This window comes from Stutzerimonas stutzeri, assembly GCF_009789555.1.
Taxonomy (GTDB): Bacteria; Pseudomonadota; Gammaproteobacteria; order Pseudomonadales; family Pseudomonadaceae; genus Stutzerimonas; species Stutzerimonas stutzeri_R.
Genome location: NZ_CP046902.1, coordinates 740,904 through 798,574 on the forward strand (window position 1 = coordinate 740,904; position 57,671 = coordinate 798,574).

At 58.0% G+C, this 57,671-nt stretch carries 53 protein-coding genes (1 of these 53 only partly in view); 16 read left to right on the forward strand and 37 right to left on the reverse strand.

Annotated features, from left to right (window positions below):
- Positions 1-92: 92 nt before the first annotated feature.
- The 4 genes from GQA94_RS03355 (at position 93) to GQA94_RS03365 (ending at position 2,561) form a co-directional block, all read left to right on the forward strand.
- A complete protein-coding gene (locus GQA94_RS03355; RefSeq protein WP_158186735.1) occupies positions 93-830 on the forward strand; it encodes a HupE/UreJ family protein in 738 nt (245 codons plus the stop codon).
- 12 nt (positions 831-842) lie between these two features.
- Entirely contained in the window at positions 843-1,505 is a 663-nt protein-coding gene (locus tag GQA94_RS03360) for a transmembrane anchor protein (protein ID WP_158186736.1), read from the forward strand.
- Between the two features lie 70 nt (positions 1,506-1,575).
- The gene (locus GQA94_RS23520) at positions 1,576-1,704 is read left to right on the forward strand and encodes a hypothetical protein (protein ID WP_256371959.1); all 129 of its coding nucleotides are present in this window, start codon (positions 1,576-1,578) and stop codon (positions 1,702-1,704) included.
- Between the two features lie 239 nt (positions 1,705-1,943).
- Positions 1,944-2,561 (forward strand): HAD family hydrolase, encoded by a 618-nt coding sequence (locus GQA94_RS03365; RefSeq protein ID WP_158186737.1) that lies wholly within the window; start codon positions 1,944-1,946, stop codon positions 2,559-2,561.
- 25 nt (positions 2,562-2,586) lie between these two features.
- On the opposite strand, the gene GQA94_RS03370 is transcribed toward GQA94_RS03365, so the two are convergent.
- Both GQA94_RS03370 and GQA94_RS03375 read right to left on the reverse strand, forming a co-directional pair.
- A complete protein-coding gene (locus GQA94_RS03370; RefSeq protein ID WP_158186738.1) occupies positions 2,587-2,913 on the reverse strand; it encodes a hypothetical protein in 327 nt (108 codons plus the stop codon).
- A gap of 486 nt (positions 2,914-3,399) precedes the next feature.
- Entirely contained in the window at positions 3,400-4,071 is a 672-nt protein-coding gene (locus GQA94_RS03375) for a hypothetical protein (RefSeq protein ID WP_158186739.1), read from the reverse strand.
- A gap of 341 nt (positions 4,072-4,412) precedes the next feature.
- Here GQA94_RS03375 and GQA94_RS23360 point away from each other — a divergent pair, with 341 nt between their 5' ends.
- The 4 genes from GQA94_RS23360 (at position 4,413) to GQA94_RS03390 (ending at position 10,570) form a co-directional block, all read left to right on the forward strand.
- Complete coding sequence (locus GQA94_RS23360) at positions 4,413-5,024, forward strand: DUF6088 family protein (RefSeq protein WP_233270214.1); 612 nt, start codon at positions 4,413-4,415, stop codon at positions 5,022-5,024.
- 91 nt (positions 5,025-5,115) lie between these two features.
- Entirely contained in the window at positions 5,116-6,099 is a 984-nt protein-coding gene (locus GQA94_RS03380) for an AAA family ATPase (RefSeq protein ID WP_158186740.1), read from the forward strand.
- Positions 6,100-6,287: 188 nt separating this feature from the next.
- The gene (locus GQA94_RS03385) at positions 6,288-8,624 is read left to right on the forward strand and encodes a S8 family peptidase (RefSeq protein WP_158190014.1); all 2,337 of its coding nucleotides are present in this window, start codon (positions 6,288-6,290) and stop codon (positions 8,622-8,624) included.
- 287 nt (positions 8,625-8,911) lie between these two features.
- Positions 8,912-10,570: a TniQ family protein gene (locus tag GQA94_RS03390; protein ID WP_158186741.1), complete on the forward strand. Its 1,659-nt coding sequence runs from the start codon at positions 8,912-8,914 to the stop codon at positions 10,568-10,570.
- A gap of 10 nt (positions 10,571-10,580) precedes the next feature.
- Here GQA94_RS03390 and GQA94_RS03395 read toward each other — a convergent pair whose 3' ends face one another.
- The 26 genes from GQA94_RS03395 to rpmH all read right to left on the reverse strand — a co-directional run bounded on the left by GQA94_RS03395 (position 10,581) and on the right by rpmH (position 39,544).
- On the reverse strand, positions 10,581-12,407 hold the full coding sequence (locus GQA94_RS03395) for a TnsD family Tn7-like transposition protein (protein ID WP_158186742.1): 1,827 nt from the start codon (positions 12,405-12,407) through the stop codon (positions 10,581-10,583).
- A gap of 8 nt (positions 12,408-12,415) precedes the next feature.
- Positions 12,416-13,882 (reverse strand): ATP-binding protein, encoded by a 1,467-nt coding sequence (locus tag GQA94_RS03400; RefSeq protein ID WP_158186743.1) that lies wholly within the window; start codon positions 13,880-13,882, stop codon positions 12,416-12,418.
- Positions 13,879-16,059, reverse strand: a complete 2,181-nt coding sequence (locus GQA94_RS03405; protein WP_158186744.1) for a Mu transposase C-terminal domain-containing protein — start codon at positions 16,057-16,059, stop codon at positions 13,879-13,881. The genes GQA94_RS03400 and GQA94_RS03405 overlap by 4 nt, the downstream gene beginning before the upstream one ends.
- The gene (locus GQA94_RS03410; RefSeq protein WP_158186745.1) at positions 16,059-16,916 is read right to left on the reverse strand and encodes a TnsA endonuclease N-terminal domain-containing protein; all 858 of its coding nucleotides are present in this window, start codon (positions 16,914-16,916) and stop codon (positions 16,059-16,061) included. Before GQA94_RS03410 ends, GQA94_RS03405 begins: the two co-directional genes overlap by 1 nt.
- Before the next feature lie 288 nt (positions 16,917-17,204).
- Positions 17,205-19,055, reverse strand: coding sequence for a glutamine--fructose-6-phosphate transaminase (isomerizing) (gene glmS, locus GQA94_RS03415; RefSeq protein ID WP_158186746.1), 1,851 nt, complete (start codon positions 19,053-19,055; stop codon positions 17,205-17,207).
- Positions 19,056-19,057: 2 nt separating this feature from the next.
- The gene (locus GQA94_RS03420) at positions 19,058-19,840 is read right to left on the reverse strand and encodes a DeoR/GlpR family DNA-binding transcription regulator (RefSeq protein ID WP_158186747.1); all 783 of its coding nucleotides are present in this window, start codon (positions 19,838-19,840) and stop codon (positions 19,058-19,060) included.
- 74 nt (positions 19,841-19,914) lie between these two features.
- Positions 19,915-22,062: a methyl-accepting chemotaxis protein gene (locus tag GQA94_RS03425; RefSeq protein ID WP_158186748.1), complete on the reverse strand. Its 2,148-nt coding sequence runs from the start codon at positions 22,060-22,062 to the stop codon at positions 19,915-19,917.
- An 80-nt stretch (positions 22,063-22,142) separates the two neighbouring features.
- Positions 22,143-23,507 (reverse strand): bifunctional UDP-N-acetylglucosamine diphosphorylase/glucosamine-1-phosphate N-acetyltransferase GlmU, encoded by a 1,365-nt coding sequence (gene glmU / locus GQA94_RS03430; RefSeq protein ID WP_158186749.1) that lies wholly within the window; start codon positions 23,505-23,507, stop codon positions 22,143-22,145.
- Positions 23,508-23,621: 114 nt separating this feature from the next.
- Positions 23,622-24,050: a F0F1 ATP synthase subunit epsilon gene (locus tag GQA94_RS03435; protein WP_158186750.1), complete on the reverse strand. Its 429-nt coding sequence runs from the start codon at positions 24,048-24,050 to the stop codon at positions 23,622-23,624.
- Positions 24,051-24,130: 80 nt separating this feature from the next.
- Positions 24,131-25,507 carry a F0F1 ATP synthase subunit beta gene (gene atpD, locus GQA94_RS03440; protein ID WP_102837646.1) on the reverse strand — a complete coding sequence of 459 codons (1,377 nt, stop codon included), beginning with the start codon at positions 25,505-25,507 and terminating at the stop codon, positions 24,131-24,133.
- Positions 25,508-25,537: 30 nt separating this feature from the next.
- Positions 25,538-26,401: a F0F1 ATP synthase subunit gamma gene (gene atpG / locus GQA94_RS03445; protein ID WP_158186751.1), complete on the reverse strand. Its 864-nt coding sequence runs from the start codon at positions 26,399-26,401 to the stop codon at positions 25,538-25,540.
- 50 nt (positions 26,402-26,451) lie between these two features.
- Positions 26,452-27,996 (reverse strand): F0F1 ATP synthase subunit alpha, encoded by a 1,545-nt coding sequence (gene atpA / locus GQA94_RS03450; RefSeq protein ID WP_158186752.1) that lies wholly within the window; start codon positions 27,994-27,996, stop codon positions 26,452-26,454.
- Between the two features lie 15 nt (positions 27,997-28,011).
- A complete protein-coding gene (locus GQA94_RS03455) occupies positions 28,012-28,548 on the reverse strand; it encodes a F0F1 ATP synthase subunit delta (RefSeq protein WP_158186753.1) in 537 nt (178 codons plus the stop codon).
- A gap of 12 nt (positions 28,549-28,560) precedes the next feature.
- Positions 28,561-29,031 carry a F0F1 ATP synthase subunit B gene (locus GQA94_RS03460; protein ID WP_158186754.1) on the reverse strand — a complete coding sequence of 157 codons (471 nt, stop codon included), beginning with the start codon at positions 29,029-29,031 and terminating at the stop codon, positions 28,561-28,563.
- Positions 29,032-29,124: 93 nt separating this feature from the next.
- Complete coding sequence (gene atpE / locus GQA94_RS03465) at positions 29,125-29,352, reverse strand: F0F1 ATP synthase subunit C (protein WP_019340921.1); 228 nt, start codon at positions 29,350-29,352, stop codon at positions 29,125-29,127.
- Between the two features lie 72 nt (positions 29,353-29,424).
- Positions 29,425-30,297, reverse strand: a complete 873-nt coding sequence (gene atpB, locus GQA94_RS03470; protein ID WP_158186755.1) for a F0F1 ATP synthase subunit A — start codon at positions 30,295-30,297, stop codon at positions 29,425-29,427.
- 14 nt (positions 30,298-30,311) lie between these two features.
- Entirely contained in the window at positions 30,312-30,710 is a 399-nt protein-coding gene (locus GQA94_RS03475; RefSeq protein ID WP_158186756.1) for a F0F1 ATP synthase subunit I, read from the reverse strand.
- Between the two features lie 134 nt (positions 30,711-30,844).
- Complete coding sequence (locus GQA94_RS03480) at positions 30,845-31,717, reverse strand: ParB/RepB/Spo0J family partition protein (RefSeq protein ID WP_158186757.1); 873 nt, start codon at positions 31,715-31,717, stop codon at positions 30,845-30,847.
- A 10-nt stretch (positions 31,718-31,727) separates the two neighbouring features.
- The gene (locus tag GQA94_RS03485; RefSeq protein WP_158186758.1) at positions 31,728-32,516 is read right to left on the reverse strand and encodes a ParA family protein; all 789 of its coding nucleotides are present in this window, start codon (positions 32,514-32,516) and stop codon (positions 31,728-31,730) included.
- 19 nt (positions 32,517-32,535) lie between these two features.
- Positions 32,536-33,183, reverse strand: a complete 648-nt coding sequence (rsmG, locus tag GQA94_RS03490) for a 16S rRNA (guanine(527)-N(7))-methyltransferase RsmG (RefSeq protein ID WP_158186759.1) — start codon at positions 33,181-33,183, stop codon at positions 32,536-32,538.
- Positions 33,183-35,075 carry a tRNA uridine-5-carboxymethylaminomethyl(34) synthesis enzyme MnmG gene (mnmG, locus tag GQA94_RS03495; RefSeq protein WP_158186760.1) on the reverse strand — a complete coding sequence of 631 codons (1,893 nt, stop codon included), beginning with the start codon at positions 35,073-35,075 and terminating at the stop codon, positions 33,183-33,185. Before mnmG ends, rsmG begins: the two co-directional genes overlap by 1 nt.
- A 572-nt stretch (positions 35,076-35,647) precedes the next feature.
- Positions 35,648-37,015 (reverse strand): tRNA uridine-5-carboxymethylaminomethyl(34) synthesis GTPase MnmE, encoded by a 1,368-nt coding sequence (gene mnmE / locus GQA94_RS03500; RefSeq protein WP_158186761.1) that lies wholly within the window; start codon positions 37,013-37,015, stop codon positions 35,648-35,650.
- Positions 37,016-37,085: 70 nt separating this feature from the next.
- Complete coding sequence (gene yidC, locus GQA94_RS03505) at positions 37,086-38,756, reverse strand: membrane protein insertase YidC (protein ID WP_158186762.1); 1,671 nt, start codon at positions 38,754-38,756, stop codon at positions 37,086-37,088.
- A 2-nt stretch (positions 38,757-38,758) separates the two neighbouring features.
- On the reverse strand, positions 38,759-39,004 hold the full coding sequence (gene yidD, locus GQA94_RS03510; protein ID WP_158186763.1) for a membrane protein insertion efficiency factor YidD: 246 nt from the start codon (positions 39,002-39,004) through the stop codon (positions 38,759-38,761).
- Complete coding sequence (gene rnpA / locus GQA94_RS03515; RefSeq protein ID WP_158186764.1) at positions 38,997-39,392, reverse strand: ribonuclease P protein component; 396 nt, start codon at positions 39,390-39,392, stop codon at positions 38,997-38,999. Before rnpA ends, yidD begins: the two co-directional genes overlap by 8 nt.
- A gap of 17 nt (positions 39,393-39,409) precedes the next feature.
- Entirely contained in the window at positions 39,410-39,544 is a 135-nt protein-coding gene (rpmH, locus tag GQA94_RS03520; protein WP_019340723.1) for a 50S ribosomal protein L34, read from the reverse strand.
- Positions 39,545-40,045: 501 nt separating this feature from the next.
- Here rpmH and dnaA point away from each other — a divergent pair.
- The 5 genes from dnaA to ahpF all read left to right on the forward strand — a co-directional run bounded on the left by dnaA (position 40,046) and on the right by ahpF (position 47,933).
- A complete protein-coding gene (gene dnaA / locus GQA94_RS03525) occupies positions 40,046-41,488 on the forward strand; it encodes a chromosomal replication initiator protein DnaA (protein WP_158186765.1) in 1,443 nt (480 codons plus the stop codon).
- Positions 41,489-41,524: 36 nt separating this feature from the next.
- Positions 41,525-42,628 (forward strand): DNA polymerase III subunit beta, encoded by a 1,104-nt coding sequence (gene dnaN / locus GQA94_RS03530; protein WP_158186766.1) that lies wholly within the window; start codon positions 41,525-41,527, stop codon positions 42,626-42,628.
- An 11-nt stretch (positions 42,629-42,639) separates the two neighbouring features.
- Positions 42,640-43,743, forward strand: coding sequence for a DNA replication/repair protein RecF (gene recF / locus GQA94_RS03535; protein ID WP_158186767.1), 1,104 nt, complete (start codon positions 42,640-42,642; stop codon positions 43,741-43,743).
- A 4-nt stretch (positions 43,744-43,747) separates the two neighbouring features.
- Positions 43,748-46,162, forward strand: coding sequence for a DNA topoisomerase (ATP-hydrolyzing) subunit B (gyrB, locus tag GQA94_RS03540; protein WP_158186768.1), 2,415 nt, complete (start codon positions 43,748-43,750; stop codon positions 46,160-46,162).
- A gap of 205 nt (positions 46,163-46,367) precedes the next feature.
- Positions 46,368-47,933 carry an alkyl hydroperoxide reductase subunit F gene (gene ahpF / locus GQA94_RS03545; RefSeq protein WP_158186769.1) on the forward strand — a complete coding sequence of 522 codons (1,566 nt, stop codon included), beginning with the start codon at positions 46,368-46,370 and terminating at the stop codon, positions 47,931-47,933.
- Between the two features lie 76 nt (positions 47,934-48,009).
- Here the strand turns inward: ahpF and GQA94_RS03550 are convergent, their stop codons facing one another.
- Genes GQA94_RS03550 through glyQ form a run of 4 tightly spaced genes read right to left on the reverse strand, consistent with a single transcriptional unit; the run spans position 48,010 to position 52,289 of the window.
- Entirely contained in the window at positions 48,010-48,747 is a 738-nt protein-coding gene (locus GQA94_RS03550) for a lysophospholipid acyltransferase family protein (protein ID WP_158186770.1), read from the reverse strand.
- The gene (gene gmhB / locus GQA94_RS03555) at positions 48,744-49,286 is read right to left on the reverse strand and encodes a D-glycero-beta-D-manno-heptose 1,7-bisphosphate 7-phosphatase (protein ID WP_158186771.1); all 543 of its coding nucleotides are present in this window, start codon (positions 49,284-49,286) and stop codon (positions 48,744-48,746) included. Before gmhB ends, GQA94_RS03550 begins: the two co-directional genes overlap by 4 nt.
- A 4-nt stretch (positions 49,287-49,290) precedes the next feature.
- A complete protein-coding gene (gene glyS / locus GQA94_RS03560) occupies positions 49,291-51,345 on the reverse strand; it encodes a glycine--tRNA ligase subunit beta (RefSeq protein ID WP_158186772.1) in 2,055 nt (684 codons plus the stop codon).
- Complete coding sequence (gene glyQ, locus GQA94_RS03565; RefSeq protein ID WP_158186773.1) at positions 51,342-52,289, reverse strand: glycine--tRNA ligase subunit alpha; 948 nt, start codon at positions 52,287-52,289, stop codon at positions 51,342-51,344. The genes glyS and glyQ overlap by 4 nt, the downstream gene beginning before the upstream one ends.
- A 138-nt stretch (positions 52,290-52,427) precedes the next feature.
- On the opposite strand from glyQ, the gene GQA94_RS03570 reads away from it, so the two are divergent.
- Genes GQA94_RS03570 through GQA94_RS03580 form a run of 3 tightly spaced genes read left to right on the forward strand, consistent with a single transcriptional unit; the run spans position 52,428 to position 54,258 of the window.
- Positions 52,428-53,018, forward strand: coding sequence for a DNA-3-methyladenine glycosylase I (locus GQA94_RS03570; RefSeq protein ID WP_158186774.1), 591 nt, complete (start codon positions 52,428-52,430; stop codon positions 53,016-53,018).
- Between the two features lie 51 nt (positions 53,019-53,069).
- Positions 53,070-53,957, forward strand: coding sequence for a lysophospholipid acyltransferase (locus GQA94_RS03575; RefSeq protein WP_158186775.1), 888 nt, complete (start codon positions 53,070-53,072; stop codon positions 53,955-53,957).
- A 34-nt stretch (positions 53,958-53,991) separates the two neighbouring features.
- The gene (locus GQA94_RS03580) at positions 53,992-54,258 is read left to right on the forward strand and encodes a PilZ domain-containing protein (RefSeq protein ID WP_158186776.1); all 267 of its coding nucleotides are present in this window, start codon (positions 53,992-53,994) and stop codon (positions 54,256-54,258) included.
- 34 nt (positions 54,259-54,292) lie between these two features.
- Here GQA94_RS03580 and GQA94_RS03585 read toward each other — a convergent pair whose 3' ends face one another.
- The 5 genes from GQA94_RS03585 to ehuB all read right to left on the reverse strand — a co-directional run.
- Positions 54,293-54,610, reverse strand: coding sequence for a tetratricopeptide repeat protein (locus tag GQA94_RS03585; RefSeq protein ID WP_158186777.1), 318 nt, complete (start codon positions 54,608-54,610; stop codon positions 54,293-54,295).
- A 64-nt stretch (positions 54,611-54,674) separates the two neighbouring features.
- Complete coding sequence (gene ehuA / locus GQA94_RS03590; RefSeq protein WP_423835372.1) at positions 54,675-55,502, reverse strand: ectoine/hydroxyectoine ABC transporter ATP-binding protein EhuA; 828 nt, start codon at positions 55,500-55,502, stop codon at positions 54,675-54,677.
- Complete coding sequence (gene ehuD, locus GQA94_RS03595; RefSeq protein ID WP_158186778.1) at positions 55,499-56,158, reverse strand: ectoine/hydroxyectoine ABC transporter permease subunit EhuD; 660 nt, start codon at positions 56,156-56,158, stop codon at positions 55,499-55,501. The genes ehuA and ehuD overlap by 4 nt, the downstream gene beginning before the upstream one ends.
- The gene (ehuC, locus tag GQA94_RS03600) at positions 56,155-56,814 is read right to left on the reverse strand and encodes an ectoine/hydroxyectoine ABC transporter permease subunit EhuC (protein ID WP_158186779.1); all 660 of its coding nucleotides are present in this window, start codon (positions 56,812-56,814) and stop codon (positions 56,155-56,157) included. Before ehuC ends, ehuD begins: the two co-directional genes overlap by 4 nt.
- An 84-nt stretch (positions 56,815-56,898) precedes the next feature.
- Positions 56,899-57,671 carry the 3' portion of an ectoine/hydroxyectoine ABC transporter substrate-binding protein EhuB gene (gene ehuB, locus GQA94_RS03605; protein WP_423835373.1) on the reverse strand. Its footprint extends 82 nt past the window's final position, so only the last 773 of its 855 coding nucleotides appear in the window; its start codon lies beyond the right edge, outside the window; the stop codon is at positions 56,899-56,901.

Here is a 57,671-nt window from a genome sequence, read left to right on the forward strand (position 1 = left end):
GATCTTCCTGATCGAGCGGCCACCACGCCCAAGATTCGCGCTCTGACACCGGCCGCTATCTGGCCAAGACCACAGTCACTTAGGACTCAACCATGCATTCGCTATCCATGTGCGGTATGGGCGCATTTCCCGCGCGCCCAAACCGCTCGCTAATACTGCTGCTGTTATTCACCACATTACTGTTTCTCGGCATGCCTGACGCGCTGGCTCACGCTGTGGCCGAGGGCGACAAGGGGTTTATTCAGGAAAGCTCTGGAGTAATGGTGCTGCCGTTCATCTACATGGGCGCAAAGCACATGATCACCGGCTACGACCATCTGCTGTTTCTGTTCGGGGTGATCTTCTTTCTCTACCGCCTGAAGGACGTGGGGCTCTACGTCACCCTGTTCGCCGTGGGACACACCGTGACGCTGCTGTTCGGCGTACTGGCGGAAATCAGCATCAGCTCCTATGTGATCGACGCCATCATCGGTTTCTCGGTGGTTTACAAGGCGCTGGATAATCTGGGCGCGTTCCAGCGTTGGTTCGGCCACCAGCCGAATACCAAGGCGGCCACGCTGATCTTTGGCTTGCTGCATGGCTTCGGCCTGGCAACCAAGATTCAGGAGTACGAAATATCTGCAGACGGCCTAATTGCCAACCTTGTTGCATTCAACGTTGGCGTCGAGATCGGCCAGCTCCTGGCCTTGAGCGCCATTCTGATCGTCATGGGCTACTGGCGGCGCACTGCCAGCTTCTGGCGTCATGCCTACACCGCCAACGTCGCCATGATGAGCGCCGGTTTCCTGTTGATGGGTTACCAGCTCACCGGCCTGATCGTCTCTTCGTAAGGAATTCTCAGCATGTTCAATACCAAGCTTCCGACCCAAAGCGAATTGCCGACCAGTCGCCAACTGCTGCGCTCAACTGTGATCGCAGTGGGTGTTGCTGCTGTTTTGCTGGTCACCGTGGTGATGCCCTCTGAATACGCCATCGACCCAACGGGCGTTGGCCGCGTACTAGGCCTCACCCAGATGGGTGAAATGAAGGAAATCCTGGCCGAAGAAGCGGCAGCGGATGCGACTGTTCAGCCAGCGGCGGCACCGGTAGTACAAGCTCCCGCACCTGCTCAGGTGGCACCTCAAGAACAAGTTGTGGCAGCACCTGCGGCTGAGCCGGTAGCAGAGGCACAGCCAGCCCTGAAGTCCGATGAAGTGACTGTCACGTTGAAGCCAGGCGAGGCCAGTGAGATCAAGCTGGAAATGTTGGACAAGGCCACGGTCAGCTACGAGTGGGCGACCAATGGCGTTCCGGTTAATCACGATACCCATGGCGAGCCCTACAACGGCCCCAAGGGCTATTACCACAGCTACAGCAAGGCCAAGCAGGTTAAAGGTGACAAAGGCGAATTCACTGCCATTTTTGATGGCACCCACGGCTGGTTCTGGCGTAACCGTAGCAACAGCGACGTGACAATCACGCTCAAGACCAAGGGCGAGTACCTGAGCGTCAAACGAGTCATTTAAGACACGAAGCCCCTCCGTCATGAGGCGCAGGGGCTTCCACATCCATGATTGAAATAGAAAGGATTACACGATGAAAACCACAACTCCCTTGAGTCGCTCTTTTCTCCTTGTTTGCCTGCTGGGCTTACTGTCGGCATGTGGTGGCGGCGAGCCGAAAACCCAGTCTGAAGTCGAAAGCCACGGCCATTCGCATGATTGAAGGCTAGCAACACGCCAGGTTGCGTTGCAGCAAGAGTCTGTGCGTTGGATATTGCGCTGGCTGAACAGACAGAAACGGCAGATCACTGTTCAGGCTTTGTAAAAAAGCCAGACAATCTTTTCTATCCGCGCTTCTACATTGAATCTGTGAGGGCTCGATTAGAGCGGTACAAGGATTTCTGTACCAGTACCGCGTCAAGACATCGCTCACTTGTCGAATATTTTTCGTAAGGACAGATCATGCCCGTCCAAGCAGTTATCTTCGATGCATTCGGTACCCTGTTGAGGATCCAGGATGGAAGACATCCTTACCGGCAATTGTTGACCATTGGTAGAGCGAATGGGCGCCGGCCCAGATCTGACGACGCGAGCATACTGATGAAGATTCCGATGACGTTGACTCAAGCCGCAGCGCAGCTCGAAATTCCAGCGAGTCCAAAAGAGCTCGAATTTTTAGAGCGGGTCTTGGCTCAGGAGATTGCTGCAATAGAGCCTTATCCCGACGGGCCTCCTGCTGTTGAGATGCTTCAGCGTATGGATGTTCGCGTTGGCGTTTGCTCAAACCTGGCGTTTCCATACCGAGAAGCTATTTTACGCTGTTATCCCGACTTGGATGCCTATGCGTTCAGTTGCGATCTTGGCGTAATGAAGCCGGATCCAGCAATCTATCGTTGGTCTTGTAACCAGCTAGGTGCTGAGCCGGGCGCAACATGGATGGTCGGTGATTCCATGCGATGCGATAGAGATGGACCTACAGCAGCGGGCATTTGCGGCTTCTTTCTCGAAAGAGCCAATACCAGCGGCGATTACACAGAGCTTGAAAGCTTCGCGGTAGCTGCGCTGGCACACGAAATGTAGACTTTTGGTCGAAAGCGGCTATGCCTCAACCTGGCGCCGACTTAGCTCCATCGCCGAAGTAATCATCTGCAGCTACTAGACCGAAACGGTCACTCAGCTCGTTCTTATCGTTGTTTTCGCTAAACATATTGTGAATGCGCCGCTCTTGCTTGAGGTATGCCAATGTTCCGAAAAAGCATCCTTCGCAAATGTGGAGTTCATACCGCTCGCCGTCATGCTTAGCGCCGTAGCCCCAGTGGGCATGCAGCGTCGCGAATTGAAATCCGCCGATAGCTACCCGAACTGAACATTGACAGACATCGCACACCACGTCGGTGACTGTATCGACCTCTATCTTTTCCGTAATTTTCATTACCTGCCTCCCGTGACACCCAACCGAATCAAGTACTCAGCATAGACGTCTACGCCTGAGGCGATGGTCGGTGCATCAAGAGCTATCACTGCGACTGCTGGGAAGTCGCTGTCATGGAAGCTAGCGTTCCCACTCGGCAGCTCTCACGCAAAGCGAGCGGTCAGAATCAGGACTTGGCCACGCTGGACGCTAGACGCGAAACTTCTCTAGTTAAGCGCAAATCGGGGATTCGTCCGTCGTGCTTTCCGAGATAGCACCTTAACCGTGACGCCGGATCCTCGATATCTAATAAAATATAGCCGTTTATAGCTGCTTCCTCTTATAAACGGTTATAAATACTTATAATTCACTGATCGCTTCCCAAACGAATGAGCACCAACCTTTGACGGGGTTTCGTAAGCTTCTAGTGTGCAATCACCATTTCGCCTCGGATGGTGATGTGTGAGAGCACTAAAACTGGTGTTTGGGTCTCAAGGGGGCGTTGATTTACCCATGGGTTACTCCGGCAACCTCATACTCTGCCGCGGCCACTACGCGTGCCGGAACGGCAATGAGCAGGTCTTGGGGGCGCTCGCCTCCAAGATAGCTGTTCATTGATATAAACCAGTATGCCAAGCCCCAATCATCCTTCTCCCCGTCAAATACCTTCAGCACCTCGGCCATGGCCGAAAGCGGCTGATACCCATCGTCCTTGTTCAGAGCATAAATCGGGTAGTAGGCACTGCCGTTGTGGTGAATAGAGAATATACGGCGTTCTCTCTTCCATTCGTTGAGCCGCGAGCTTGCACTGCAGTTGGATTCAGCCAGAAGCGCAATGTCCCGCTCAGACAGCCAGTCACCGCTCTCCAATACGGCCTTTTTGGCCTCGGCTAACATCTGCGCTTCCACGAGGATTACTGGTCCTACAGGAGCTTGAGGCACTAGCAGCGAAACCATTCGCTCAACTGTGAGTTGATGATCCTTGGACGTCGTGTCGGTGATGAATCGGGCTGCCGCCTCCAGCGACTCGCCCAACGCAGCTAGCGTTTCAGCCGAGGCGTGGTCCACCGTTATGACAACAGCTTGCTCTGCTTTCTCGGCGTTTAGGCGAGCAGCCACCGCTTTCAGGTCACCCGTGAAGGTCGAACGTATTGCTACGGGTTCGGCGATCAGCCTCATACATACCTCCAATACAGAAGATCACGAACCAATCTATCCCCTAGACTCCTGCGATAGGGCTGGCGGCCGCCGAACGGAATGGCAATAGGCCAAAGCCAATGTGTTGGAGCTGATAAAGCCTACAGAGGAAGGTAGGCGCTTATGACTGGTTGGCATCAGTCTAGCTCAGACGTCCACCGCGGTGACGGTTCGGGTGCGTCACCCAACAGCCAGTTCAGCCCCGTCAGGCAGCAGTAGTCGCCATACGTGACACCGATACCAGCCCTTTAGCAAGTCGCTGGCTGTTGATCATATGTCAGAAGTGTCTTCTAATATCTGACATTACTAAACCGAGACTCGATATGTCATCAATTCCTAGCGCGATCCGGGAACGCAGCCAGTTGTTGAGAAATGGAGGCGTGCTCGCACCTAAAGAGTTTCTCCACCTGGGAAGCCGCACTGCGGTCGACCAAGCGTTTTGCCGCCTAGTTAAATCTGGACATTTGATACGGGTGGCACGCGGAATTTATGCACTTCCGTTATCGATCAAAAGCCAAGGCCGTGCTCCGTCTGCTGAGTCAGTGGCGAAATCGATCGCAGCGTGGAAAAAGCAAGCCATCGCGCCTACAGGCCAATGTGCTGCGAACTCGCTTGGCCTAGCTCTGACTAGACCCGTAGAGAAAGTGCTACTTACCACTGGTCGCAGTCTGAAAGTGGTCGTTGGAGACCAGACGGTCGCACTCCAGCGGGCTCCCTACTGGATGCTTTCGCTTGGAAACAGCCTTGCTGGCGATGCCGTCAGAACGCTCGCTTGGATAGGCCGTGACAGAGCAGACGGGGCAGCAGCAGCGCTTAGGGAGCGTTTGCCCGATGACGAATGGAGCAAGTTGAGCTCTGTGCGCGCGAGCCTTCCTAGCTGGATGGCTACTGCCATTGGAAGAGCAACTATGGATAACTACACGCAAACAGGCTGAGCTGGTACCGGTAGGCAACAAAATACCAACCATCTTCCGTCTGAATGGGTCTCGAACGGTTAAAATATCGTTGAGCAAAAGGTAGAAACTCATGGCTAGCGGCGAACACTTGAAAGCGCTACTGCGCTCGCACATCAAAGGCGATGATTCGCATTTTCTAGCCGTAGCCATGCAATTGGCAGCTCACGAGGCCAAGCAGGGGCACGGCAAGCTAGCAGAGGATCTGCGAGCGCTAATCGACTCGGCCAAGAAGAACCGCTTGCCTTCTGGGATGCCTGTGCCGATAGGCCAGCCGCGTGGCGAGCTGAGCAGCTTACTTAGCGCTGCGCTTCCCAAAACTCGACTTTCTGAAATGGTCCTGGATGAGGTAACCCATTCCCGTCTGGAAAGGATCATGAGCGAGCAGCGCAATTTTGAAAAAATTCGTGCTCACGGCCTGTCTCCACGTCGTAAATTGCTCTTGGTCGGCCCGCCCGGTACCGGAAAATCGATGACGGCTTCGGCCCTCGCTGGGGAACTGGGCATTCCTCTGTATATCGTTCGGTTCGACAGCTTGATAACTAAGTTCATGGGAGAAACCGCGGCAAAGCTGCGCCAGATATTCGATGCAATACGCGACACTCGGGGTATCTACTTTTTCGATGAGTTCGATGCTATCGGATCCCAGCGCAGCCTTCAGAACGATGTCGGTGAAATCCGCCGAGTGCTGAATAGCTTCCTTCAGATGATCGAGCAAGATCAGTCGAACAGTCTGATCATCGCTGCCACCAATCATCCCGAAATTCTCGACTACGCCCTGTTCCGTCGATTCGACGATGTTATCGAATATGGCCTGCCCAACCAGGAGCAAATTCAAACGGTGCTAAAGAACCGACTGCTGAACTTCTCGAAGTCGATTAGAAGCTGGGATAAGCTCTGCACCACCGCAGAAGGCCTCAGCTATGCCGAATTGGCGAGAGCCGCGGACGACGCAATCAAGGACGCGATCATTCAAGATCGAACCGAGGTGGCAATCAAGGACGTGGAGAGGCACCTTACGGAGCGGAAGGCGTTCCACGGGAGACAGCGCTCCTAATGTAGTAGAGCATCTCGATGACGGAACCAACTAAGGGACAACGGCCTCATTTTCACCTCCAAGGACAAGGGCTAGCGGAACGCTTCCAGTCCACAGCATCGGCAAAACGAGACCCTCGTTACCCCTCGCCAGATCGAACAACGCATGGTGCTAGGCTTCTCAGCCAACTCAAGCGTGCAAGCCAAGAGATGGCAGAGGCGGTAAGACATCAGCGGCAAACTGCTGAAACGCAGCTTAGGTCAGAAGGTGGATTTGGCCTGCAGATCGAATTCAGGAGTGAGCCAGGCTACGCTCTTGCCTTCGAAGGCCTCGCCCGCGGGGCGCAGCGCATTGAACTCCTGAACCTACGACGTGATCCCGCCACGAATACGGAGCTCGCGACAGTTTTTGTTCCGGATGGGCAGCTCAAAGCTTTCGAGAATCTTGTTCATCAGTATTTGGAAGCGTCCACAGCGAAAGGAATTCCTCGCAATGCACCGCTTCTGAACCCGATCCAAGAAATCAGAACCGCAGCGTTTAATGCCTTGTGGACGGACGACCCTGCGGTATTGCCGCTCAACGAAGCGGAGACCATATGGTGGGAGTTTTGGCTCCCGATTCGAGATGGTCGAGAAGCAGTGCTTAATCGCTTTAAGTCGATTGCAGAAGCATGTGGTTTCGAAACCTCTGACAAGGCGCTGAAGTTTCCCGAGAGAACAGTTCTCAACGTCTATGCCTCCCGCGAAGCTATTACTCAATCGCTATCGCTGCTCAATGAAGTCGCCGAGATTCGTAGAGCAAAGGAAACGGCCGAATTCTTCGATGCCATGTCGCCACCGGAACAGAGAGAGTGGGTAGAGGATTTGCTTGAGCGGACGATCCCCGCTGAGGATGGCAGCATTCGTATCTGCTTGCTGGACACAGGTGTTAACCGGGGCCACCCGCTTCTTGCACAGCACATTGACGAAGACGATCTCTATACGGTCAACAGCGCCTGGGGGCTATCAGATTTGGCTGGCCACGGTACTGGGCTGGCCGGTATCGCTTTATACGGCGACCTTTTTGACCCGCTCGCCAGCCAAGGGCCTGTCGCGGTTGGTCACCGCTTGGAATCGGTGAAGCTGCTCCCCACAGCTCAGCAAGTTAAGAAAGAGCCCTATGGCTCGCTGACGATTGATGCGGTTACCCAGCCAGATACATCCAAGCCGGAAATACGTCGTGTGTTCAGCATGGCAATCACCAGCCTTGATGATCGAGATCGCGGCCGGCCCTCGGCGTGGTCCTCAGCTATCGATGAACTCGCGTGCGATGTTCTGGGCGAGAGAGCCAATCCTAGACTGATAGTCCTATCAGCAGGTAATGCCGATAAGAACCAAGCTATTCACTACCCTAACAGCGTCACCACTGACGGTATCAACGATCCAGCGCAGGCGTGGAACGCCCTTTGCGTTGGAGCCTATACCATGAAGGTTACGATCGATCCCCCTAACTCTGGCTTGCTGCCAGTCGCGGCAGCTGGAAGCTTGAGCCCCTACAGTACAACCTCAGGGACCTGGTCTAACGCAGCTTGGCCGTTGAAGCCAGACGTAGTTTTCGAAGGGGGCAACTTAGCTACAGATGGGCAATCGGCCTACACCGAACCGTGTCTGTCGCTGCTGACTACCTCACATGAACCCCAACGACGGCTGCTATCAACCACTTGTGCAACTAGTGCAGCTTCAGCTCTGGCCGCGCGGATGGCGGCCCAGATCTCAACGAGTTACCCACTGTTCTGGCCAGAGACAGTGAGAGCCCTCATTGTGCATTCCGCTGAATGGCCTAATCGGATGCTTCAAGACTTCCTCGCAAGCGATTCAAAAGCCGGCTATGAGAATCTGGTAAAACACTGCGGCTTTGGTGTGCCTGATATAGGCCGCGCTCTGTATAGCGCCGGCGACTCCTTAACAATGATCGTTGAGGACCAACTGAAGCCTTTTGCGAGGCAAGGCACGAAACCTCCCACCGCGCGAGACATGCATCTGCACCTTCTTCCTTGGCCTCGTCAGGAATTGCTCAACCTCGGCAACGTCGAAGTGGAGATGCGAGTAACCCTTTCCTACTTCATTGAGCCAAACCCGGGAATCGCCGAGCGTGGCATCAAAGGCCGCTATCGCTACGAGTCGCATGGGCTTCGATTTGACGTAAGTCGCCCTAATGAAGACAAGGACCAGTTCCGGCAACGCATCAACAAGCGTGCTCGGGATGAAGAGGAAGGTGCTTATCAGGGCGGCGGTTCAGACCCATGTTGGCTGCTTGGCACCCAAACCAGGCATCGCGGCTCACTCCATTCGGACATATGGCGAGGTACAGCTGCTGACCTAGCAGGGCGAGGCATGCTTGGCATTTATCCCGCATTGGGTTGGTGGAAAACTTTGGTCAAGCATCAGCGTTACGACGATACCGTAAGGTACAGCCTAGTAGTATCAATCAAGACGCAGCAAACCAACGTTGACCTTTATGCTGCGGTCGAGCAAGTAATAGAAACCCGAACGGCAGTTTACGTTTAACCATGCCACGCTGGGCCCGACTAAAAAGGTTATTTTCTACCATCGATAAATGAGCAATTGAAGCGAGGTCGGTTTGATGCGTGGAGAACCCTTTTACGCGGAATTCAGTTCGACGTTATCTGCCTTTTAGGTTACGCACTCTGGCCACTCCTCACCCTCACGGTATTCAACCGTGAGAGTGCACTAGTTAGGTTGTTCGGTACCGAGCTGGGCAATCGACGGCGATTTGTGAATAGAAACCATGTTACGTTTAACCAGAATGTATGTGATAAGCAGGAGTGGTAGCGGTGCATCACAAGATTCCCTTTTTTCCATCTTCACTTCCCGATGAAACACTACACTCAAGAGTTTCTCGCTACCATTTTCTATCAGGCAACAAAACACAGCCACTGACTTTTAGAGATGCTTTCGATGCTGCCCCGTTTCCTTTGGACGTTGTTGTCCCGAAGAAGATAACGCAGCTAGCTGAGCGGCTCCCAGGAGAAGCTGCAGACAACCTCAAAAGCCTGCTAAACACGAATACGCTACTGCCATTGTTTACATCGTTTCTTGGAACCGAGAACTCTCACAAAAAACTGTGCCAAGAAACTTCGACAACAACGCTGTCACGAATTCCTCAGCGTGTGGTCGGCGTGCACGGCACAGCTAAACTCTGTATTGCATGCTGCGAGAGCGACGAACATGAGTTTGGTTCCAGCTATTGGCATAGAGCTCACCAAATACCAGGAGTTTCCAGTTGCTGGAAGCACAGTGAAACCCTGATGAGCTCATGTCAATTTTGCTCCAAGCCGTTCTATACGAAAAATCGACTTCTAACCATGCCATGGCTGCCCTGTGAGTGTGGTTGGTCTGTTAATGCAAACACGCGTAGCAATATCGCTCCCATCGTTGAGAACGAATACGCCGTATTCTCTAAAGAGCTACTACATGGAGACGTTCCTACTATCTCGCAAGAATCCCTTGCGCATGCGTACAGAACACGAGCCTCCGCGCTAGGTCTCCGAGCTGGCAGCCTAGTTTCACAAGCGTCACTATTCAAAAGTATAGTCGAGACCTTGGGAGACGAATTCCTCTGTCAAGCGGACACTGCATACGCTGCCAAGAAGACAAAAACGTGGATTCGTCTTTCCACAATAGATAACCAACTCGATATGCCGATAACACGGCATTTAATACTAAGCTTTTTCTTATTTCGCAACTTTAATGTGTTTAAGAGCGCTCTACAAAACCAGCAGAGCTTGCCGCTCGTAAGAGCACGCAGGCAAGATTCAAAGCCATCAAAATCGGAAGAAAGTACAAGCTTGGTTTACCGGGCTAAGATACAGCAGATTGTAAATCGTTGGCCAAGTTCAACATTAGAAGACTGCTGGAAGAACTCATTGAAGGCCACATCGTGGCTTTTCAAACACGATCGCGGGTGGTTACTCTCCTATTTATCAGAAACGACGCAGCCTGGTCGTGGCTCGAACGATCTAAGCTATGCGAAGATTATTGAGGATGGCATTGAAGGCCTTTACGCGCTCTCGTTTAAACCTAAGAGAGTAAATATCGGGAATATGCTTTCTCTTCTACCTAAAAAGTTGCCAGGGGGAAGAGATAGGGAAAAGCTCTATCCCGAAGTATCAAAAAAGCTTCAGGAGCACTATGAATCCCTTTGGCACTTCCATGTCCGGCGGATCATTTGGGGACTACACGAACTCAAAAGGCTCGACCTTAAACCGACAATTGTTAATTTAAGTGACTTGATAAAAATCAACAAAATCAGCTGTAATTCGATACTCAGCCACTTTGGCTGGGACATTGAGGTAATGGTGAATCAAAAATTCAGCCAGGTAGATGAGATGAACAAATTTTCGATCACTCGACAATGGTCGGGTCCTATAAGTGTCGATGCTGGATATGCCGGCCGAGCTTATCAAAAAGCGCGTATGGCCAAATTAGAATAGTCCCATATGGCTAAGCTTCTTTGATCAATTTCATAAGATACGAAGCTGCATTCCCCGCTGGTGGACGAATAGCTGCGAACCTCAACAACGTCGCAGCACCGAAACTTGCCTTACGTGTACGTAATTCTTTAGCAGCCCATTCTAATCTGCGGCGATGAAACTGATCTTTTGATTCACAGCTCGCCTTAAGCTCCAAGCTGCATCGCGGCAGCTTAGGCAATTTTTTCTCAAACAGTATGGATGAATTCAGCTCACGCCCTATCCGCGCAATAGAGATCCGAAGTGGCTTCCCTGGCCGGGCCCTAAGGCTCCACGCGCACGCTCGGATTCGACGCGACAACTCTTTATCCAGCCTTGCCCAGTCAACAGCAGCGGTGCGCTTACGAGCGATCCTTCCGATGCGATGGACCTTTTCTTTCAGCCAGTTTCTATCGTTACGGTAAAGCCAAGCGTAATCGGCGCACGCCCGAGCTGTCGTGTTCCTCTCACGTTCCATAATGAAACGAAGACGACGGCTCTCTCGGTCTTGCTCCAATCGCAACCCTGACAACATGTTTTTAAGGTCGGCTTCCATTCTTAGTACTCGATACACCGAGGTCAATGAAACGCCACAATTTTTAGCTATTTCAGAAAAAGCTTTCCCGGCAATCAACTGATCCCGAATTTGCTGTCTGAGCACTGGTAGTAGAATGGATGGACGAGCACGGACACGTAGTCCAAGCTGAACGGCATAGACGTGAAGCGTAGAGACGCTCACGCCTGTCACTGCGGCAATCTGGCGAAGTGAACGTCCTTCCGAGTACATTTCTTTGAGCGTGCGCGCTAGGCCATCAGTTTTGGTGGTCACCGTCGTCGTTATATTCTTCGACGTAGGCATCTGGCCAGAGCGCTGAACAGCTAAATGATCGAAGCTCAGTCCAAGCGCATCCGCAAGAAGCAAATAATGTAGCGGATGATGGGCGCCTCTTGGCTTACGCAGTAACTTGAGGATCCAAGAAGGAGCTTGTTTTGCGCTCACCGGGAGCAGTCTTGAAAATTCCTCGGTGCTGGGCAACCCTTTGAAGTAGATCGCTAACATTTCAGCCAAGGGCATCAGCCGAAGCCTGCCATTGGAACTCACGAGCGCATGGGCCTGCGCCCCACACAGCAAGTTTTGCTGGACCACGTGAGGTTGCAGCGGGTCACAATCCCTATCGAGCACAGACCAAGAGAGAGCGGCGAGACGGTATAGCGTGTCTCTCTGGACTGCACTGACTTCCAATGATAGGGAGTGCGCATGTAATTCATCGTCAGTCGGCAGGAAGCAGCGTTTAGCTTTATCCCGGATCCAAGCCGGTTCGATGATCGAAAGGGGCTGTACGTGATGGGGGCATATCCACACCCCAGGAAGTTGATGTATGCGATGCCAGTAGGCTTGACCATGAATCTGATCATCCTCAGCGAGACACACCGGGCAGAATCTAACCCGAACGTATCGCTCTAAAGAACTTGCGATGAGTCCAAGCCGCATCTTCAACCCTTGGCCGTTCCTGCTATGCATTTGTCGACGCGTAATCGCTAGCTGCTCTGGCGACATAAATGGTTGGAAGTAAGGGAGCAACGTATGCCGCGAGATGAAAGCGTTGGCGTCCAGCCCAGTAACCGGCTTGAGCAGCCGTTCCAATTCTTTTAGATGGCAAGGGAAGCTTGTGTTTCGGGTAAAGGAGTAGCCGTGCTCAACGTCGTTGAATGCTTGGCGTACTGAAGCAAACCCGGTCAGCCGGCAGTAACGACTCAACAGGCTGTGAAGCGTTTCGTCTGGGAAGGGAGCTAAGAAAAAGCCTGGCCCAGTATCCATTTCCCACCTCAGTCGTACCTAGCGCGATAGGCGTCAGAGAACTCAAACGTCTGCTCACAAAGCCAACCCTCTTCACGCAATTGCTGAAGGGGGCTTTCGCTCTTGGCAATCTCAGACAGTTTTGCGGATCCTTTAGAGGACGCCGTAGCAAGTTTCGGGGAAGACGCCTTCGGTACGCCTTGCGCTTTCAGCGTCGGCGCAGGACTAATGCTACTCAGTAGTGAATAACGTTTCGACAAATCGTCAGAACTCAGCATCATCATGCCCTCAAGTTGGGCATCAATTGGCAATAGGTCTTCAAACCGTCCTAACTGCCTAGGATCCCGACTACGTAAGGCCGACAACGCCGGTTTAAGGATCTGCATCTTGGTGTCGGCTACGCGCCTAAATGTGCTTGGAGCAAGACGCTCCTCGCCGTGCTGGATAGCGAAGCGTTGGCCGAGGATCATGAGCTTCACTAGGAAGTCGGTGACCCCTTGAGTCAAATCATAGAGCACGTCGAGAAGCTCATCCGTCAATGGACTAACCTCACGGCACCATTGATAGGCCCACAAGGACTCCACCAACATCTTCCAGAACGGATCGTCCTTCTCGAATCTTTGAAACTCAATAACGCCAAGACCGCACCCACGCCGAGCATTTCGAAGTACGTCCGAAAACAGGCTGATCATTGAGTTAGTTCCAATGAACACAACGGGGATGCCAATCGAGTTGATTAGGTTGACGAAGAAATTAAGCATATTATCTTTTCCGCCGGTTCGAGCCGATCGAAGATGCTGAATTTCATCGATTAGCAATGCGCCTATAAAATAGGTGCTCGCGACCTGTTCCATGCGTTGAATCGTGTCAGGTAAGCCACTTCGAGAGCGGTAGCTGTTTGCATATCGGTCTTGGCCAATAGCCTGATCAACCGCTCGGAAGAATGCCCGGCACAAACCGCTTAGCGATCCATCGAACGGGCAATCTAGCTTTAACCAAGTGATTTGCGTTTGTACAAACTGACGGTTTCCATAGCGTTCATGGAGAACTGTCTGCGGATAAAGACGAAGGATTGATTCAAGCGCCGTCGATTTTCCGATTCCACTCAACCCAACCAAACTGAAGGTCGTTGCAGTGGACCGAAACCCATCGGACATCCTTCTGCTCGTTGAAAGCGAATGAAGGTGTCTTACAGTCGTTGGCGAAAGCGGATTACGCCCTACGTATCCACTACGAATCAAAGAAGAAAGAGTTGATTCCAGTTCAAGATGAATCGGCAAAGGCTGAACGACCGTCCGTAAGCGATCGATGCAGTGAAGACGGACCGCGCTATCGAGTTCACGCTCATGCTCATTCACGGGCGGAAAATGCATGATCAGTGATGCCGCATCGCTCTCACAGAGGATCGGTGGTAAAGCCTCTATCAACGGATTCCCTTGAAACTCCAAAACAGGCGATTGGTCATACCGCGCGACCGCATGCATAACTCCGGTCATTTTTTAGCTCCTGGACGAAGTCGACTCAGCAAGTCAATGACCTCGGCGCTGCGCGCACCCGCGTAATTTTCTGCTACGCCAACGCTAGTAATCGCGTCGGATTGCGGCGGGACAGGAATACGCAGGTCATCTGGCGCTAATGACTCCATACGTTCTTGCAAGCGCTCGTTGGCTCTATTACTGCGAATGTTTCCCAGCTTTTCAGACTTCGTCGAAACGTCAGTCGTCAAAGATTTATCTTTCTTCGCGGCGTTAACGACGCCAGATATTTGGGCATCAAGCGAGACTTTACTGACTAGCTTGGTGTACTTGCTTTCTGGCGACTCTTCTTTAATGATAGCGAGCATGTCAATAACTTCATCAAACCGATACCCGTGATACCGATCTTCAGACTTCCTTAGATCACAGCGCAGGAAGTTACTTTGATCATTTTGGATCCAGATATGTTCTGTGCTGTTAGGGTCGTACCAACAAAGAATGCTGCTCACCCCTCTATGTCTTGCTCTAGCAAACCAATTCTGCTCAACGGCCCAGTCACAGACGTAAAACATACCCTTGAACTTGATACCTCCCTTTTGTATAGAACCTCTGTCTCGGGGCAAAAGATGTAGGTAAATAAGTTCGTCAGCTTGAACATTTTCATCGATCCGAGCATTGCGGAGCGCCCAATTCCATATCCCTATTGGCGTAGGTTCCACCTGATCGGCAATCATTTCTTTAGAAAGGCGGTCGGGCTGCCGGTTGTGCTTGTTATAGTAGAGTATTCCCTGGACAATAATCTTCGTGAACTCAGCCAAATTGAGCGTAGCATCCAGCCGATAATCACGGTCACCCCGTTCTTTATTCCTCTTACGTACCGCGCCAGGGATCCAATGTATCTGGGTAGTAACGTTTAGTACTTTAAAGCTGCTCTCAACGATGGCCTTCCAGTCCGGCCGATAAGGAGGGGCGATACCTAGATTTATCCTCAGTCCCGAAGCCAAGCCTTCTGCAGCCTGACCCAACATCTCGCCTCTGTCGGCAAAGATTTCATGGGGTAAGTGGTGGCAAGGCCATTCGTCCGCGCTAATCTCTACACCAGTATCCGCGCAAAAGCTCTTCTTTGGTGTAAACGCATTAAACAGCGCCTGTCTTGCGCCGTTCCAACTAGGCCCTTCAAGGCCGACATAGACGCCGGCAATCATCCCTGAGAAAGTATCAATTATCACATAAACGACGGGGCGGCCAATAACCCAATCTCGGTTGTACCGGCTGACCAAATATATGTCAGCCACAGTAGCGTCTATTTCAAATAAGTGGCAAGGACCACGCAGCCCGTCGCGAACAGTACCGGTCAACGGGCGATGATCCTTTTGCCAATTTCGCTCACCGCTTCTTCCTCTAAGAACGGTAATATCGTCATAAGCTTTGTGTCCCCAATAAGCGAACTGCCTAGCGGTTGGCAGGTCCTTCTGAGGGAGTAGTGGTAGTTCTACGCTACCGCCTGGAAGCGTTTTCGATGTATAAAACCGCCTGAGCATTTTAATGTAAGCATCAGCAATAGTGCCAACTTTCCCGGTTGCAAATAAAGAAAAGCCTACCCTTATGCAGCTCTTGTCGGCCTCCGTCAGAATCTTTGACTGAGTATCGACTTCCTCTCCTTGAAAATGGGCCTTGCGTCCGGGTTTTTTTCCATCCCTATACTGCTTGGGCTTACCTGGTCCTCCAGAGTTAAACCGGTTGGGTAGCAAAGCGTTACGGACCTGTCCATTCATCCAATATCGGTACAATAGTCGATATACTGTTTTTTTTGGTATCTTGCACTTTTGCGCTTGGTTAGCTATTAAGCGTCCCATAGCTCCAGGCTGAAATATCTCTCCCGGAATTTCCGTCTCAATCAGATCCTGGATACGCAGCCAGTTTTTATCTCGAAAAGCCTTCTCTTTCTCAGAAAGGTCTTCTTCAATCCGCAACATGAAGGGGCTTGGTACTATAGCTACGGTTTTTATATCACCATTATCCAGCAAGCTCGTTAGTTCTGACAGACGCGTCACCCATGGCTTCTTAGGTGTCTCTGTTATATTAAAAAGTACTATTTGATCGGTTATAGCATCCAGCCAGAGCACCCTAGCTAATTGCGGCAGCTCAGCGGTCTCGGTCGCTGGTTCGATGGCATCGTTAATATTTAAATATGGCATCAGCTTGCCCTACTTTCATGTCGAGAGTCTTCGGCAGGGTACACAATATCTGGAATTTGCAAGACACTCTTCATCGTCAGCCTTTCGGCTAATAGATCAAGAATAATGTTCTTGTTCCAAACCAAGTGCATAAATATGTCCTTGGCGTCGCTATATGGGACGAATAGCGAACCAGCAATGCTTCTGAGCATACGATCAATAGACCATTGGAACTCTCGCATGCTATTAAACTCATTGAGGAAATTAATGATTAATGCGCGCTGCTGAAGCTCTCTCTTTAGAGTGGCCCCTTTTCGAAGCCAATCTAAGTTACTGCGCAGGATCGCGGGTATGTTTTGTTCTGTAATGACGGCCCAATCAATGCCGCGCTGTTTCCAAAACTCTCGTTCTATATTCAGCTTTTCTAGCGTGCGAACAAGCCCTCGACCCGACGCGAACGAATCGGTGTATTTAATCGTACGCGCAACTAGCCGATTGCCTCCGTTAGGCTCTTGCAGCGTGATTAAGAAATCGGTGGTCAACACGAAGGGTACTTTCGTACCCGGATAAACCGGGTACGGGATATTCAGCGCGTTGGCAATCGACTGCGCTGAGGACCGGGGCAAAAGGGGATATTGCTCCCTGATGTCTACTACCTGTTCAGAAAACTCAAGAACGAGTAGGTAGCCATATTCCAAATCGGAGAGGAGGTGATGGAGCCGATTGACCTTGATGCCATGTATCTTGCGCGACCGTCCATGGGATGGGACATCCTGCACCCGGAGCCATGGCACATAGTGCTCAAGACTCCCTTGCCCAAAACCTTTTTGGATATGCCGATCAATGTCGGATTGGGTTCTAAAGCTACGACCTCGCAAACAAGCCTCCCGGTGCCTTTAGCCACCCCCACCAATCCGAAGCTTGTAATACGCTCAAAAGTCTTAGGAAACTTCGCAGGCTGTGGATAAGTTAAAAATGCGGTTACAGATTAGCTTCATCCAGTCGACTGACGCGTGATTCGGATAGGCGGGCGGGCCTCCACAAATAAAGTTTATGAAAATCAGACACTTGTGATTTGTCATAATATTTTGTCTGTTGTCAAAATATTTTGTCGTTTGACAATATATTTTGGCGAAAACCAGGTGCCGCGCTCCGCCCGGTGTCGTTTATTCGACCGTTACGCTCTTGGCCAGGTTGCGCGGCTGGTCGACGTCGGTACCTCGCAGCACCGCGACGTAGTAGGACAGCAGTTGCAACGGCAGGGTGTAGAGGATCGGCGCCAACACATCGTGGATGTGCGGCATGCTGACGATGAAGGTGCCTTCGCCGTTCTCGATACCGGCTTCGCGGTCCGCAAACACGATCAACTCGCCGCCTCGGGCGCGCACTTCCTGAAGATTGGACTTGAGCTTTTCGAGCAGCTCGTTGTTCGGCGCCACGGTGACTACTGGCATATCGGCGTCTACCAGCGCCAGCGGGCCATGCTTGAGTTCACCGGCGGGATAGGCCTCGGCATGGATGTAGGAGATTTCCTTGAGCTTGAGCGCGCCCTCCATCGCCACCGGGTATTGCGCACCACGTCCGAGAAACAACGTGTGGTGCTTCTCGGCAAAGTGTTCGGAAATCTTTTCCACGGTGGTGTCCATGGCCAGCGCCTCGCCCAGACGCGTCGGAAGGCGGCGCAGCTCATCGATCAACTCCGCCTCCAGCGCCGGTGCCAGGGTGCCGCGTACCTGGCCCAACGACAGGGTCAGCAGCAGCAGGCCGACCAACTGGGTCGTGAACGCCTTGGTGGATGCCACGCCGATTTCGGGCCCGGCCTGCGTCAACAGCGTGAGGTCGGACTCGCGCACCAGCGAACTGATACCGACGTTGCAGATCGCCAGGCTGGCCAGATAGCGCCCCTCTTCGGCCGTACGCGCCTTGGCGTTTCGCAGCGCCGCCAGGGAATCGGCCGTCTCGCCGGATTGGGAAATGGTGACGAACAGCGTGTCGGGCTGCACCACGACCTTGCGATAACGAAATTCGCTGGCCACCTCGACTTGGCAGGGAATGCCCGCCAGCTCTTCCAGCCAGTAACGCGCAACCATGCCCGCATGGTAGCTGGTGCCGCACGCAACGATCTGAACGTTGCGCACCTTGGCAAACAGCTCGGCGGCCTGCGGACCGAACGCTTGTACCAGCACCTGATGATCGCCCAGCCGGCCTTCGAGCGTGCGTTGCACGACCTTGGGCTGCTCATGGATTTCCTTGAGCATGAAGTGGCGGTATTCACCCTTGTCCGCCGCCTCCGCGCCCTCGTGGTACTGCACGCTTTCACGCGTGACCGGTTGCCCGTCCAGGTCCCAGATCTGAACGCTGTCGCGGCGGATCTCGGCGATGTCGCCTTCTTCGAGGTACATGAAACGGTCGGTTACCTGGCGCAATGCCAGCTGATCGGAAGCGAGGAAGTTTTCGCCCATGCCCAGGCCAATGACCAGAGGGCTGCCGCTGCGTGCGGCCACCAGGCGATCAGGCTGTTTACCACTGATCACGGCCAGGCCGTACGCGCCATGCAGTTCCTTGACCGCCGCCTTGAGCGCGACGGTCAGATCGCCGAGTTCGTCGAGCTTGTGGCGCAGCAGATGGACGATGACTTCGGTATCGGTGTCCGAAACGAAAACGTAGCCCAGCGCTTTGAGTTGCTGGCGCAGCGCCTCATGGTTCTCGATGATGCCGTTGTGCACCACTGCCAGATCCTCACCGGAGAAGTGCGGATGTGCGTTGCGCTCACAGGGTGCGCCATGCGTGGCCCAACGGGTGTGGGCAATGCCCAGCCGACCGGCAAGTTGTTCCAGCTGCTGCGCCTGCTCGAGCTCGGCGACCTTGCCAGAGCGGCGCAAGCGGCGCAGCGTACCGCCGGCATCCAGCACGGCGACGCCCGCGCTGTCGTAGCCCCGGTATTCGAGGCGTTTGAGGCCTTCGAGCAAGATTGCGGTGATGTTGCGTTCAGCGACAGCGCCAACGATGCCACACATGATCAAGTCTCCTGAGAGGTTTCGGTGGCCGCGCAGATCAGCTTGATGCCGCGGGCCTGAATGCTCGAACGCGCCTCGGCGGTGAGGCGTTCGTCCGTGATGAGGGTGTGGATGTCGCCCCAGGGCAACTCCAGATTGGGTATACGCCGACCGATCTTGTCGGATTCGGCAAGCACGATGACTTCGCGGGCCACCTCTGCCATGACTCTCGAAAGACCGAGCAATTCATTGAAAGTGGTCGTGCCACGCTGCAGATCGATCCCGTCGGCACCGATGAACAGCTGATCGAAATCGTAGGAGCGCAGCACCTGCTCGGCCACCTGCCCCTGGAAAGACTCGGAGTGGGGGTCCCAGGTACCGCCGGTCATCAGTAACGTGGGCTCGTGTTCAAGCTCGCGCAACGCGTTGACCACGCCCAGCGAATTGGTCATGACCAGCAGGCCATGCTTATGCCCCAATGCTGGAATCATTGCCGCGGTGGTGGTCCCGCTGTCGATGATGATACGGGCATGCTCGCGGATGCAGCCGACGGCAGCCCGCGCAATGGCCTGTTTCCATGGCGAAACGGGCTGGGCGGTGTCGCCGATCAGCTCCTGCGGCAAGGGCACCGCGCCGCCGTAGCGACGCAGCAGCAGACCGTTCTTTTCCAGCGCCGCGAGGTCCTTGCGAATCGTGACCTCGGACGTTTCGAACCGCCTGGACAACTCATCGACGCTGACCTCGCCCTGATCGCTCAGCAGGGCAAGGATCGCATGGCGTCGCTGCGGTGTATTGCGTTTCGACATGTATAAGTTTCGATTCGAAAGAAAATTTGGCGAATCAAAACCTAAATGACGAACGCCGTCAACTGCCGCTGCGGTCAGACGCGGAAATACCCCATCAAATTCTGTTGATGATTAGCCAACTGATTCAAGGCCTGGCTGACCCGCGCCGATTCGTCCGCCTGGCCCGAGAGCGATTCGGTCACGTCACGGATACCGGCCACGTTGCGGTTTATTTCTTCGGCGACCGCGCTCTGCTCCTCCGCTGCGCTGGCGATCTGCAGGTTCATGTCGGAAATGACCGCCACCGCATCACCGATCTTGCGCAGGGCTGCAACGGCATTGCCTACCTGATCGACGCTGCCCTGAGCCTGGCTGTGGCTGCTCTGCATCGCCGTAACCACGTCACGGGTTCCGTTCTGCAACCGCTCGATGACCTGGCGGATCTCTTCGATGGACTCCTGAGTACGCCGCGCCAGGCTGCGTACTTCATCGGCAACCACAGCGAAACCACGCCCGGCCTCGCCCGCCCGCGCCGCTTCGATAGCCGCATTGAGCGCCAACAGATTGGTTTGCTCGGCAATCGCTCGAATCACCTCGAGCACCGTACCGATCTGGTCGCTGCTGGCGGCCAGGCTTTGCACTTGTGTCATGGCATGGTTGAGTTCACCGGCGAGGCTGCCGATGCTTTGCGTGGTGTGATCGATCACACTCAGTCCGTCATGAGTCGCCTGGTCTGCGTCGCGTGCCGCCTCAGCCGCTTGCGCGGCGTTGCGTGCGACATCCTGCGCAGTGGCGCTCATTTCCTGCGACGCAGTGGCGACCTGATCGACCTCGCGGAATTGTTGCTGCATGCCGGCACTGGTCTGGCTGGCGATGGCGGAGGACTGATCGGCGCTGCTGCGCGCGTCCTGAACCGAGCGCTGCACGTCGGCGATGGTCGGTTGCAACTTGTCGAGGAAGCGGTTGAACCACCCTGCCAGTGCGCCCAGCTCGTCGTCGCGAGCATACGTCAGGCGGCGAGTCAGATCGCCTTCGCCACTGGCGATGTCCTTGAGCATTTCGGCGACACCCTCGATCGGGCGCGTCACGCCGCGGGCAGTCAACCACATCAATACCAGGCCCAGCAGGACCGCACCGAGCCCGATGGCCAAGGCAATCACCATGTCCTGCCGGCTCTGGGACTGAAGCGTCCGCTCGAGGCTCAGCGCCGGACCGAGCAGCACCTGTCGCGGCACCTCCAGCAGGATCGCCCAGGGCTTGAGTTCAGGGATAGGTTGTACCGGCTGTAGCACACGAAGCGTTTTGCCGTCCTCGAGCATCGCCTTCTGGCCTGCATCGACCGCACGGGCGATCGTCTCGCTTTCAACGCCAAACGCGTCGTTCAGCGGTTTGCCAAGCAGACCCGGGTCTCGGCTGTGCCCGCCGAGGAGCTTGGCAGGACTGATCACGCTCAGTTGGCCTTCGCCCTGGTACAACTCCTGGTGCGCCTGCTCGCTGAGTGCCTGCAATGAGGCGAGGCTGATATCCACGCCGACGACACCGATGACCTTACCGTTCTCGATCAGCGGAAAGGCCACGCTGGTCATCAGCAGAGGTCGGCCCTCGACCTCATCGAAGTACGGGTCCAGCAAACAGACCTGGGCGCTGTCGCGCGGGCAGCCGTACCAGGCGTTATAGGGCGCGCCGCTGATGCCAGGCGTGGTGTCGGCGAGCATCTGTTCATCGATGGTTTCGGACGCGAGCTGGCCAGGCGTTCGCTGGGACCAGTACAGCGCGAAACGGCCGCTGTCGTTGCCGCCCATCTCCTGGTTGCCGATGAACATGCCATCCTTGTCGTCCAGCGCGTCGGTTTCGAATACCGCATAGAGACCGATCAGATCCGGATTGGCTTGCAGCGCCCGCTTGAGCTGGTGATGCAGGTCCTCTCGCAGCTCGAAAGCGTTCGACATCCGCTCGATGGCCTGCTCGCGCAGCGACAATACCTGGCGGGCCAGGCCCAGGCCATACTGATAGGCATCGTTGAACTGGCGTTCCATGCGCAGTGCCTGAGCCAGGCCACGTGCCTGCAGGTTATTGCGCGCGGACTCTTCGAGCATGCTGCTGCTCGAGGCATTGACCAGGGCGACTGCCTGGCGCGATTGATAGAGCGAAGCACCGACCAGCAGGCCGACGATGAGCAGCAGGCAGAGGCCAGCCAGCAGGGTGAGTTTCCACTGGATGGACAGGCGAGTAAGGGTGGGCATAATCGCGTCCTATTTTGTTATGCCCAGTTAGATCGGCCGGATGTACGATCTCTTGAGTAGCGAACGGAGAAACCGATGGCTTACTTGCGAGACTTCTGCGGACGCTCCCAGCCCTCGATCAGCGCTTGCCGTGCCCGCCCCAGCGCCAGCGTGCCGGCAGGTACATCGGCGGTGATCACCGACCCTGCCCCCGTGGTCGCACCGTCGCCAAGGGTCACCGGAGCGACCAGCGAGCTGTTGGAGCCGATGAACACGTCCTCGCCCAACACCGTGCGGGATTTGTTCGCACCGTCGTAGTTACAGGTGATGGTGCCTGCCCCGATGTTGGTTCGCGGCCCGATCTCCGCATCGCCCAGATAGGCCAGATGGCCCGCCTTGGCGCCTTCGCCCAAGTGGGTGTTTTTCACCTCGACGAAATTGCCGACGTGGGCCTTCGCGCCCAGGACGGCGCCAGGACGCAAGCGCGCAAAGGGTCCGCAATCGGCCCCCTCGCCCAGCTCGGCGCCCTCCAGGTGACTGTTGGCCTTCACCACCGCGCCACGACGCAGCGTGCTGTTGCGGATCACACAGTTGGGGCCGATCTCGACATCGTCCTCGATCACCACCCGGCCTTCGAGAATCACGTTCACATCGATCAGCACATCGCGACCGACCGTCAGCTCACCGCGCAGGTCGAAACGAGCCGGGTCGCGCAGCGTCACGCCTTGGGCCATCAGACGGCGCGCCGCACGCTGCTGGTAATGCCGCTCCAGCTCGGCCAGTTGGATACGGTCGTTGGCGCCTTGTACTTCCATGGCGTGCAGCGGCTGCTCGGTGGCGACCACCAGACCATCGGCGACCGCCATGGCGATCACGTCGGTCAGGTAATACTCGCCCTGCGCGTTGCTGTTGGACAGACGTCCCAGCCAATCGCCAAGCCGCGCGCCCGGCACGGCCAGGATGCCAGTATTGCCTTCCGTTATCCGCTTCTGCTCCGGCGTAGCATCCTTGTGTTCCACGATCGCCTGGACCACGCCCTGGCCATCGCGCACGATGCGGCCGTAGCCGGTTGGATCGTCCAGCTTCACCGTGAGCAATGCCAATAGCTGCGGTCCGACTTTCTCCAGCAAGCGCTCGAGCGTGGCAGCCTCGATCAACGGTACGTCGCCATACAGGATCAGCACGCGCTCAGCCGTGAGCGCCGGGAGCGCCTGGGCCACCGCATGGCCGGTTCCCAGCTGCTCGGCTTGCACGACGAAATTGAGATCATCGGCCGCCAATTGCTCGCGAACCTGCTCGGCACCATGGCCAATCACCACATGAATGGCTTCAGGCTTCAGGCTACGAGCCGTCGCGATGACGTGGCCCAGCATGGACTGTCCGGCGACCGGGTGAAGCACCTTGGGCAGAGCGGAACGCATGCGCGTGCCCTGGCCAGCAGCAAGAATGACGATATCGAGAGACATGGCAGATCCTGAACAATCGTGACCCGAAGGCACACGCGAAAGGTTTCGAAACGGAAAAGAAAAAGGGTAGCCAAGGCTACCCTTTTACTCGTGCGCGATGAAGCCGTGTGTGGCTCAACCGCGACCGTACTTCTTGCGCATCGCCTCGATGGTCCGCAGCTGAGCAGCCGCCTCGGCCAGACGAGCGGCAGCGGAACCGTAGTCGAACTCCGCACCTTTTTCGTGCAGGGCTTTCTCGGCCGCCGTCACGGCAGCTTGCGCTGCCGCTTCGTCCAGGTCCTTGGCGCGCGTAGCGGTATCGGCAAGCACCTTCACCATGTTCGGCTGGACTTCGATGAAGCCGCCGGAAATGTAGAAGATTTCCTCGCTGCCGCCCTGCTTGATCACCCGCACCGGACCGGGCTTGAGATCAGTCAGCAGCGGGGCGTGGCCCGGCAGAATACCCAGGTCACCCAGGTGACCATGAGCGACAACCATCTCCACCAGCCCCGAGAACAGCTCTTCTTCCGCACTGACGATGTCACAGTGGACTGTCATAGCCATACTTATGCCTCGGTAATCAGCCCGACCCACGACAAGCGCCGCCGATCGAGCTTATTGGCGCCCGCAAGCGGGCGCGCCAGTTACAGTTTCTTGGCTTTCTCGATGGCCTCGTCGATGCCACCCACCATGTAGAACGCCTGCTCCGGCAGGTGATCGTAATCACCATTGAGAATGCCGGCGAAGCCACGGATGGTTTCTTTCAGCGAGACGTACTTGCCTGGCGAACCGGTGAAGACTTCGGCCACGAAGAACGGCTGGGACAGGAAGCGCTGGATCTTACGAGCACGGGATACCAGCTGCTTGTCGGCTTCGGACAGTTCGTCCATGCCCAGGATCGCGATGATGTCCTTCAGTTCCTTGTAACGCTGCAGCACGTACTGGACGCCACGAGCGGTGTCGTAGTGCTCCTGGCCGATCACGTTTGCATCCAGCTGGCGCGAAGTGGAGTCGAGTGGGTCGACCGCCGGGTAGATACCCAGCGAAGCGATGTCACGCGACAGCACCACGGTAGCGTCCAGGTGGGCGAAGGTGGTCGCCGGGGACGGGTCGGTCAAGTCATCCGCAGGGACGTAAACGGCCTGAACGGATGTGATCGAACCGCTCTTGGTGGAGGTGATGCGCTCTTGCAGAACGCCCATTTCCTCGGCCAGCGTCGGCTGATAACCCACCGCGGACGGCATACGACCCAGCAGCGCGGACACTTCGGTACCGGCCAGGGTGTAACGGTAGATGTTGTCGACGAACAGCAGAACGTCCTTGCCTTCGTCACGGAACTTCTCGGCCATGGTCAGGCCGGTCAGTGCTACGCGCAGACGGTTTCCTGGTGGCTCGTTCATCTGGCCGTAGACCAGTGCAACCTTGTCCAGAACGTTGGAGTCCTTCATCTCGTGATAGAAGTCGTTACCTTCACGAGTCCGCTCACCCACACCGGCGAACACGGAGTAACCGCTGTGCTCCATCGCGATGTTACGGATCAGTTCCATCATGTTTACGGTCTTGCCGACACCGGCGCCACCGAACAGACCGACCTTACCGCCCTTGGCGAACGGGCAGACCAGATCGATTACCTTGATGCCGGTTTCCAGCAGCTCGTTGCCGCCAGCCTGCTCGGCATAGCTCGGCGCCGCGCGGTGAATGCCCCAGCGCTCTTCTTCGCCGATGGGACCGGCTTCGTCGATCGGGTTGCCCAGCACGTCCATGATCCGGCCCAGCGTGGCAGTGCCTACCGGTACGGAGATGGCGGCGCCGGTGTTGCTGACGTCCAGACCGCGCTTGAGGCCTTCGGTCGAACCCATGGCAATGGTACGGACGATGCCGTCGCCCAGCTGCTGCTGGACTTCCAGGGTGGTTTCAGCGCCAGTCACCTTCAGCGCGTCATAGATATTCGGTACCAGATCGCGCGGAAATTCCACGTCGATAACGGCGCCGATGATTTGAACGATACGTCCGCTACTCATGTTTGGTTCCTCTGAATATTTGAACCGTTCTTAAACCGCGGCAGCGCCGCCGACGATTTCCGAAATTTCCTGCGTGATCGCAGCCTGACGGGCCTTGTTATAGACCAGTTGCAGGTCGCTGATCAGCTCACCGGCGTTGTCGGTTGCGTTCTTCATGGCGATCATCCGGGCAGCCTGCTCGGCGGCACCGTTCTCGACCACGGCCTGGTAGACCTGGGATTCGACGTAACGAACCAGCAACGCATCGAGCAGCTGTCGCGCGTCGGGTTCGTACAGGTAGTCCCACTGCCCTTTTGGCGCGGTCTGATCGTCACTGGCGGCCAGGGGTAGCAACTGCGCTACGGTCGGCTTCTGCGTCATGGTGTTGATGAACTTGTTCGACACCAGATAGAGACGGTCCAGACGGCCCTGATCGAAGGCATCCAGCATGACCTTGACGCTGCCGATCAGATCATTGATCGACGGCTCTTCGCCAAGTCCGTTGACTGCCGCGACCACGTTACCGCCAAAGCTGCGGAAGAAGCTCGCGCCCTTGCTACCGATTACGCACAGGTCGGCCTGGATGTTGCTGTCATGCCATTCCTTCATGTGCTTGACCAGCACCTTGAACAGGTTGGTGTTCAAGCCACCGCACAGCCCACGATCGGAAGACACGACGATGTAGCCGACACGCTTGACCGGTCGCTCAACCATGAACGGGTGACGGTACTCCGGGTTGGTATTGGCCAGGTGGCCGATTACCTGCTGGATCCGTTCCGCATAAGGACGGCTGGCAGCCATGCGCATCTGTGCCTTGCGCATCTTGCTGACCGCCACCTTTTCCATGGCGCTGGTGATCTTCTGCGTGCTTTTGATGCTCGCAATCTTGCTGCGAATCTCTTTTGCGCCTGCCATTTGACACCTATCGGGTTAGCAAGCGGGAACCTTTCGGCTCCCGCTGCGGCTTACCAGGATTGGGTGGCCTTGAACGACTCGATACCGGCTTTGATGCCTGCGTCGATTTCGTCGTTGAAGTCGCCCTTCACGTTGATCTTGTCCAGCAGAGCGGCATGCTCATGGTGGAAATAGGCAATCAACGCCTGCTCGAAGGCACCGACCTTGGCTACTTCGATGTCCTGCAGGTAGCCACGCTCGGCTGCGTACAGGGACACCGCCATATCGGCAATGGACATCGGCGCGTACTGCTTCTGCTTCATCAGCTCGGTCACACGCTGACCATGCTCGAGCTGCTTGCGGGTCGCTTCGTCCAGGTCGGAGGCGAACTGGGCGAAAGCCGCCAGCTCACGGTACTGGGCCAGCGCGGTACGAATACCACCGGACAGCTTCTTGATGATCTTGGTCTGCGCGGCGCCACCGACGCGCGATACCGAGATACCGGCGTTGACGGCCGGACGGATACCCGCGTTGAACATCGACGACTCGAGGAAGATCTGACCGTCGGTGATGGAGATCACGTTGGTCGGAACGAACGCGGATACGTCACCGGCCTGGGTTTCGATGATCGGCAGGGCCGTCAGGGAACCAGTCTTGCCTGTTACGGCGCCGTTGGTGAACTTCTCGACATACTCTTCGGAAACGCGCGATGCACGCTCCAGCAGGCGGCTGTGGAGATAGAACACGTCGCCCGGGTAGGCTTCACGTCCTGGCGGACGACGCAGCAGCAGGGAAATCTGGCGGTAGGCCACGGCCTGCTTGGACAGATCGTCATACACGATCAGCGCGTCTTCACCACGGTCACGGAAGTACTCACCCATGGTGCAACCGGCGTACGGAGCCAGGAACTGCAGGGCAGCCGACTCGGATGCCGACGCAGCGACGATGATGGTGTTTTCCAGGGCGCCGTGCTGTTCGAGCTTGCGAACCACGTTGGCGATGGTCGACTGCTTCTGACCGATCGCGACGTAGACGCACTTGATGCCGCTGTTGCGCTGGTTGATGATCGCGTCGATAGCCAGCGCGGTCTTGCCGATCTGACGGTCACCGATGATCAGCTCGCGCTGACCGCGGCCGACCGGGATCATGGCGTCGACCGACTTGTATCCAGTCTGTACCGGCTGGTCGACCGACTTACGCCAGATCACGCCAGGGGCGACCTTCTCGACCGCGTCAGTTGCCTGCGCGTTGATCGGTCCCTTGCCGTCGACCGGGTTGCCAAGGGCATCGACGACGCGACCCAGCAGTTCCGGACCGACCGGCACTTCCAGAACGCGGCCGGTGCACTTGGCACTCATGCCTTCGGTCAGGCTCTGGTAGCTGCCCAGTACCACGGCACCTACGGAGTCCTGCTCCAGGTTCAGGGCCATGCCGTAGACACCGCCAGGGAATTCGATCATCTCCCCGTACATGACGTCGGCCAGGCCATAAATGCGAACGATACCGTCAGAAACGCTGACGACGGTGCCTTCGTTACGCGCTTGAGCAGACACATCGGAACTACCGATGCGCTGCTTTATGATTTCACTAATCTCGGAAGGATTCAGTTGCTGCATGCCACGACCCTCAAATCAGGATTTCAACGATTCGGCCAACTGGCTCAGTTTGCCGCGGACCGAACCATCGACAACCACATCGCCGGCGCGGATAACAACGCCGCCGATCAGCGCAGGGTTCACGACCTGCTGGGGGTTGACGGTACGATCTAGCCGCTTCGACAAGGCGGCAGCCAAGGTTTGGAGTTGCGCAGGGGTCAGCTCGAAAGCTGTCTGCACTTCAACGTCGAGTGTCTTTTCGGCCTCAGCCTTGAGGTCTTCGAACAGCTCCCGGATCGTCGGCAGCACGTCGAGGCGATCGTTATCGCCCAGCGTGGTGACGAAGTTGCGGAAGGCTTCATCGATATCGCTACCAAACAGCTGAACCAGGGTGTTGACCTTGCTTTCGCTGGTCAGCCGTGGGTTTTTCAGCAGTTCGGCAACGTCAGGGACCTCAACGGCGACCGCAGCCAGGCTCAACATGCCCGACCAGGCATCGATCCGGCCAGCTGTGCTGGCAAACTCGAAAGCGGCTTTCGCATAGGGCCGAGCAAGCGTCTGGGTATTGATCATCGCTCGCCTCGCTTAGAGTTGGGAGGCCAGTTTTTCGACCAGATCGTTGTGCGCCTTGGCGTCCACCTGGGACTCCAGGATTTTCTCCGCACCCATGACGGCCAATACCGCTACTTGGTTACGAAGTTGCTCCTTGGCACGATTCACTTCCTGCTCGATTTCGGCACGGGCGCCAGCCACCAGGCGCTCGCCTTCGACACGCGCTTGCTGCCTGGCTTCCTCAACGATCGCGCTGGCCTGCTTGTTGGCCTGCTCAAGGATCTGGGCAGCTTGCCCCTTGGTCTCGCGGAGAGTGTTGGAAACCTTTTCCTGAGCCAATTTTAGGTCTTGCTGCGCACGGCCTGCGGCGTCCAGCCCATCAGCGATTTTCTTCTGGCGTTCCTGCATGGCCTTGGTGATAGGCGGCCATACGTACTTCATGCAAAACCAGACGAAAATAGCGAAGGCGAACGTTTGACCGAACAGCGTCAAGTTAATGTTCACAGCGATATACCTCGTGCTATCTCGTTCGACGCGGTTGTCAATTCCACGGCAACGGGGCTCGCCGCGCGAACCCCGTCAGGAACCGGAAAAGTCTTAAGCAGCGACAACGAAGATGAGGTACATCGCGATACCAACACCGATCATCGGTACGGCATCGAGCAGACCAGCCATGAGGAAGGTCTTGGTTTGCAGCTGAGGAGCCAGCTCGGGTTGACGAGCAGTGGATTCCAGCAGCTTGCCACCCAGCAGGGCGAAGCCGATGCCAGTGCCCAGGGCACCCAGACCGATCATGATGGAGGCGGCGATGTAGACGAGTTCCATGTAAAGCTCCTGAAGCTAAGGGTTAAGGTTTTCTAGGGTAAAACGAAACGATGATTTGAACCGGTTCAACTGTTAGGGCGTGAGTTCGGCATGACCGTGATCTTCATGCGCAGAGCTCAGGTACACCACGGTCAGAACCATGAAAATGAACGCCTGGAGCGGGATCACCAGAATATGGAAGATCGCCCAGGGCACGTTCAGGGTCCACTGCACGTAGAACGGCAGCAGCGCGATGAGGATGAACACCACCTCACCGGCATACATGTTGCCGAACAGTCGCAGAGCCAGGCTCAGCGGCTTGGTCAGCAGACCGAGGATTTCGAGAAACAGGTTGAACGGCACCAGCGACCAGTGATTGAACGGGGTGAAGGCCAGTTCCTTGGTAAAGCCGCCGAAGCCCTTGACCTTGAAGCTGTAGAACAGGATCAGGGCGAAGACGCCGAGCGACAGGCCGAAGGTACCGTTCGGATCGGCGGTCGGAACGATCTTGAAGTACGGCACGCCCATCGCGTGAGCCAGGCCCGGAATATAGTCGACCGGGATCCACTTCAGGCTGTTCATCAAGAAGACCCAGACGAAGATGGTCAGCGCCAGCGGGGCGATCAGGGCGTTACGACCGTGGAAGGTGTCCTTGACGACGCCTTCGACGAACTCGACGCACATCTCCACGAAATTCTGCAGACGGCCAGGGGTACCGGCGGTCGCGCCCTTTGCGGCCATGCGGAAGATCAGGATGAAGATCAACCCCATGAACACGGACCAGCCGAGCGTATCGACGTGGAACGCCATGAAACCCATGTCGCGGGCTTCCATGCCGCTCTGGGCGATGGTCCAGGTGGCCTGGTCGATTACCGAACCGTCGGCACGAACGTAACCTTCAGGCAGTTTTCCGTAAGTCAGATTCTGCAGGTGATGCTGGATGTATTCCGCCGGGGTACTCGCCATAAACGCCTCAGTGCTCAATGCTTCGGATTATTTTTCATCAGCAGGAGGGCGCTCGCTCCAGCGCCCAGAACCATCAGGTAACCGGCGAACAAAGCAGCCGGTTGCAGCGGTTTCACTCCCACAAACACCAGCGCAAACAGCGCTGCTGCAAGAATCTGTTTACCCATCTCGCCAGCCCAAAGAGACTGGACAATCGCCTTGGCCGAACGTGCGCCGAAATAGCGAAACGCCTTGAAGGCAAAATACACATTGGCCGATAACGCGATCAGGCCACCCAGCAGACCGGAATAGCCGGCCACCAGGCCAAAAAAAAGTCCGCACGAAGTGGCCATGACCAACGCAACGACGGCCTGTACTACCAGAACGCGAGCGACCGGCAGCCGATGAAGAGGTGTTTTGTTGCGAATATTCACCGAGGATCCATCGCCATTTTCGGTCTGCGGCGTTCAATGACCGCAGTCAAAAAAGCGCCGCGAGTATAGGAGCAGCACCCCTTGCGTTCAACCTTCAGGTAGTAATTTCCGACTGCCACTACATATATTTTGTATCAGCGAATGTGCGCGAGCACACCCTGCAGCTCATCCAGCGAATTGTAGCGGATCACCAGCTGTCCTTTACCCTTTTCGCCATGCTTGATCTGCACCGGGGACCCCAGGCGCTCAGCCAGGCGCTGTTCCAGGCGCGCTATGTCCGGATCGCTCTTGGGCTCGGCCTTCGAGCCCTGCGTGCCGTTCAGCCATTGGCGTACCAGTGCTTCGGTCTGGCGGACCGTCAGGCCGCGTGCGACAACATGCCGCGCGCCCTCGACCTGTTGCTCCGCCGGCAATCCCAGCAGCGCGCGGGCATGCCCCATTTCCAAATCGCCATGAGACAGGAGCGTCTTGATTTCATCCGGCAAGGCAATCAGGCGCAGCAGGTTGCTGATGGTTACACGCGACTTGCCCACCGCGTCTGCCACCTGCTGCTGAGTCAGTTGGAATTCCTGCTGAAGCCGCTGCAACGCGACGGCTTCTTCTATCGGGTTGAGATCCTCACGCTGGATGTTCTCGATCAGCGCCATGGCGATGGCCGCTTCGTCCGAGACATCGCGAACCAGCGCCGGTATCTTTTCCAGCCCAGCCTGCTGACTGGCACGCCAGCGACGTTCGCCGGCGATGATCTCGTAACGGCCCGAGCCGATCGAGCGGACAACGATCGGTTGCATGACGCCCTGGGTACGAATCGAATGCGCCAGCTCATCGAGTGTGACCGGATCGATGTCGCGCCGCGGCTGATATTTACCGCGCTGAATGATATCGAGCGGCAACTGTTGCAGCTCGCGCGCCTCGGCCTGAACCGCTTCATCCTGCATCGCCGTCACGTTGGCGCCGCCAAGCAGGGCATCCAGTCCGCGTCCCAGGCCTCGTTTTTTGGTCGCCATGAAAATTTCCTTATGCGGTTACGCTGCGGGCGGCTCGGCGCTGGCGACGTGACAGTTCGCCCGCCAGTGCCAGATAGGCCAAGGCGCCCTTGGATTGCTTGTCATAGACCAACGCGGGCATGCCGTGGCTGGGGGCTTCGGCCAGCCTGACATTACGCGGGATAACCGTGTCGTAGAGCTTGTCGCCGAAATGCGTCTTGAGCTGTTCGGTGACGTCGTTGGTGAGGCTGCTGCGTGGGTCGTACATGGTCCGCAAAAGCCCTTCGATCTTCAACGACGGGTTCAAGGCCTGGCCGATGCGCTGAATCGAATTGACCAGATCGGTCAGGCCTTCGAGCGCGTAGTACTCGCATTGCATCGGAATGATCACGCCATCGGCGGCGGTCAGTGCATTGATGGTCAGCATGGACAGCGAAGGCGGACAGTCGATCAGGATGTAATCGTAATTTTCGCGTACCGGCGCAAGCGCCTCGCGCAGCCGATGTTCCTTGGTCGGCAGCTTGAGCAGCGCGACCTCCGCCGCGGTGAGATCCCGGTTGGCCGGCAACAGCTGGTAGCCGCCATGCTCGGAAAACTGCATCGCATCGACCAGGCTGCATTCACCGATGAGCACGTCATAGATCGAATACTCCAGACCCAACTTATCCACACCACTGCCGGTCGTGGCGTTGCCCTGCGGATCGAGGTCGATGAGCAGCACGCGACGGCGCGTCGCCACAAGCGACGCGGCGAGGTTGATGCAGGTGGTGGTCTTGGCGACACCGCCCTTCTGGTTGGCGATGGCAAATACTTTAGCCATGGTCAGTGTCTGTCCGGAGTCATGAAGTGCGGCGCAGTATCAACAGATGGCGTTGCCCTTGGCAACCGGGAACCTTGAGAACCAGGCAGCGCTCAAGCTGGAAATCCGCCGGCAACGCTTGCAATTCGTCGTCGGGCTGGACGCCTTTCATGGCCAGCCAGCGGGTGTCGAGATCGCCCAGATGGCGCGTCCAGTCCGCGAAGTCGCTCAGGGCGCTGAACGCACGCGAGGTGATACCGGCAAAGGGCCGTGCGGGCCTGAATTGCTCGACGCGGCTGTGGACGACTTCGAGATTGGCGAGTTTCAGCTCGAGCTTGACCTGCGTGAGAAAGCGGGTCTTCTTGCCGTTCGAGTCGAGCAAGGTGAAGCTGTGCTCGGGGAACAGGATAGCCAACGGAATTCCCGGCATGCCTCCGCCGCTCCCCACATCCAGCCAGCGCGAGCCGCCTTGAGCCACGTGCGGGGCGACGCTGAGGCTGTCGAGCAAGTGACGCGACACCATCTCGGCGGGGTCGCGCACAGCTGTCAGGTTGTACGCCTTGTTCCATTTGATCAGCAGAGCCAGGTAGGCGAGCAACTGCCCTTGCTGGGTTTCATTCAGGTCGATTCCCAGCAGGCTCGCACCGTTCGTGAGTTCATGGGCGTAGCCTGCGTACTCGGCGTCCATCAAGCGCTTTGCTCCAGCTTCTGTCCGGCACTGCGCTTTTTCAGATGGATCATCAAAAGCGACACAGCCGCTGGCGTGACCCCGGGAATGCGCGAGGCCTGGCCGAGCGTCTCAGGTCGAGCGAGGGAAAGCTTGTGCTGGATTTCCTTCGACAGTCCGGAAATCGTCGAATAATCCAGGTCCGCCGGAAGCGCGACACCTTCGCTGGCACGAAGCCGGGCAATCTCTTCCTGCTGACGATCGATGTAGCCGGCGTACTTGGTCTTGATCTCGACCTGTTCGGCCACCTGAGGGTCCTCGACGCCGCCACCGGTAAGCTGGACGAGGCTGCGATAATCGATCTCGGGTCGTGCCAGCAGGTTGAGCAAGTTGTATTCGTGCGTCAACGGCGTGCCGAACCGCTCTGAAATCGCGTCGCCCTGTGGCGTCGCCGGGCGCACCCAGGTGCTTTTCAGGCGCTGCTCTTCCTGCACGATACGTTCGCGTTTGCGCTCGAAAGCGGCCCAGCGCACGTCGTCTACCAACCCCAGTTCACGGCCCTTTTCGGTCAGCCGCAGGTCGGCATTGTCTTCTCGCAGGATCAACCGGTATTCAGCACGCGAGGTAAACATGCGATACGGCTCCTGAGTGCCCAGGGTGATCAGGTCATCGACCAGCACGCCAAGGTAGGCCTCGTCCCGACGTGGGCACCAGCTGTCCTTGCCCTGGGCTCGCAATGCCGCGTTGGTTCCTGCCAGCAACCCCTGCGCACCCGCCTCTTCATAGCCGGTGGTGCCGTTGATCTGCCCGGCGAAAAAGAGGCCGGCGATGACCTTGGTTTCCAGGCTGTACTTCAAATCTCGCGGATCGAAATAATCGTATTCGATGGCGTAGCCGGGACGCACGATATGCGCCTGCTCCATGCCACGAATGCTTTGCACGATCTGAAGCTGCACATCGAAGGGTAACGAGGTGGAAATGCCGTTCGGGTAAAGCTCGTGCGTGGTCAGCCCTTCGGGTTCGATGAAAACCTGATGACTGTCCTTGTCTGCAAAACGATGGATCTTGTCTTCGATCGACGGACAATAACGTGGACCGACCCCTTCGATGACGCCCGAGTACATCGGTGAACGGTCAAGGTTGGCCGCGATGATTTCATGGGTTCTGGCGTTGGTATGGGTGATCCAGCAACTGACCTGCCTCGGATGTTGCGCGGCATGTCGCAGGAACGACATGGGTGGGATGGGTGTATCGCCCGGCTGCTCGGTCATCACCGAGAAATCCACGCTGCGCCCGTCGATACGCGGCGGCGTGCCGGTTTTCAACCGCCCGACACGAAGCGGACGTTCACGCAGTCGCTTGGCCAGTGCGATGGACGGAGGGTCTCCCGCTCGGCCGCCTGAATAGTTTTCGAGGCCGATGTGGATAAGTCCGCCCAGGAACGTGCCGGTCGTCAACACCACCGAATCCGCGAAAAAACGCAGCCCCATCTGCGTCACTACGCCTTTGACCTGATCCGCTTCGACGATCAGATCATCCGCTGCCTGCTGGAATATCCACAGATTCGGTTGGTTTTCCAGAATCTCACGCACAGCGGCTTTGTAGAGCACACGGTCAGCCTGGGCGCGGGTCGCACGCACGGCCGGTCCTTTGCGGCTGTTCAGCACACGGAATTGAATACCGCTCTGGTCAGTCGCAATCGCCATGGCACCGCCTAGCGCATCGATCTCCTTGACCAGATGGCTTTTCCCTATACCGCCGATGGCCGGATTGCAGCTCATCTGGCCGAGGGTCTCGACGTTATGCGTGAGCAGCAATGTCTTCACGCCGATCCGAGCGGCTGCCAACGCAGCTTCGGTACCGGCATGGCCACCGCCGATCACGATGACATCAAAACGGGAAGGGAAATCCACCACGCACCTCGTGCCTGTTCAGATGAGTTCTGGGAAACGGGCAAGTATAGGGCCAGGTGGCCCGTGAAAGAAGGGCTTTGCACAAAAAATGACCAGCTGGGCATACGAAGCGCTGGACTCAAGATAGATAGATAAGAGAAAAGTTATTTAAAGCTTATTTTTATGTTTATAAATAGGAAAAAGATTCCTGTGGATAGAGCGCTGTGTACCTTGTCTTCTGCGGGCTACAGCGTTTCGAAACCCTGTGTCGATCCTGGGCCGCGCCGGTGTGTTACCCGTTCATACCCTGTGGATGGAAACAGGTGTTATCCACAGGGGGATTATAAGCACGCTTGGTCCACCGCTTATCGACCGTCCTCAGGATGGGTTGTCCACAGGGCTTAGGTGGCCGGACTATGGCAATAACGTCAGGCAATCAGGCTGAAGCGGTCGCATGGAGTCAGATGGGGCAGCGAAACAGGAACGCTTCCGGGCTGTAAATCGGCGTGAGCACGCCCTGCGTGCCAGGGCGACACGTTTGTCGGGCGACCATCGGTCCGTTTCGTCACACGGGTGCCGGCAGGCGCGCTGGGCTATTTTCCGATGCAGAAGCTGGAGAAGATGCGGCCTAGCAGGTCATCGGAGCTGAAGGCCCCGGTGATTTCACCGAGCGCCTGCTGTGCCTGACGGAGATCTTCGGCGAGGAGTTCGCCGGCTCCGGCGAGCGTGAGCTGGGCATGGCCATGATCCAGGTGTTCGGCCGCCTGCCGTAGGGCATCCAGATGCCTGCGGCGTGCACTGAATCCACTCTCCGCGGTCTGGTCATATCCCATGCAGCTTTTCAGGTGCTCACGAAGCGCCTCCAGACCATCCCCCGATCGCGCTGACAGGCTCAAGGTGGTGTAGCCGTCGGGATCGATCGAGATCGTGACGTGCTCGCCTGTCAGGTCGGCCTTGTTGCGAATGAGCGTGGTCTTGCTTCGGTCGGGCCTGACCGCGAGGAACTCCGGCCAGTCGGAGCTGCCGGCGTCGGTGGAGGCCGTGCTGGCGTCCACCACCAGCAAGATGCGATCGGCATCCTCGATCGCCTTGATTGCCCGCTCGACGCCGATACGCTCGACCTGATCGTCGGTGTCGCGCAAGCCTGCAGTGTCGATGACATGCAGGGGCATGCCGTCGATATGGATGTGTTCGCGCAGCACGTCGCGCGTAGTGCCGGCGATGTCCGTGACGATGGCGGCTTCGCGCCCGGCCAAGGCATTGAGCAGGCTGGATTTGCCGGCATTTGGGCGGCCGGCGATCACCACGTTCATCCCCTCACGCAGCAAGGCGCCCTGCCCGGCTTCGCGAATCACTTCGCCCAGGTCCTGTCTGACCGCTTGCAGCAAGGCCAACACGCGGCCGTCCGCCAGGAAGTCGATCTCTTCTTCGGGAAAATCGATCGCGGCTTCGACATAGATGCGAAGCTGGATCAGTGCCTCGGTCAGCTGATGAACACGGCGAGAGAATTCGCCCTGCAACGAACGAACGGCGTTGCGGGCGGCCTGGGCCGAACTTGCTTCGATCAGATCGGCAATCGCCTCGGCCTGTGCCAGATCCAGCTTGTCGTTGAGGAAGGCACGTTCGCTGAATTCCCCCGGTCGCGCCAGGCGTGCGCCGAGTTCAACGCAGCGGCGCAACAGCATATCCATCACCACGGGGCCGCCGTGGCCCTGCAATTCGAGCACATCTTCGCCGGTGAACGAGTTCGGCCCCGGGAAGAACAGCATGATTCCCTCGTCGATGACCTCGCCGTCATCGGCATGGAACGGCCCGTAGTGAGCATGACGCGCCGCTGGCTCACGCCCGCTGAGGGTAATGGCGACCGCTTTGGCTCGGGGCCCGGAAACCCGCACGACACCGATCCCGCCTCTTCCCGGAGCGGTGGCGACTGCGGCGATGGTCTCGCGATCTGGGCTCATGCGTCTTACCTCCAGGCGGATCAATAAAGCAAAACGCCCCAATCAAGGGGCGTTCTGTTCACTCGGCAGATCAGGCGGCGCTCTGTTTCTCGATCTTGCGGGTAATGTACCACTGCTGTGCGATCGACAAGACGTTGTTGACCACCCAGTACAGCACCAGGCCAGCGGGGAACCAGAGGAAGAAGAAGGTGAAGATGACCGGCAGCAGCTTCATCACCTTGGCTTGCATCGGATCCGGCGGCGTCGGGTTGAGCTGCTGCTGGATGAACATGGTCACGCCCATGATGATCGGCAGGATGAAGAACGGATCCTTGATCGACAGGTCGGTGATCCAGAACATCCACGGTGCCTGGCGCATTTCCACGCTTTCCAGCAACACCCAGTAGAGCGCGAGGAACACGGGCATCTGGACCAGGATCGGCAGGCAGCCTCCGAGCGGGTTGATCTTTTCCTTTTTGTACAGCTCCATCATCGCCTGGGACATCTTTTGGCGGTCATCGCCAAACTGTTCCTTGAGCGCCTGCATCTTTGGCGAAACCGCTCGCATGCGCGCCATCGATTTGTAGCTGGCAGCCGATAGCGGGAAGAACGCCAGCTTGATCACGATGGTCAGAACGATGATCGACCAGCCCCAGTTGCCCAGCAGCGCATGGATGTTCTGCAGCAACCAGAAAATCGGCTGCGCGATGAACCAAAGAATTCCGTAGTCGACCGTCAGACGCAGGCCGGGCGACAATTCTTCCAGTTCGTCCTGGCTTTTCGGGCCGGCATACAGGGTGGCGGTCGCCTCGCCCTGCGCACCCGGCGCGACGGTGATCGCCGGACCGGTAAAGCCGATGATGTAATTGCCCTGGCTGTCCTTGCGGGTCTGCACCTGATTGGTCTGATCCGGAGAGGGAATCCACGCCGTCACGAAATAGTGCTGCAACCAGGCGATCCAGCCGCCCTCGACGGTTTTCTTCAGGTTCTTGTCGTCCATGTCACCCATGGACACCTTGGTATAGGGCTCGTCCTTGGTCCAGAGCGCAGCGCCCAGATACGTCGCGGTGCCCGTTGCCGTGCTCGACGAGGGATCGCCGCTGTCGTCGCGCTTGAGCTGGCCGAACATATAACCGGTCCACGGCTTGCCGCTCTGGTTGTCGATCAGGTAACTGACCGACATGTCGTAGTCGCCCCGGTCGAAAGTGAAACGCTTGATGTAGTTGACGCCGTTATCACTGTATTTCAGATCGACGACCAGCTGGTCCTGGCCCTCCGACAGTTGGTACTGCTGCTGCTCACTGCTGTACAGCGGCCGACCTGTCGCCTTGTCGGGACCGTCTCCAATCAAGCCGCTCTGGGCCTCATAGGTGCGCTCGCCACTGCGTTCGAACAGTTGGAAGGGAACGTCCGGTCGATCCTGGCGGCGCGGGAATTCAGGCAAGCGCAGGTCAACGATGTCGCCGCCGCGCGGGTCGATCGCGATGTCGAGCACGTCGGTGCGTACGCGGATCAGTTGCGAGCTTGCCTGCGTTTCGGGAAGTGCACTGGCCGGTTGTTCGCCGGCAACCGAAGGAATGTCTTGCTGTGCTCCATCGGCGGTGGCGGCAGGCGACGTATCGGGTAGCTGGGCGGCCGAAGGGTGTTGCTGAGTGGTCTCGGCAGGCAAGGCGGCTTGGCCGTAGTCCTGGTTCCATTGAAGGACCATCAGGTAGGCAACGACTGCCAGGGCGACAAGCAGGATCGAGCGTTTGATATCCATGGTTACTCGGTCATCGAAGATGAATTGGAGGTGTGGTTGGAAGGCACGGGATCATAGCCGCCCGGATTCCATGGATGGCAACGGCCGAGCCTGCGCAGGCTCAGCCAGCCACCGCGCAGCAGGCCATGGTTTTCTATGGCCTCTTGTGCGTAGCAGGAGCAACTTGGGTAGAAACGACAGTGGCTTGCCATCATGGGACTGATGGCATACCGGTAGATCCGAATGGGGATCAGAGCCAGTTTACGCATGGGCGGGTTTGCCCTGTTCCGGATCGCTGGCGTGCTGTGAAGGGGTGCGAGACAACCGCCTCCAGAGCTTGGCGAATTGCCGTGCCAGTTCTGGATTATCCAGATCAGCCAATCCTTTGCGCGCAATAACCACGATGTCCCACCCCGTCAGTTCCATCTGGTGGAGACGAAAGGTTTCACGCAGTTGCCGCTTGATGCGATTGCGCTCGACCGCGAGCTTGACGCTCTTCTTGCCGATCACCAGCCCGATACGGGGGTGTGGCAGTCCGTTCTCGCGCACCAGGATCAGAACATTTCTGCCCGGCAACTTGCCGGAAGGGGAGTCGAAGACCGCTTTGAACTGGCGCGGGGTCAGCAGTCGCTTTTCCCGAGCGAAGTCTCGACTCACTACCTGTTCCGACGTGTTCAGACCGCCAGGCGCTTACGACCTTTGGCGCGACGACGCGACAGTACGGCGCGGCCGTTCTTGGTGGCCATGCGAGCACGGAAACCGTGGGTACGAGCGCGCTTGAGGGTGCTGGGTTGGAAAGTGCGTTTCATGATGCGTTACCTGGTGATCCGTTGCGGGCCGGAATGGCCCCCTTTTAAGAGACCGGCGATTGTAGAGAAGCTGCGCGGTGAGGTCAATTTCCAGCCAGCGATGAACAGAGAAAATAATAGATAAGAGAAAAGGTATTAAAGCTTTCTAGATACAGTGCTTATAGATGGTAAACGAGGTTTCTGTGGATAACCCGCTGAAGCCCCCGACGTCCGGGCACTACGCCGATCCTGAACGTTCTGCGCAAACGGTGCGCCGGCGGTGGGAATGCGCTGGATGACCTGTGGATGATTTCTGAAGTTATCAACAGGCCGCGGTATCAGCAGGCTATGCACAGGCTTATCCGGAGCTCTCATCCTCGGTTATCAACAGCCTTTATTCACGCGGCGGGTGACGGTCATTGCGCTATTTGACTTCGAATCGCCGGGCGCACTGTGGATAACCGCGTAGCCGAGGGCTACAATGGCTGCCGTTTAAATGCTCGACAGCGTCTAGGAGATTCCGTGTCGGTGGAACTTTGGCAGCAGTGCGTTGACCTCTTGAGGGATGAACTGCCGGCCCAGCAATTCAACACGTGGATCCGTCCGCTGCAGGTCGAAGCCGAGGGAGAGGAGTTGCGTGTCTACGCGCCCAACCGGTTCGTGCTCGATTGGGTCAATGAAAAGTACCTGTCTCGATTGCTCGAGCTGCTGTCCGAGCGCGCGACTGGCTTGGCGCCCTCGCTGTCGTTGCTGATTGGCAGCAAGCGGACCGCTGCCGCGGCGCTTCCCTCGGCATCCATGGCGCGTGCCCAGCAACCCCAGCAGGCGGCGGTGCCTTTGTCGGTACCCTCTTCATCTGAACCCGTGGTTGCCGCAGAACCGGCAATCGCACCGCCGACGGTCCGGGCGGAACGCAACGTTCAGGTAGAAGGTGGGCTCAAGCACACCAGTTACCTCAACCGGACCTTTACCTTCGAGAATTTCGTCGAGGGCAAGTCGAACCAGCTTGCCCGTGCGGCCGCCTGGCAGGTTGCCGACAACCCCAAGCACGGCTACAACCCGCTGTTCCTGTATGGCGGCGTTGGTCTCGGCAAGACCCACCTGATGCACGCGGTCGGCAATCATCTACTGAAGAAAAACCCCAACGCTAAAGTGGTCTATCTTCACTCCGAGCGTTTCGTCGCCGACATGGTCAAGGCGCTGCAACTCAACGCCATCAATGAATTCAAGCGTTTCTACCGTTCGGTGGATGCGCTGCTGATCGATGACATCCAGTTCTTTGCCAAGAAGGAACGGTCCCAGGAAGAGTTCTTCCACACCTTCAATGCGCTGCTTGAAGGTGGGCAACAGGTGATCCTGACGAGTGACCGCTACCCGAAGGAGATCGACGGGCTGGAAGAAAGGTTGAAGTCGCGCTTTGGCTGGGGCCTGACCGTTGCGGTCGAGCCGCCGGAGCTCGAGACGCGTGTGGCGATTCTCATGAAAAAGGCGGACCAGGCCAGTGTCGACCTGCCACATGACGCGGCGTTTTTCATTGCGCAACGGATTCGATCGAATGTCCGCGAACTTGAAGGCGCATTGAAGCGTGTGATCGCCCATGCCCATTTCATGGGCCGTGATATCACCATCGAACTGATCCGCGAGTCGCTCAAGGACCTGCTGGCCCTGCAAGATAAGCTGGTGAGTGTCGATAATATCCAGCGGACCGTCGCCGAATACTACAAAATCAAGATATCCGATCTGCTATCGAAGCGACGTTCTCGCTCGGTGGCAAGACCGCGCCAGGTCGCGATGGCCTTGTCCAAGGAGTTGACCAATCACAGCCTGCCCGAGATCGGCGACGCGTTTGGTGGGCGTGATCACACGACGGTGCTGCATGCCTGTCGTAAAATCGCTGAACTTCGCGAATTGGATGCGGATATCCGCGAAGATTACAAAAATCTGCTGCGTACTTTGACAACTTAACAGACTGCGGCCAATTAATAGGCAAGGGACCAGACCATGCATTTCACTATTCAGCGCGAAGCCCTGTTGAAACCTCTGCAGTTGGTGGCTGGCGTCGTCGAGCGACGCCAGACCTTGCCGGTGTTGTCCAACGTGTTGCTCGTTGTGCAGGATCATCAGCTTTCGCTTACCGGAACGGATCTGGAAGTCGAACTGGTGGGCCGTGTCGCACTGGAAGATTCATTCGAACCCGGCGAGATCACGGTGCCGGCTAGAAAGCTGATGGACATCTGCAAGAGTCTGCAGCCTGATGCGCTGATCGACATACGTCTGGATGAGCAGAAAGTCGTGATCAAGTCGGGGCGCAGTCGCTTCACGCTCTCGACCTTGCCGGCCAATGATTTTCCCACTGTCGAAGAAGGCCCCGGCTCGCTGAATTTCAGCGTCAACCAGGGAAAGATGCGCCGCATGATCGAGCGCAGCAGCTTCGCAATGGCGCAGCAAGACGTTCGCTATTACCTGAACGGGATGCTGATCGAAGTCTCGAGCGGCATGTTGCGCGCCGTTGCGACCGATGGTCACCGTCTGGCGATGTGTTCGATGCAGGCAGGTATCGAGCAGCCGGATCGCCATCAGGTGATCGTGCCGCGCAAGGGCATCCTTGAACTGGCACGTTTGCTGACCGACCAGGACGGAGAGGTCAGTATCGTGTTGGGCCAACATCATATTCGAGCCACGACGGGCGAGTTCACCTTTACGTCGAAACTCGTCGACGGCAAGTTTCCCGACTATGAGCGCGTTCTTCCTCGTGGAGGCGACAAGCTGGTCGTGGGCGAACGGCAGACGCTGCGTGAAGCGTTCAGCCGCACGGCGATTCTCTCCAATGAGAAATACCGTGGCATTCGCCTTCAACTCGAAAGCGGGCTGTTGAAAATCCAGGCGAACAACCCGGAGCAGGAAGAGGCGGAAGAAGAAGTTGCCGTCGACTACAACGGCGGTTCGCTCGAGATCGGATTCAACGTCAGCTATCTTCTCGACGTGCTGGGCGTCATGACCACGGACAAGGTTCGGTTGATCCTGTCGGATGCGAACAGCAGCGCGCTCGTGCAAGAGTTCGATAATGATGACTCGGCTTACGTCGTCATGCCGATGCGCCTGTAATGTCCTGCTGAATGTCCCTTAGCCGCATCTCCGTCACCGGCATCCGCAATTTGCAGCCGGTGACGCTGCACCCCTCCCCTCGGATCAATATCCTCCACGGCGACAACGGCAGCGGAAAGACGAGCTTTCTCGAAGCCATCCATCTTCTCGGGATGGCGCGCTCGTTCCGTAGCACACGCCTGAACCCGGTCATCAGCCACGAACAGACCAGTTGCACCGTCTTCGGCCAGGTCGAGCTGGGCGATCAACAGGCCAGTGCCTTGGGAATCTCTCGTGATCGGGGGGGCGAGGTGCGTATCCGCATCAATGGGCAGAGCGTGCGCAGCGCTGCGGAATTGGCCGATGCCCTGCCGCTTCAGCTCATCAATCCGGACAGTTTCCGCTTGCTGGAAGGTGCACCCAAACTTCGCAGGCAGTTTCTCGACTGGGGCGTGTTCCACGTGGAACCTCGCTTTCTTCAGGCCTGGCAGCGGCTGCAGCAGGCGCTGCGGCAACGAAACTCCTGGCTGCGGCATGGTACACTGGACGCTGCTTCGCAGGCCGCCTGGAGCCGTGAGCTGAGTGCCGCGAGCGACGAAATCGATAGCTACCGGCGCGCCTATATCCAGGCGTTGAAACCCGTGTTCGAACGCACGCTGGCCGCGCTTCTGGAACTCGAAGGTTTTCAGTTGAGCTATTACCGCGGCTGGGACAAGGACCGTTCCCTCGCGGATGTGCTAGCGGCGTCGATCGAGCGCGACAGGTTGATGGGCCATACCCAGGCGGGGCCTCAACGGGCTGATCTTCGCTTACGGATCGCTAGCCACAACGCGGCGGAAACGCTGTCTCGCGGTCAGCAGAAGCTTGTTGTATGTGCGCTGCGCATCGCTCAGGGACATCTGGTCAGCGAGGCCAAGCGAGGCCAGTGTATCTATCTGGTCGATGACCTACCGTCCGAACTGGACGATCAGCACCGGCTTGCGCTGTGCCGGTTGCTGGAACAACTGAATTGCCAGGTTTTCATCACCTGTGTCGATTCGAATGTATTGCGAGAAGGCTGGCGTGACGATACGCCGGTCTCAATGTTTCACGTGGAACATGGTGCGATAGCCCAGACCACGGCCCCTCGGGAGTGAAGGCATGAGCGAAAACCACACGTACGATTCGTCCAGCATCAAGGTGTTGAAGGGCCTCGATGCAGTACGTAAACGTCCCGGCATGTATATCGGCGACACGGACGATGGTACCGGTCTGCACCACATGGTCTTCGAAGTGGTGGATAACTCGATCGACGAGGCTCTGGCCGGCCACTGCAGCGATATTAGCATCACTATTCATGTGGACGAGTCCATCAGCGTTCGCGACAACGGTCGCGGAATTCCGGTGGACACTCACGAAGAGGGCGTATCGGCGGCCGAAGTCATCATGACCGTGCTGCATGCCGGCGGTAAGTTCGACGACAATTCCTACAAGGTTTCCGGCGGCCTGCATGGCGTGGGTGTGTCGGTGGTCAATGCCCTTTCCGAGGAGCTGGTACTGACAATCCGTCGTGAAGGAAAGGTCTGGGAGCAAACCTACCGTCACGGCGTGCCGCAGGCCCCGTTGGCCGCTGTCGGCGAAACCGAGGACTCCGGTACTGAGATCCATTTCAAGCCTTCTGCCGATACGTTCCAGAATATTCATTTCAGCTGGGATATCCTGGCCAAGCGTTTGCGTGAATTGTCCTTCCTGAATTCTGGTGTGGGTATCGTGCTGCGCGACGAGCGCAATGCGAAGGAAGAGTTGTTCAAGTACGAGGGCGGCCTCAGCGCGTTCGTGACCTACCTCAACACCAACAAGACGCCCGTGAACGAAGTGTTTCACTTCAATGTTCAACGCGACGACGGCGTGGGTGTCGAAGTGGCGCTGCAGTGGAACGACAGCTTCAACGAGAACCTGCTCTGCTTTACCAACAATATCCCGCAGCGCGACGGAGGCACGCATCTGGCTGGCTTTCGTTCGGCGTTGACCCGCAACCTGAACAATTACATCGAGCAGGAAGGCCTGGCGAAGAAACACAAGGTTTCTACCACGGGCGACGATGCCCGCGAAGGACTGACTGCCATCATTTCGGTGAAGGTGCCCGATCCCAAGTTCAGCTCGCAGACCAAGGACAAGCTCGTGTCGTCCGAAGTCAAGACGGCCGTGGAACAGGAGATGGGCAAGCATTTCGCGGATTTCCTGCTAGAGCATCCCAATGAGGCGAAAGCCGTCGTTGGAAAGATGATCGACGCGGCCCGCGCGCGCGAGGCAGCACGCAAGGCGCGTGAGATGACGCGTCGAAAGGGTGCGCTGGATATCGCGGGTTTGCCCGGCAAGCTCGCCGACTGCCAGGAAAAGGACCCTGCCCTGTCTGAACTCTACATCGTGGAGGGTGACTCCGCAGGCGGGTCTGCCAAGCAGGGACGCAATCGCCGGACGCAAGCGATCCTGCCGCTCAAGGGCAAGATTCTCAACGTCGAGAAGGCTCGCTTCGACAAGATGATTTCTTCGCAGGAAGTCGGCACGCTGATTACCGCGCTCGGCTGCGGGATAGGACGCGACGAATACAACATCGACAAGCTGCGCTATCACAACATCATCATCATGACCGACGCCGACGTGGACGGTTCGCACATCCGCACGCTTCTGTTGACGTTCTTCTTCCGGCAGCTTCCTGAGTTGATCGAACGCGGTTATGTGTATATCGCCCAGCCGCCGCTCTATAAGGTCAAGCGGGGCAAGCAGGAGCAGTACATCAAGGATGACGAGGCCATGGACGAGTACCTGACTCAGTCCGCGCTCGAGGACGCCAGCCTGCATGTGAATGAAGGCGCACCCGGCCTGTCAGGCGAAGCATTGGAGCGCCTGGTCAATGACTACCGTACCGTGATGAAGACGCTGCAACGGTTGTCCCGCCTGTATCCACAGGAATTGACCGAGCATTTCATCTACCTGCCGCGAGTGAGCGTCGAGCAGCTCGGCGATCAGGCTGCGATGCAGGCCTGGCTGGAACCCTACGCCGCGTTGCTGAAAGGCGTCGAGCGCTCTGGCCTGACGTACAAGGCGAGCTTGCGTGAAGACAAGGAGCGCAATCTTTGGCTTCCGGAAGTGGAGATCATTTCCCATGGGCTGGCCAGCTACATCACCTTCAACCGTGATTTCTTCGGCAGTAACGATTACAAAACGGTAACCGTGCTGGGCGACAAGTTGAATAGCCTTCTGGAAGAAGGCGCTTATGTTCAACGGGGCGAACGCAAGAAGCCGGTGACGACCTTCAAGCAGGCGCTCGACTGGTTGATGACCGAGGGAACGCGTCGCCACAGCGTGCAGCGTTATAAGGGATTGGGCGAAATGAACCCTGATCAGCTGTGGGAAACCACGATGGATCCTGCGGTTCGCCGCATGCTCAAGGTCACCATTGAGGATGCGATCGCAGCGGATCAGATTTTCAACACGCTGATGGGCGATGCGGTGGAGCCCCGCCGCGATTTCATCGAGTCCAATGCATTGGCGGTATCCAACCTCGATTTCTGATTTGACCGTACCTTGACCTCAAAACCCGGCTTTGGCCGGGTTTTTTGTTCCACGTGGAACATCAGATGGCGGCTGATAGCTTCGGTCAATGCGGGCGCTATGTTTAATCAATTTTCGAAATGTCCCTGTGCGTCGTAAGCTTTTCCCATCGAATCTTTCGGCTTCAGCTCCTTGAAGGGGCTTACTGACTAATGGGGTATCCAACATGCTCGACAGCAACCTGAAATCGCAACTGAAGTCCTACCTGGAAAAGGTCACCCAGCCGTTCGAGATCGTTGCGTCCCTCGGTGAGGGCGCCAAATCCCAGGAAATGCTCGGCCTGCTGGAAGACATCGCCAGCCTGAGCGACAAGATCACATTGCGTACCGATGGTGACGATGCACGTCGCCCGTCGTTCGCGCTCAACCGCATCGGTGGCGACATCAGCCTGCGTTTCGCCGGCATCCCGATGGGGCATGAATTCACTTCGCTGGTCCTCGCCCTGCTACAGGTCGGCGGGCATCCCTCGAAGACCGCGCCGGAAGTCATCGAGCAGATCAAGAACCTCGACGGCGAGTACAACTTCGAAACCTATTTCTCGCTGTCCTGCCAGAACTGCCCTGACGTGGTCCAGGCGCTGAACCTGATGGCCGTGCTCAACCCGAACATCCGCCACGTCGCCATCGACGGCGCGCTGTTCCAGGATGAGGTCAATGCGCGCCAGGTCATGTCGGTGCCGAGCATCTACCTCAACGGCGAACTGTTCGGCCAGGGCCGCATGGGCGAGGAAGAAATCCTCGCCAAGCTCGACACCGGCGCCGCGGCGCGCGATGCCGAGAAGCTCAGCGCCAAGGATGCCTTCGACGTGCTGGTAATCGGTGGTGGGCCGGCGGGCGCCGCAGCGGCGATCTACGCGGCGCGTAAAGGCATTCGTACCGGTGTCGCCGCCGAGCGTTTCGGCGGGCAGGTGCTGGACACCATGGCCATCGAGAACTTCATCTCGGTGACTGAAACCGAAGGCCCGAAACTGGCCCGTGCGCTGGAAAACCACGTGCGCGAGTACGACGTCGACATCATGAACCTGCAACGCGCGGCGGCGCTGGTTCCGGCGTCGAGCGAAGGCGGACTGCACGAAATCAAGCTGGAAAACGGCGGTTCTCTGAAAGCCAAGACACTGATCCTGGCGACCGGTGCCCGCTGGCGCGAAATGAACGTGCCGGGCGAGCAGGAATACCGCGGTCGCGGCGTGGCCTACTGCCCACACTGCGACGGCCCGCTGTTCAAGGGCAAGCGAGTGGCGGTGATTGGCGGTGGTAACTCCGGCGTGGAAGCGGCCATCGACCTGGCCGGTATCGTCGCCCAGGTGACGCTGCTCGAATACGACAGCCAACTGCGTGCCGATGCGGTGCTGCAGAAGAAACTCTACAGCCTGCCGAACGTCACCGTGATCACCAGCGCGCTGACCAGTGAAGTCACCGGCGACGGGCAGAAGGTCAACGGCCTGGTCTACAAGGACCGCAACTCCAGCGAATTCAAGACCCTGGAGCTGGAAGGCATCTTCGTGCAGATCGGCCTGCTGCCCAACTCCGACTGGCTGAAGGGCACCGTGGAGCTGACCTCGCGCGGCGAGATCATCGTCGATGCGCGTGGCGAGACCTCGCTGCCGGGCATCTTCGCCGCCGGCGACGTCACCACCGTGCCGTACAAGCAGATCGTCATCGCGGTCGGCGAAGGTGCCAAGGCCTCGCTGAGCGCCTTCGACCACCTGATCCGCAGCTCTGTCGCCGACTGAGCCTGACGGTAACGAAAAGGGGGAGCAGACTCGCGTCTGCTCCCCCTTTTCGTTCTGGTGCCCTGCCCCGCTGCGATCAGGCGTTGTTCTCCAGCTGTCGAACCGTCGCGTTTACCCAATCCTCGGCGCGCTGATTGAGTTCAGCCACTGCACGCGGCCCTTCGCTTTCGGCACGCATGGCCGGACCGATAACCACCTGGATAGTCCCGGGCCGCTTGCCCCAGCCCGACTTCGGCCAGAACGTCCCGGCATTGTGCGCGATAGGCAACACCGGCAAGTTCGCGTTGACCGCCAGCGCCGCCCCACTGCGGGAAAACTTCCCTGCCTGGCCAACCGGCACACGCGTGCCTTCGGGGAAAATCAGTACCCAGGCGCCCTGCTCCAGCCGCTCGTGACCCTGCTTGGCGACCTGCCGCAATGCTGCCTTGGGGTTATCGCGATCGATGGCGATGGGCTTCAGCAGCATGATCGCCCAACCGAAGAAGGGCACATGCAGCAGCTCGCGCTTGAGCACCTGGCTCAAGGGTTCAAAGTACGCCGAAAGGAAGAATGTCTCCCACGTGCTCTGGTGCTTGGAAAGTATCACGCAGGGCTTGTCTGGAATGTTCTCCTGGCCACTCACTTCGTAACGCAAGCCGACGATGGTCCTGGCCAGCCATACCGCGCTGCGGCACCAGGTCTGGACCACGAATCGATAGCGCGTACGGAACGACATGAATGGCGCGACGATCAGGCTGACCAGACACCACACGAATGCGGTGAATGCCAGCAGCAGATAGAACAGCGTGATGCGTACCGGCAGCAATACGCTCATCGTTCGGCTCTCAATAAGTGGTCGACCACCGCCGCCAGGTCGTCGAAGACCTGCGTGCCGGGGGGTAGGGTTCCTTCCTGCGTTTTCATTCCCTTTCCGGTGCGAACCAGATAAGGCACGCCCCCGAGGCGCATTCCCGCATGCAGATCCCGATGGCTATCCCCGACTACCGGCACCCCTTTCAGGTCCTGCAAGTGGAAATGCTCGGCGATCTGGTGGAACAGGCCAGGCAGCGGCTTGCGGCAATCGCAGCCCTCGTCTGGACCGTGCGGGCAATGCACGATGAGGTCGATTCGACCGCCCAGCTCCATGACCCTCTGTTGCATCTTGAAATGCATGTCGCCGAGCGTGGTCGCGTCGAACAGGCCACGCGCCAGCCCGGACTGGTTGGTGGCCACTGCCACCGTCCATCCGGCCTTGCATAAGCGCGCTATGGCCTCCAGTGAACCTGGGATTGGAATCCATTCGTCCAGCGTCTTCACGTACGCATCGGAGTCCTCGTTGATGACACCGTCGCGGTCGAGGACTATCAGTTTCACCGGCTTAGCCAAGTGTGGAAATATCGGCAACGCCAAGGAACAACCCCCTCAACCGGGCTAGCAAGGCATAGCGGTTGGCCCGTACCGAAGCATCTTCGGCATTGACCAGTACCGCTTCGAAGAACGCATCCACGGGCCCGCGCAGGTGCGCCAGGCGTTCGAGCGTTTCACGATACTGACGCGCAGCGGCCAATGGCTGTACGGCCTGTTCGGCTTGCTGAAGCGCGGAGTACAGCGAAAATTCGGTGGCGTTGTCGAAATAACGAGGTTCGACAGTGTCCGGCAGCTTCGCTTCGAACGTGTTCAACAGGTTCGAGACACGCTTGTTCGCAGCCGCCAGGGCTCCCGCTTCAGGCAGATTGCGGAACGCCTGGACAGCCTGTACCCGCTGATCGAAGTCCAGTGCGGAACCGGGCTTCACGGCGCGCACCGACAGGTAGCAGGCGACTTCGACGCCCTCGTCTTCGTAGCGCGCCCGCAGGCGATCGAAGATGAAGTCCAGCACCTGATCGGCCAAGCCCTCGGCCTTGATCTGGTTGCCGAACTGGCCGATGGAAAAGCGCACGGCCTCGACCAGATCGAGGTCGAGCTGCTTTTCGATCAGGATGCGCAGAATCCCCAAGGCTGCACGGCGCAACGCGTAGGGATCCTTACTGCCCGTGGGCAGCATACCGATGCCGAAGATGCCAACCAGGGTATCGAGCTTGTCAGCCACGGCCAGAACAGCGCCCGTCTGGGTGGCCGGTAGTTCGGCCCCCGCTCCCCGAGGCATGTACTGCTCGTTCAACGCCAGCGCAACATCGTTGGGTTCGCCATCGTTCAGGGCGTAGTAATAACCAGCGATGCCTTGCATTTCCGGGAACTCGCCGACCATCTCGGTCGCCAGGTCGCATTTGCTCAGCAGCCCCGCTCGGGCGGCCCACTGTGGGTTGCCTTCGGTGCGCTCGGCAATGAACGCCGCGAGCCTGGAAACCCGTACCGCCTTGTCGTACACGGTGCCCAACTGCGCCTGGAAGACCACGTTCTTCAGCCGCTCGTTGAACGAATCCAGCGCCTGCTTCTTGTCCTGCTTGAAGAAGAATTCGGCATCGGTCAGGCGCGGACGCACGACCTTTTCGTTACCCGCGACGATCTGCGCCGGGTCCCTGGATTCGATGTTGGCCACGGTGATGAAACGTGGAAGCAGCTTGCCGTTGGCATCGAGCAGGCAGAAATATTTCTGGTTGTCCTGCATCGTGGTGATCAGCGCTTCCTGCGGGACTTCGAGGAAGCGTTCCTCGAAGGAGCAGACCAGCGGCACTGGCCATTCGACCAGCGCGGTGACTTCATCCAGAAGCGCCGGCGGTACGATGGCGCTTCCGTTCTGCTCGCCTGCCAGTTGCTCGACGCGCTTGGCGATCAGTTCGCGACGCTCGGCGAAATCAGCGATCACGCGGGCACCGCGCAGGTCTTCCAGATAGCTCGTCGGTCTGGAAATGCGAACCGGGCCGGGGCTATGGAAACGATGACCCCGGGATTCGCGGCCAGCGCGCTGGGTAAGGATCGTGCAATCAATGACCTGGTCGCCCAACAGCATCACCAACCACTGGGTTGGCCGGACGAATTCTTCCTTGCGCGCGGCCCAGCGCATGCGCTTGGGAATCGGAAGATCGTTCAGCGACGTTTCAACGATGCCGGGCAGCAGCTCGGCGGTCGGTTGGCCGGGTATCGAGCGGCTGTAGCGCAGTTTCGGCCCGCTGCGATCGATTTCAGCGAGGTCCACACCGCATTTCCGAGCGAAACCCAGGGCGGCCTGGGTCGGTTCGCCGTCGGCGTCGAACGCGGCCTGCATAGGCGGCCCGTCGAGGTTGATGCTGCGGTCGGGCTGCTCACTGTCGAGTTGTTCGATCAGTACCGCAAGACGCCGCGGCGCCGCGAACGCCTGCACCCGACCGTGCCGCAGGCCGGCCTCTTTCAAGCCTTTCTCGATACCGGAACGAAAAGCGTCGGACAGCTTGCCCAAGGCTTTGGGCGGCAGCTCTTCGGTGCCCAGTTCGACAAGGAAATCCAGTGCACTCATTGCGCAGCCTCCAGCTTGGCCAATACTTCGTCACGCAGATCCGCAGTGGCCATCGGGAAGCCGAGCTTGGCACGTGCCTGCAGATAGCTTTGCGCCACCGCTCGCGCCAGGGCACGCACACGGAGAATGTATTGCTGGCGCGCCGTCACCGAGATGGCCCGGCGCGCGTCCAGCAGGTTGAAGGTATGCGAGGCCTTCAACACCATTTCATAGGTGGGCAATGGCAGCTCCAGCTCGATCAGCCGGTTGGCTTCCGACTCGTAGAAATCGAAGAGTTCGAACAGCTTGTCGACATTCGCGTGTTCGAAATTGTAGGTCGATTGTTCCACTTCATTCTGGTGGAACACGTCGCCGTAGGTGACGGTGCCAAACGGGCCATCGGTCCAGATCAGGTCGTAGACCGAATCGACGCCCTGCAGGTACATCGCCAGGCGCTCCAGGCCATAGGTGATCTCGCCGGTCACCGGGTAGCACTCGATGCCACCGACTTGTTGGAAGTAGGTGAACTGGGTCACTTCCATGCCGTTCAGCCAGACTTCCCAGCCAAGTCCCCAGGCGCCCAGTGTCGGCGATTCCCAGTTGTCCTCGACAAAGCGGACATCGTGCACCGAGGTGTCCACGCCGATGTGGCGCAAGGAGCCCAGGTACAGGTCCTGAATGTTGTCGGGATTGGGTTTGAGCACGACCTGAAACTGGTAGTAGTGCTGCAGACGGTTCGGGTTTTCGCCGTAACGGCCGTCGGCCGGACGGCGTGAAGGCTGGACGTAGGCCGCGTTCCAGGTCTCTGGCCCCACGGCGCGCAGAAACGTGGCGGTGTGAAAGGTACCGGCACCCATCTCCATGTCGTAGGGTTGCAGGATGACGCAACCCTGCTCCGCCCAGTAACTTTGCAGGGCGAGGATCAGGTCTTGGAAGGTGCGCACGGCAGGCGTAGGCTGAGTCAAAATTTCACCTGTGCTGGCTTCGACAGAAAGCCTCGGAGTATACCCGATAACGGCTCCGGCCCGTGGTGGCGCTTGCCTTTCCGGTGGCGTTGCGATGCGAAAGGCTACCCGCTCGGCGACCTGTTCAAGGATAAGAAAATGCCACGTTGCGCCTGGTGCACCGATGATCCGCTGTATATCGCCTATCACGACGGCGAATGGGGTGTTCCGACACGTGACCCCCAGGTCCTGTTCGAATTTCTGATCCTCGAGGCCTTCCAGGCCGGCCTGTCGTGGATCACCGTTCTGCGCAAGCGCGAGCGTTATCGCCAGGTGCTGTTCGGTTTCGACCCACAGCGTCTGGCTCGGATGACCGATGCGCAGATCGATGCCTGCATGCTCGACGCGGGGATCATCCGCAACCGCCGCAAACTCGAAGCGGCACGGCGCAACGCACAGCTGTGGCTCGAACTGGACGACCCGGCTGGCTGGCTGTGGTCGTTCGTCGGTGGCCAACCCAAGGTCAACCACTTCGACTCGATCAGACAGGTCCCGGCCGTCACCGCCGAAGCCGAGGCCATGAGCCGCGCGCTGAAGAAGGCGGGCTTCAGCTTCGTGGGCCCGACCATCTGTTACGCCTACATGCAGGCCTGTGGCATGGTCATGGACCACACCACCGATTGCGACCGCTACGCGGTGCTGCGCGACGCATCGCTCGGTTCATCGCGCGCAGGCGGGCTTGGCGGGTAGCGCAGCGCCGGAGCAGTTACACTAGCGCCTTTGGTTTTTCGGGAGAGATCCTTGGACAAGTTCAAAGGAGCGCTATTGGTCGGCTTCCTGCGCCTGTTCGCGCGGCTGCCATGGGGCGCGGTACAACGCTTGGGTAGCTTCATCGGCTGGTTGATGTGGAAACTGCCCAATCGTTCGCGTGAGGTCGCCCGGATCAATCTGGCCAAGTGCTTTCCCGAACTCGATGCCGCTGGGCAGGAACGCCTTCTGGGGCAAAGCCTGCAGCAGATCGGCAAGACGTTCACCGAGAGCGCCTGCGCATGGATCTGGCCGGCTGACAAGACGTTGCGGCTGGTCAAAGAGGTCGAAGGGCTCGACGTGCTGGAACAGGCCCTGGCCTCCGGCAAGGGTGTCGTGGGCATCACCAGCCATATCGGTAACTGGGAGGTGCTCAATCACTTCTACTGCGCCCAGTGCAAACCCATCATTTTCTATCGCCCGCCGAAGCTCAAGGCCGTAGATGACCTCCTGCAGCGCCAGCGCGTACAGCTGGGCAACAAAGTGGCGCCCTCCACCCGTGAAGGCATCATCAGCGTCATCAAGGAGGTTCGCAAAGGCGGCGCCGTGGGTATCCCGGCCGATCCGGAGCCCAGTGAGGGTTCGGGCGTCTTCGTACCGTTTCTCGGCACCCAGGCGCTGACCAGCAAGTTCGTGCCTGGCATGCTCACCGGTGGCAAGGCGGTCGGGGTCTTCCTACACGCGTTGCGCCTGGAGGACGGTTCGGGCTACAAAGTGGTGCTCGAAGCGGCGCCGCCAGCGATGTACGACGAAGACATCGAAGCGGCCGTCGCGGCCATGAGCGGCGTCGTCGAACGTTATGTCCGCACCTGGCCGAGCCAGTACATGTGGACCATGAAACGCTTCAAGAAACGCCCGGCAGGCGAACGCCGCTGGTACTGACCCACACTGCTAACGAAAACAACGAGAACGTCAGATGGAAAACCAGCGCCAGCATCCACGCGCGCCCATGAAGTGCCGGATACGCATCACGCATGAGTCCTTTGGCGAGGTGTTCGCCCATACGCGTGATCTGTCGGACGGCGGCGTCTACGTCAGGCATCCGCAACTGACCGAACTCCGGCTCGGGATGATCGTCAGCGGTCAGGTCCAGGATTTGCCTATCCCGGCGCCCGTGCTGGAGATGGAAGTCATGCGCGTCGACGGCGAAGGCGTCGGCTTGCGTTTCGTTCAGGGCTCCTGAACAACCGTAACCGCTTCGTGCATACCCCGGAACGCTAGACGCCACTCTGCTTGTCGAGCTTGCGCAGGAATACCGTCATTTCCTTCTCGGCCTGCTTGTCGCCGTGCGACTGCGCCGCGACCAGGCCCTGCTGCCACGCCTGTTTCGCCCCCGCTACATCGCCGTTGGCCTGCAGCGCCTTGCCGAGCAGCTTCCATGCGGCGGAATACCTGGGGTCCTGTTCGACGCAGCGCTGCAGGTGCAAGGCGGCCCGAGGCGCGTCGCCGGCGTCCAGATAACCCTTGCCGAGGCCAAAGCGCAGCATTGGATTGTCCATGCCCTTGGCGAGCATCTTTTCCAGCGATTCGAGCATCGAGTTCCCCTTTACAGCCCATCGCACGCACGCCCTGATCGTACCCGTCGCGGCGTGCTGCGGCCTAGCTCGCCTGGGTTACCGCACTGAGGAATTCCCGTGTGCGCGCCTCGCGAGGGTTGCCGAACAGTTCTTCGGGCGTGCCCTGTTCGTGGATACGGCCTGCATTAAAAAAGCATACGCGGTCTGCGAATTCGCGGGCGAATCCCATCTGGTGCGTGACCATCAACATGGTCAGGTTGTGCTCTTCGCCCAGTTGCCGGATAACATTGAGTACTTCGCCACAGAGTTCGGGGTCCAGTGCCGAGGTCACTTCGTCAAACAGCATCACCCTCGGGCGCATCGCCATGGCTCGTGCGATGGCGACCCGTTGTTGCTGGCCACCGGAGAGCTGCGCCGGATAATGCTCGAGCTTGTCTTCAAGCCCGACCATGGCCAGCAACTCGTCGGCACGCTCGCGCGCTTCGCGCTTGGACAGCCCCAGCACCTGCACCGGCGCTTCCATCACGTTCTGCCGAGCATCCATGTGAGGGAACAGGTTGAAGCTCTGGAATACCATGCCGACCTTGCCGCGAACGTGGCGCTGATAACGGCCACTGGCCGGAACCAGGTGCCCGTCGGACGCGGGCATGTGGGTCAACGGCTCTCCGTCGACTTCGATGACACCCTCGTCAATGGTCTCCAGCGTCATCAACGCGCGCAGCAGCGTCGATTTGCCCGAGCCGCTTGGACCGATGATCGCGACCTTCTCACCGTTGGCGATTTCCAGATCCAGATGATCGAGCACGGTCAGGCTGCCGTAGCGCTTGGTTACCTGATCGAAGCGCACCAGGGGTTCGGCCATGCCGTTGCCGCTGTGAGTCGGGGTGTCGAGTTGCGGTGAGGTGTTCATCGGGCAACCTCCAAGTGATTTTCAAGACGGCGAACGCACCAGGCCAGCGCCAGGCTGAGCAACAGGAAGAACAACCCGACCATCGTGATCGGTTCCAGGTAACGGAAGCTTTCGGAGCCAATGTTCTTGGCCTGCTGCATGATTTCGACCACGGTGATTGCCGAAAGCACCGGCGTATCCTTCAGCATCGCCACCAGATAATTGCCGAGCGCCGGCAGGATCGGGCGCAGCGCCTGCGGCAGAATTACATCGCGGTAAGCGGTCAGTGGCGTCATGTTCAGGGCGGTCACCGCTTCCCACTGCCCGCGCGGGACGGCGTCGAGTCCTGCCCGGTAGACCTCGGCGGTATAGCACGCGTAGTGCACCGCAATGGCGATGATTCCGGCCTGCAGGGCACTGAGATTGATGCCGTAGTTGGGGAATACGTAGAAGAGGAAGTAGGCCTGGATCAGTAGCGGCGTGCTGCGGATGAATTCGATCAGGCCGGTCGCAGGCCACGAAATCCACATCGTCCGGCTCCGGCGCGCGACCGCCAGCAGCAGGCCAAGCACGACGGCGATGGCGAAGCCGGCCAGGGTGATGCCGATGGTCTTCAACGAGGCCTGTAGCAACTGCGGGAGGATATCCAGGGCAAATTGCCAATCGAAGAAGCTCATGCCAGGCCTCCCTTGATTCGGCCCCGGCTCAGACGCCGTTCGATCAGGCGCATGGCGAGGTTGATCGCCTGGGCCATGACAAAATACATGAGCAGCGCCATACCGAAGATTTCAAGGGTCATGAACGTCGCCTGGTCGAGCTGGCGCGCCCGGAAGGCCAGATCCGAAATGGTGATCAGAGAAACCAGCGAGGTGTTCTTCAGCAGTTCGATCAGCAGGTTGGTTCCCGGCGGAATGGCAGCCAGCAGCGCTTGCGGCAGGATGATACGGGTGAAGCGTTTCAGCGGCGTCATGTTCAGCGCCACGCAGGCTTCGTGCTGGCCGCGTGCCACCGAGCGGATGGTGCCGCGCATGACTTCCGCGCCATAGGCGCCGATATGAAGCCCGAGGCCGAAAACCGCTACGGTGAATGCGGACAGTTCCACGTGGAACGGTGGCATGGGCAGTACGAAATACAGCCAGAACAGCTGCACCAGCAGCGAGGTGCCTCGGAACACTTCTATGTAGGCGATCGAAAACCAGCGCAGCGGAGCGAACGGCGACAAGCGGCCCAGGGCGCCGAGTACCGCACAGATGATCGCCAGCAGCGACGCCCAGAAGGTGATCTGAAGCGTTACCCAGGCACCTTGCAGCATCAGGGGAAGGAGTTCTCCCATGGGTTCGGTACCTCTATCTCGGGAACGAAACCACGCGAACGGACAGCGCCGCGCCATCGCGCAGCACGGCGCTCCGAACGCGGATCACTGGGCGCAGAGCTGCGCGGCGGTCTTGTCGGTGATGTTGGACTCGTCGAAACCGAACGGCGCGACGGTCTTGAGGTGATCCTCACTGCCCAGCCACTGTTTCAGCTCCGCGTTGACCGCATCGCGCAGGGCGGTGTCTTCGGGTCGGAACGCCAGCGCGCCGTAGCCGGTATGCGCCGGATCGTCCTTGAATTCGCTGATCGCCTCGAGCGAATCGCCGCCCTTCTCGGCCAGGCCTTTCATGGTCAACTGGGTGCCGACTGCTGCGTCGGCACGCCCGCTGCGCACTGCCTGCAGCTGCGCGGTGGTATCCGGGACCTGGAGTATCTGGTCATCGCTGATACCGCCATCTCGTGCATAGGCGAGGTTGACTGTACCGGACATGATCGCCAGCTTGGCGCCGCTCTTGGCGATGTCTTCGTAGCTGTGCAGGTCCTTCGGATTACCTGCCTTCACCAGCAGGGTGTCAGGCAACTGGTATTGCGGGTCGGTAAAAATGACCTGCTTGCAACGTTCTGGCGTGATGTACATGCCGGCCGCGATCAGGTCGAAACGGCCGGCGCGCAGACCCGGAATCAGCGAGCCCCACTCGGTAAGGACGGGCTTGATGGTTTCGATACCCATGCGCTGGAAGATTTTTTCGACGATTTCGGGGGATTCACCGGTCACGCTGCCGTCGGTAGCGGTATAGGCAAAAGGGGTTTCGTTGGCGTAGCCAATGCGCACGCTGTTGCTTTGCTTGATCTCATCAAGGGTGTCGGCCTGGGCGA

What these genes read in the sequence shown, in the direction of transcription:
- GQA94_RS03365 (WP_158186737.1), top strand. Translation starts at nt 1,944, where the DNA reads ATGCCCGTCCAAGCAGTTATCTTCGATGCATTCGGTACCCTGTTGAGG.
- gyrB (WP_158186768.1), top strand. Translation starts at nt 43,748, where the DNA reads ATGAGCGAAAACCACACGTACGATTCGTCCAGCATCAAGGTGTTGAAG.
- glyS (WP_158186772.1), bottom strand. Translation starts at nt 51,345, where the DNA reads ATGAGTGCACTGGATTTCCTTGTCGAACTGGGCACCGAAGAGCTGCCG.
- GQA94_RS03485 (WP_158186758.1), bottom strand. Translation starts at nt 32,516, where the DNA reads ATGGCTAAAGTATTTGCCATCGCCAACCAGAAGGGCGGTGTCGCCAAG.
- glmS (WP_158186746.1), bottom strand. Translation starts at nt 19,055, where the DNA reads ATGTGTGGCATCGTTGGCGCTGTCGCTGAACGCAACATCACCGCAATC.
- GQA94_RS03420 (WP_158186747.1), bottom strand. Translation starts at nt 19,840, where the DNA reads ATGTCGAAACGCAATACACCGCAGCGACGCCATGCGATCCTTGCCCTG.
- GQA94_RS03480 (WP_158186757.1), bottom strand. Translation starts at nt 31,717, where the DNA reads ATGGCGACCAAAAAACGAGGCCTGGGACGCGGACTGGATGCCCTGCTT.
- GQA94_RS03550 (WP_158186770.1), bottom strand. Translation starts at nt 48,747, where the DNA reads ATGAGCGTATTGCTGCCGGTACGCATCACGCTGTTCTATCTGCTGCTG.
- ehuD (WP_158186778.1), bottom strand. Translation starts at nt 56,158, where the DNA reads ATGAGCTTCTTCGATTGGCAATTTGCCCTGGATATCCTCCCGCAGTTG.
- GQA94_RS03355 (WP_158186735.1), top strand. Translation starts at nt 93, where the DNA reads ATGCATTCGCTATCCATGTGCGGTATGGGCGCATTTCCCGCGCGCCCA.
- GQA94_RS03570 (WP_158186774.1), top strand. Translation starts at nt 52,428, where the DNA reads ATGCCACGTTGCGCCTGGTGCACCGATGATCCGCTGTATATCGCCTAT.
- rpmH (WP_019340723.1), bottom strand. Translation starts at nt 39,544, where the DNA reads ATGAAACGCACTTTCCAACCCAGCACCCTCAAGCGCGCTCGTACCCAC.
- GQA94_RS03580 (WP_158186776.1), top strand. Translation starts at nt 53,992, where the DNA reads ATGGAAAACCAGCGCCAGCATCCACGCGCGCCCATGAAGTGCCGGATA.
- ahpF (WP_158186769.1), top strand. Translation starts at nt 46,368, where the DNA reads ATGCTCGACAGCAACCTGAAATCGCAACTGAAGTCCTACCTGGAAAAG.
- GQA94_RS03380 (WP_158186740.1), top strand. Translation starts at nt 5,116, where the DNA reads ATGGCTAGCGGCGAACACTTGAAAGCGCTACTGCGCTCGCACATCAAA.
- GQA94_RS03585 (WP_158186777.1), bottom strand. Translation starts at nt 54,610, where the DNA reads ATGCTCGAATCGCTGGAAAAGATGCTCGCCAAGGGCATGGACAATCCA.
- dnaN (WP_158186766.1), top strand. Translation starts at nt 41,525, where the DNA reads ATGCATTTCACTATTCAGCGCGAAGCCCTGTTGAAACCTCTGCAGTTG.
- rsmG (WP_158186759.1), bottom strand. Translation starts at nt 33,183, where the DNA reads ATGGACGCCGAGTACGCAGGCTACGCCCATGAACTCACGAACGGTGCG.
- atpG (WP_158186751.1), bottom strand. Translation starts at nt 26,401, where the DNA reads ATGGCAGGCGCAAAAGAGATTCGCAGCAAGATTGCGAGCATCAAAAGC.
- GQA94_RS03405 (WP_158186744.1), bottom strand. Translation starts at nt 16,059, where the DNA reads ATGCCATATTTAAATATTAACGATGCCATCGAACCAGCGACCGAGACC.
- yidD (WP_158186763.1), bottom strand. Translation starts at nt 39,004, where the DNA reads ATGCGTAAACTGGCTCTGATCCCCATTCGGATCTACCGGTATGCCATC.
- GQA94_RS03370 (WP_158186738.1), bottom strand. Translation starts at nt 2,913, where the DNA reads ATGAAAATTACGGAAAAGATAGAGGTCGATACAGTCACCGACGTGGTG.
- GQA94_RS03400 (WP_158186743.1), bottom strand. Translation starts at nt 13,882, where the DNA reads ATGACCGGAGTTATGCATGCGGTCGCGCGGTATGACCAATCGCCTGTT.
- GQA94_RS03385 (WP_158190014.1), top strand. Translation starts at nt 6,288, where the DNA reads ATGGCAGAGGCGGTAAGACATCAGCGGCAAACTGCTGAAACGCAGCTT.
- yidC (WP_158186762.1), bottom strand. Translation starts at nt 38,756, where the DNA reads ATGGATATCAAACGCTCGATCCTGCTTGTCGCCCTGGCAGTCGTTGCC.
- atpD (WP_102837646.1), bottom strand. Translation starts at nt 25,507, where the DNA reads ATGAGTAGCGGACGTATCGTTCAAATCATCGGCGCCGTTATCGACGTG.
- GQA94_RS23360 (WP_233270214.1), top strand. Translation starts at nt 4,413, where the DNA reads ATGTCATCAATTCCTAGCGCGATCCGGGAACGCAGCCAGTTGTTGAGA.
- recF (WP_158186767.1), top strand. Translation starts at nt 42,640, where the DNA reads ATGTCCCTTAGCCGCATCTCCGTCACCGGCATCCGCAATTTGCAGCCG.
- ehuA (WP_423835372.1), bottom strand. Translation starts at nt 55,502, where the DNA reads ATGAACACCTCACCGCAACTCGACACCCCGACTCACAGCGGCAACGGC.
- GQA94_RS03360 (WP_158186736.1), top strand. Translation starts at nt 843, where the DNA reads ATGTTCAATACCAAGCTTCCGACCCAAAGCGAATTGCCGACCAGTCGC.
- ehuC (WP_158186779.1), bottom strand. Translation starts at nt 56,814, where the DNA reads ATGGGAGAACTCCTTCCCCTGATGCTGCAAGGTGCCTGGGTAACGCTT.
- mnmE (WP_158186761.1), bottom strand. Translation starts at nt 37,015, where the DNA reads ATGAGCCCAGATCGCGAGACCATCGCCGCAGTCGCCACCGCTCCGGGA.
- atpE (WP_019340921.1), bottom strand. Translation starts at nt 29,352, where the DNA reads ATGGAACTCGTCTACATCGCCGCCTCCATCATGATCGGTCTGGGTGCC.
- atpB (WP_158186755.1), bottom strand. Translation starts at nt 30,297, where the DNA reads ATGGCGAGTACCCCGGCGGAATACATCCAGCATCACCTGCAGAATCTG.
- GQA94_RS03395 (WP_158186742.1), bottom strand. Translation starts at nt 12,407, where the DNA reads ATGGATACTGGGCCAGGCTTTTTCTTAGCTCCCTTCCCAGACGAAACG.
- GQA94_RS03455 (WP_158186753.1), bottom strand. Translation starts at nt 28,548, where the DNA reads ATGATCAATACCCAGACGCTTGCTCGGCCCTATGCGAAAGCCGCTTTC.
- GQA94_RS23520 (WP_256371959.1), top strand. Translation starts at nt 1,576, where the DNA reads ATGAAAACCACAACTCCCTTGAGTCGCTCTTTTCTCCTTGTTTGCCTG.
- GQA94_RS03435 (WP_158186750.1), bottom strand. Translation starts at nt 24,050, where the DNA reads ATGGCTATGACAGTCCACTGTGACATCGTCAGTGCGGAAGAAGAGCTG.
- GQA94_RS03425 (WP_158186748.1), bottom strand. Translation starts at nt 22,062, where the DNA reads ATGCCCACCCTTACTCGCCTGTCCATCCAGTGGAAACTCACCCTGCTG.
- atpA (WP_158186752.1), bottom strand. Translation starts at nt 27,996, where the DNA reads ATGCAGCAACTGAATCCTTCCGAGATTAGTGAAATCATAAAGCAGCGC.
- glmU (WP_158186749.1), bottom strand. Translation starts at nt 23,507, where the DNA reads ATGTCTCTCGATATCGTCATTCTTGCTGCTGGCCAGGGCACGCGCATG.
- GQA94_RS03375 (WP_158186739.1), bottom strand. Translation starts at nt 4,071, where the DNA reads ATGAGGCTGATCGCCGAACCCGTAGCAATACGTTCGACCTTCACGGGT.